This is a genomic window from Pseudomonas sp. PB105 (assembly GCF_009764655.1).
In the GTDB taxonomy this organism is placed as follows: Bacteria; Pseudomonadota; Gammaproteobacteria; order Pseudomonadales; family Pseudomonadaceae; genus Aquipseudomonas; species Aquipseudomonas cyclaminis.
In genome coordinates this window covers 1-55,944 of sequence record NZ_RWIO01000028.1, presented here as the reverse complement: position 1 = coordinate 55,944, position 55,944 = coordinate 1, and the positions used below count along the sequence as shown (strand labels likewise).

53 protein-coding genes, 2 tRNA genes and 1 pseudogene (1 of these 56 only partly in view) are annotated in these 55,944 nt (G+C 60.5%); 30 read left to right on the top strand and 26 right to left on the bottom strand.

Annotation, left to right across the window (positions count from 1 at the left end):
• A protein-coding gene (locus EJD88_RS05820; RefSeq protein ID WP_158877167.1) for an NUDIX hydrolase crosses the window boundary here: on the bottom strand, positions 1-482 show its 5' portion. Its footprint begins 67 nt before the window's first position; 482 of the gene's 549 nt are visible here — the first part of the coding sequence; its start codon is at positions 480-482; the stop codon falls past the left edge of the window.
• A 146-nt stretch (positions 483-628) separates the two neighbouring features.
• Here EJD88_RS05820 and EJD88_RS05815 point away from each other — a divergent pair, with 146 nt between their 5' ends.
• The 5 genes from EJD88_RS05815 to purT all read left to right on the top strand — a co-directional run bounded on the left by EJD88_RS05815 (position 629) and on the right by purT (position 3,875).
• Positions 629-1,231, top strand: a complete 603-nt coding sequence (locus EJD88_RS05815) for a CoA pyrophosphatase (protein ID WP_033898592.1) — start codon at positions 629-631, stop codon at positions 1,229-1,231.
• A gap of 36 nt (positions 1,232-1,267) precedes the next feature.
• Positions 1,268-1,792 carry a gamma carbonic anhydrase family protein gene (locus EJD88_RS05810; protein WP_099585581.1) on the top strand — a complete coding sequence of 175 codons (525 nt, stop codon included), beginning with the start codon at positions 1,268-1,270 and terminating at the stop codon, positions 1,790-1,792.
• The gene (locus EJD88_RS05805; protein ID WP_158877165.1) at positions 1,789-2,004 is read left to right on the top strand and encodes a DUF1289 domain-containing protein; all 216 of its coding nucleotides are present in this window, start codon (positions 1,789-1,791) and stop codon (positions 2,002-2,004) included. Before EJD88_RS05810 ends, EJD88_RS05805 begins: the two co-directional genes overlap by 4 nt.
• A gap of 152 nt (positions 2,005-2,156) precedes the next feature.
• The gene (locus EJD88_RS05800; RefSeq protein WP_099585579.1) at positions 2,157-2,624 is read left to right on the top strand and encodes a VUT family protein; all 468 of its coding nucleotides are present in this window, start codon (positions 2,157-2,159) and stop codon (positions 2,622-2,624) included.
• Between the two features lie 69 nt (positions 2,625-2,693).
• Positions 2,694-3,875, top strand: a complete 1,182-nt coding sequence (gene purT, locus EJD88_RS05795) for a formate-dependent phosphoribosylglycinamide formyltransferase (protein WP_099585578.1) — start codon at positions 2,694-2,696, stop codon at positions 3,873-3,875.
• 49 nt (positions 3,876-3,924) lie between these two features.
• Here the strand turns inward: purT and EJD88_RS05790 are convergent, their stop codons facing one another.
• The 3 genes from EJD88_RS05790 to EJD88_RS05780 form a co-directional block, all read right to left on the bottom strand.
• Complete coding sequence (locus EJD88_RS05790; protein WP_099585577.1) at positions 3,925-5,235, bottom strand: MFS transporter; 1,311 nt, start codon at positions 5,233-5,235, stop codon at positions 3,925-3,927.
• 192 nt (positions 5,236-5,427) lie between these two features.
• The gene (locus EJD88_RS05785; RefSeq protein ID WP_158877163.1) at positions 5,428-6,672 is read right to left on the bottom strand and encodes a transporter associated domain-containing protein; all 1,245 of its coding nucleotides are present in this window, start codon (positions 6,670-6,672) and stop codon (positions 5,428-5,430) included.
• A gap of 12 nt (positions 6,673-6,684) precedes the next feature.
• On the bottom strand, positions 6,685-7,497 hold the full coding sequence (locus EJD88_RS05780) for an inner membrane protein YpjD (protein WP_099585575.1): 813 nt from the start codon (positions 7,495-7,497) through the stop codon (positions 6,685-6,687).
• Positions 7,498-7,731: 234 nt separating this feature from the next.
• Between EJD88_RS05780 and ffh the strand changes: the two genes are divergently transcribed.
• The 10 genes from ffh (at position 7,732) to thrC (ending at position 16,634) form a co-directional block, all read left to right on the top strand.
• Positions 7,732-9,108, top strand: a complete 1,377-nt coding sequence (ffh, locus tag EJD88_RS05775; protein ID WP_003193965.1) for a signal recognition particle protein — start codon at positions 7,732-7,734, stop codon at positions 9,106-9,108.
• A gap of 250 nt (positions 9,109-9,358) precedes the next feature.
• On the top strand, positions 9,359-9,610 hold the full coding sequence (gene rpsP, locus EJD88_RS05770) for a 30S ribosomal protein S16 (RefSeq protein ID WP_003238923.1): 252 nt from the start codon (positions 9,359-9,361) through the stop codon (positions 9,608-9,610).
• 5 nt (positions 9,611-9,615) lie between these two features.
• Positions 9,616-10,152 carry a ribosome maturation factor RimM gene (rimM, locus tag EJD88_RS05765; protein WP_099585574.1) on the top strand — a complete coding sequence of 179 codons (537 nt, stop codon included), beginning with the start codon at positions 9,616-9,618 and terminating at the stop codon, positions 10,150-10,152.
• Positions 10,134-10,907 carry a tRNA (guanosine(37)-N1)-methyltransferase TrmD gene (gene trmD / locus EJD88_RS05760; RefSeq protein ID WP_024077235.1) on the top strand — a complete coding sequence of 258 codons (774 nt, stop codon included), beginning with the start codon at positions 10,134-10,136 and terminating at the stop codon, positions 10,905-10,907. The genes rimM and trmD overlap by 19 nt, the downstream gene beginning before the upstream one ends.
• A 45-nt stretch (positions 10,908-10,952) precedes the next feature.
• Positions 10,953-11,303: a 50S ribosomal protein L19 gene (rplS, locus tag EJD88_RS05755; protein ID WP_003175895.1), complete on the top strand. Its 351-nt coding sequence runs from the start codon at positions 10,953-10,955 to the stop codon at positions 11,301-11,303.
• Between the two features lie 82 nt (positions 11,304-11,385).
• Positions 11,386-11,799 (top strand): acyl-CoA thioesterase, encoded by a 414-nt coding sequence (locus EJD88_RS05750; protein WP_099585573.1) that lies wholly within the window; start codon positions 11,386-11,388, stop codon positions 11,797-11,799.
• Between the two features lie 152 nt (positions 11,800-11,951).
• Complete coding sequence (xerD, locus tag EJD88_RS05745) at positions 11,952-12,848, top strand: site-specific tyrosine recombinase XerD (RefSeq protein WP_158877161.1); 897 nt, start codon at positions 11,952-11,954, stop codon at positions 12,846-12,848.
• A gap of 144 nt (positions 12,849-12,992) precedes the next feature.
• A complete protein-coding gene (locus EJD88_RS05740; RefSeq protein ID WP_003175893.1) occupies positions 12,993-13,724 on the top strand; it encodes a thioredoxin fold domain-containing protein in 732 nt (243 codons plus the stop codon).
• Between the two features lie 129 nt (positions 13,725-13,853).
• On the top strand, positions 13,854-15,158 hold the full coding sequence (locus tag EJD88_RS05735; RefSeq protein WP_032890791.1) for a homoserine dehydrogenase: 1,305 nt from the start codon (positions 13,854-13,856) through the stop codon (positions 15,156-15,158).
• A gap of 66 nt (positions 15,159-15,224) precedes the next feature.
• Positions 15,225-16,634 carry a threonine synthase gene (gene thrC / locus EJD88_RS05730; RefSeq protein ID WP_158877159.1) on the top strand — a complete coding sequence of 470 codons (1,410 nt, stop codon included), beginning with the start codon at positions 15,225-15,227 and terminating at the stop codon, positions 16,632-16,634.
• An 86-nt stretch (positions 16,635-16,720) separates the two neighbouring features.
• Here the strand turns inward: thrC and EJD88_RS05725 are convergent, their stop codons facing one another.
• Entirely contained in the window at positions 16,721-16,921 is a 201-nt protein-coding gene (locus tag EJD88_RS05725; protein ID WP_099585569.1) for a hypothetical protein, read from the bottom strand.
• Between the two features lie 313 nt (positions 16,922-17,234).
• Between EJD88_RS05725 and EJD88_RS05720 the strand changes: the two genes are divergently transcribed.
• Positions 17,235-17,519: a DUF3509 domain-containing protein gene (locus EJD88_RS05720; RefSeq protein ID WP_099585568.1), complete on the top strand. Its 285-nt coding sequence runs from the start codon at positions 17,235-17,237 to the stop codon at positions 17,517-17,519.
• Positions 17,520-17,689: 170 nt separating this feature from the next.
• On the opposite strand, the gene EJD88_RS05715 is transcribed toward EJD88_RS05720, so the two are convergent.
• Both EJD88_RS05715 and EJD88_RS05710 read right to left on the bottom strand, forming a co-directional pair.
• Positions 17,690-18,559 (bottom strand): TIGR02285 family protein, encoded by an 870-nt coding sequence (locus tag EJD88_RS05715; protein ID WP_158877157.1) that lies wholly within the window; start codon positions 18,557-18,559, stop codon positions 17,690-17,692.
• Between the two features lie 16 nt (positions 18,560-18,575).
• On the bottom strand, positions 18,576-19,775 hold the full coding sequence (locus tag EJD88_RS05710) for a CaiB/BaiF CoA-transferase family protein (protein WP_158877155.1): 1,200 nt from the start codon (positions 19,773-19,775) through the stop codon (positions 18,576-18,578).
• A 147-nt stretch (positions 19,776-19,922) separates the two neighbouring features.
• On the opposite strand from EJD88_RS05710, the gene EJD88_RS05705 reads away from it, so the two are divergent.
• Both EJD88_RS05705 and recJ read left to right on the top strand, forming a co-directional pair.
• The gene (locus EJD88_RS05705; protein ID WP_158877153.1) at positions 19,923-20,465 is read left to right on the top strand and encodes a YaeQ family protein; all 543 of its coding nucleotides are present in this window, start codon (positions 19,923-19,925) and stop codon (positions 20,463-20,465) included.
• Between the two features lie 98 nt (positions 20,466-20,563).
• The gene (gene recJ / locus EJD88_RS05700) at positions 20,564-22,273 is read left to right on the top strand and encodes a single-stranded-DNA-specific exonuclease RecJ (protein WP_158877152.1); all 1,710 of its coding nucleotides are present in this window, start codon (positions 20,564-20,566) and stop codon (positions 22,271-22,273) included.
• Positions 22,274-22,335: 62 nt separating this feature from the next.
• Here recJ and EJD88_RS05695 read toward each other — a convergent pair whose 3' ends face one another.
• The 4 genes from EJD88_RS05695 to EJD88_RS05680 form a co-directional block, all read right to left on the bottom strand.
• Entirely contained in the window at positions 22,336-23,616 is a 1,281-nt protein-coding gene (locus tag EJD88_RS05695; RefSeq protein WP_158877151.1) for a virulence factor family protein, read from the bottom strand.
• On the bottom strand, positions 23,616-26,258 hold the full coding sequence (gene mprF, locus EJD88_RS05690) for a bifunctional lysylphosphatidylglycerol flippase/synthetase MprF (RefSeq protein ID WP_158877150.1): 2,643 nt from the start codon (positions 26,256-26,258) through the stop codon (positions 23,616-23,618). Before mprF ends, EJD88_RS05695 begins: the two co-directional genes overlap by 1 nt.
• Positions 26,259-26,524: 266 nt before the next feature.
• Positions 26,525-26,601, bottom strand: a tRNA-Met gene (locus EJD88_RS05685).
• 294 nt (positions 26,602-26,895) lie between these two features.
• Positions 26,896-26,972, bottom strand: a tRNA-Met gene (locus EJD88_RS05680).
• A 280-nt stretch (positions 26,973-27,252) separates the two neighbouring features.
• Here EJD88_RS05680 and dinB point away from each other — a divergent pair.
• On the top strand, positions 27,253-28,311 hold the full coding sequence (gene dinB, locus EJD88_RS05675; RefSeq protein ID WP_158877149.1) for a DNA polymerase IV: 1,059 nt from the start codon (positions 27,253-27,255) through the stop codon (positions 28,309-28,311).
• A gap of 68 nt (positions 28,312-28,379) precedes the next feature.
• On the opposite strand, the gene EJD88_RS05670 is transcribed toward dinB, so the two are convergent.
• The 4 genes from EJD88_RS05670 to EJD88_RS05655 form a co-directional block, all read right to left on the bottom strand.
• Complete coding sequence (locus EJD88_RS05670; protein WP_099585560.1) at positions 28,380-29,333, bottom strand: hypothetical protein; 954 nt, start codon at positions 29,331-29,333, stop codon at positions 28,380-28,382.
• Positions 29,334-29,353: 20 nt separating this feature from the next.
• Positions 29,354-31,069, bottom strand: coding sequence for a proline--tRNA ligase (locus EJD88_RS05665; protein ID WP_099585559.1), 1,716 nt, complete (start codon positions 31,067-31,069; stop codon positions 29,354-29,356).
• A gap of 205 nt (positions 31,070-31,274) precedes the next feature.
• Complete coding sequence (locus EJD88_RS05660) at positions 31,275-32,807, bottom strand: AmpG family muropeptide MFS transporter (protein WP_099585558.1); 1,533 nt, start codon at positions 32,805-32,807, stop codon at positions 31,275-31,277.
• 43 nt (positions 32,808-32,850) lie between these two features.
• Entirely contained in the window at positions 32,851-33,165 is a 315-nt protein-coding gene (locus EJD88_RS05655; protein WP_178117154.1) for an MGMT family protein, read from the bottom strand.
• 193 nt (positions 33,166-33,358) lie between these two features.
• On the opposite strand from EJD88_RS05655, the gene EJD88_RS05650 reads away from it, so the two are divergent.
• The 5 genes from EJD88_RS05650 to groL all read left to right on the top strand — a co-directional run bounded on the left by EJD88_RS05650 (position 33,359) and on the right by groL (position 37,975).
• Complete coding sequence (locus EJD88_RS05650; protein WP_158877148.1) at positions 33,359-34,366, top strand: DUF481 domain-containing protein; 1,008 nt, start codon at positions 33,359-33,361, stop codon at positions 34,364-34,366.
• Between the two features lie 96 nt (positions 34,367-34,462).
• Positions 34,463-35,194 carry a HugZ family protein gene (locus EJD88_RS05645; protein ID WP_158877147.1) on the top strand — a complete coding sequence of 244 codons (732 nt, stop codon included), beginning with the start codon at positions 34,463-34,465 and terminating at the stop codon, positions 35,192-35,194.
• Positions 35,195-35,260: 66 nt separating this feature from the next.
• A complete protein-coding gene (locus EJD88_RS05640; RefSeq protein ID WP_099585554.1) occupies positions 35,261-35,737 on the top strand; it encodes an FxsA family protein in 477 nt (158 codons plus the stop codon).
• Positions 35,738-35,984: 247 nt separating this feature from the next.
• The gene (gene groES, locus EJD88_RS05635; RefSeq protein ID WP_003175874.1) at positions 35,985-36,281 is read left to right on the top strand and encodes a co-chaperone GroES; all 297 of its coding nucleotides are present in this window, start codon (positions 35,985-35,987) and stop codon (positions 36,279-36,281) included.
• 50 nt (positions 36,282-36,331) lie between these two features.
• A complete protein-coding gene (gene groL / locus EJD88_RS05630) occupies positions 36,332-37,975 on the top strand; it encodes a chaperonin GroEL (RefSeq protein ID WP_099585553.1) in 1,644 nt (547 codons plus the stop codon).
• 78 nt (positions 37,976-38,053) lie between these two features.
• On the opposite strand, the gene EJD88_RS05625 is transcribed toward groL, so the two are convergent.
• Positions 38,054-38,773 (bottom strand): phosphatase PAP2 family protein, encoded by a 720-nt coding sequence (locus EJD88_RS05625; protein WP_158877146.1) that lies wholly within the window; start codon positions 38,771-38,773, stop codon positions 38,054-38,056.
• A gap of 49 nt (positions 38,774-38,822) precedes the next feature.
• Positions 38,823-40,772, bottom strand: a complete 1,950-nt coding sequence (locus tag EJD88_RS05620; RefSeq protein ID WP_158877144.1) for an LTA synthase family protein — start codon at positions 40,770-40,772, stop codon at positions 38,823-38,825.
• Positions 40,773-40,973: 201 nt separating this feature from the next.
• Here EJD88_RS05620 and colR point away from each other — a divergent pair, with 201 nt between their 5' ends.
• The 5 genes from colR to EJD88_RS05595 all read left to right on the top strand — a co-directional run bounded on the left by colR (position 40,974) and on the right by EJD88_RS05595 (position 44,743).
• Entirely contained in the window at positions 40,974-41,657 is a 684-nt protein-coding gene (colR, locus tag EJD88_RS05615; protein ID WP_027605482.1) for a two-component system response regulator ColR, read from the top strand.
• Positions 41,647-42,927, top strand: coding sequence for a HAMP domain-containing sensor histidine kinase (locus EJD88_RS05610; protein ID WP_099585552.1), 1,281 nt, complete (start codon positions 41,647-41,649; stop codon positions 42,925-42,927). Before colR ends, EJD88_RS05610 begins: the two co-directional genes overlap by 11 nt.
• A 187-nt stretch (positions 42,928-43,114) precedes the next feature.
• Complete coding sequence (locus tag EJD88_RS05605) at positions 43,115-43,795, top strand: class I SAM-dependent methyltransferase (RefSeq protein WP_099585551.1); 681 nt, start codon at positions 43,115-43,117, stop codon at positions 43,793-43,795.
• A gap of 4 nt (positions 43,796-43,799) precedes the next feature.
• Positions 43,800-44,519, top strand: coding sequence for a lipopolysaccharide kinase InaA family protein (locus EJD88_RS05600; protein WP_099585550.1), 720 nt, complete (start codon positions 43,800-43,802; stop codon positions 44,517-44,519).
• Complete coding sequence (locus tag EJD88_RS05595) at positions 44,516-44,743, top strand: hypothetical protein (protein WP_099585549.1); 228 nt, start codon at positions 44,516-44,518, stop codon at positions 44,741-44,743. The genes EJD88_RS05600 and EJD88_RS05595 overlap by 4 nt, the downstream gene beginning before the upstream one ends.
• An 83-nt stretch (positions 44,744-44,826) precedes the next feature.
• On the opposite strand, the gene EJD88_RS05590 is transcribed toward EJD88_RS05595, so the two are convergent.
• Genes EJD88_RS05590 through EJD88_RS05580 form a run of 3 tightly spaced genes read right to left on the bottom strand, consistent with a single transcriptional unit; the run spans position 44,827 to position 48,414 of the window.
• Positions 44,827-45,924 carry a DUF1513 domain-containing protein gene (locus EJD88_RS05590; protein ID WP_099585633.1) on the bottom strand — a complete coding sequence of 366 codons (1,098 nt, stop codon included), beginning with the start codon at positions 45,922-45,924 and terminating at the stop codon, positions 44,827-44,829.
• Positions 45,925-45,926: 2 nt separating this feature from the next.
• The gene (locus EJD88_RS05585) at positions 45,927-46,991 is read right to left on the bottom strand and encodes an imelysin family protein (protein WP_112196626.1); all 1,065 of its coding nucleotides are present in this window, start codon (positions 46,989-46,991) and stop codon (positions 45,927-45,929) included.
• Positions 46,992-47,022: 31 nt separating this feature from the next.
• A complete protein-coding gene (locus EJD88_RS05580; protein ID WP_371926542.1) occupies positions 47,023-48,414 on the bottom strand; it encodes a di-heme oxidoredictase family protein in 1,392 nt (463 codons plus the stop codon).
• Between the two features lie 175 nt (positions 48,415-48,589).
• Here EJD88_RS05580 and EJD88_RS05575 point away from each other — a divergent pair, with 175 nt between their 5' ends.
• A complete protein-coding gene (locus EJD88_RS05575) occupies positions 48,590-49,153 on the top strand; it encodes an NAD(P)H nitroreductase (RefSeq protein WP_099585546.1) in 564 nt (187 codons plus the stop codon).
• A 63-nt stretch (positions 49,154-49,216) separates the two neighbouring features.
• Here the strand turns inward: EJD88_RS05575 and EJD88_RS27470 are convergent, their stop codons facing one another.
• From EJD88_RS27470 to EJD88_RS05550, 6 genes and pseudogenes are all read right to left on the bottom strand, one after another.
• Entirely contained in the window at positions 49,217-49,972 is a 756-nt protein-coding gene (locus tag EJD88_RS27470; protein WP_371926541.1) for a methyl-accepting chemotaxis protein, read from the bottom strand.
• Positions 49,973-50,074: 102 nt separating this feature from the next.
• Positions 50,075-51,214 (bottom strand): annotated as a pseudogene (locus EJD88_RS27465) (HAMP domain-containing protein); the annotation flags it as partial.
• A gap of 277 nt (positions 51,215-51,491) precedes the next feature.
• Positions 51,492-51,893 (bottom strand): YbaN family protein, encoded by a 402-nt coding sequence (locus tag EJD88_RS05565; RefSeq protein ID WP_099585544.1) that lies wholly within the window; start codon positions 51,891-51,893, stop codon positions 51,492-51,494.
• An 80-nt stretch (positions 51,894-51,973) separates the two neighbouring features.
• Positions 51,974-52,582: a biliverdin-producing heme oxygenase gene (locus EJD88_RS05560; RefSeq protein WP_158877140.1), complete on the bottom strand. Its 609-nt coding sequence runs from the start codon at positions 52,580-52,582 to the stop codon at positions 51,974-51,976.
• A gap of 136 nt (positions 52,583-52,718) precedes the next feature.
• Positions 52,719-55,283: a TonB-dependent receptor gene (locus EJD88_RS05555; RefSeq protein WP_158877138.1), complete on the bottom strand. Its 2,565-nt coding sequence runs from the start codon at positions 55,281-55,283 to the stop codon at positions 52,719-52,721.
• Between the two features lie 115 nt (positions 55,284-55,398).
• Positions 55,399-55,944 (bottom strand): FecR family protein (locus EJD88_RS05550; RefSeq protein ID WP_178121989.1); only part of this gene is annotated, 546 nt, incomplete at its 5' end.

The following is a 55,944-nucleotide window of genomic DNA, read 5'->3' as shown; positions in this document are numbered from 1 at the left end:
TCAGCGAAAAAGCATTCTAAGGTACGTGTCACCGTGCGGAAAGCCAGCTCGGACCAAGGGATGTCGGCTTCGTCGAACAGCTGCACTTCAAGGCTTTCGGGACCTGCAGCGTAGTCCAGGTCGACCAGCTCGGCGCGGTAGAAGATATGCACCTGGTTGATGTGCGGCACGTCGATCAGGGTGTAGATCGCCAGGTTGCGCACGCGGGCGCAGGCTTCTTCCAGGGTTTCGCGGGTGGCGGCCTGTTCGACGGTCTCGCCGTTTTCCATAAAGCCTGCGGGCAAGGTCCAGTAACCCAGGCGCGGCTCGATGGCGCGGCGGCACAACAGCACCTTGTCGCCCCACACCGGTACGGTCCCGGCGACGATATTGGGATTCTGGTAGTGAATGGTCGAGCAGTGATCACACACAAAACGCAGGCGCCCGTCGCCTTCGGGAATGCGTTGGGACACCGGTTTGCCGCACTGGCTGCAGAATTTCATGCTGGGGTTCCTGGAAAGTGCGCCTATCTTGGCGTGGCGGACGGGGGCCTGCAAGTTGTCGTTTAGCGACACCCGCCGGGTTTTGGGGTTGGGCGCCCGCCCGCTTTGGTGCATGATGCTTAGTAGCCAACAGACCGAGATGACTCATGCTGGACGAGCTACTTCGCCGGGTAAGCAACCACACCCCCCACACGCTGGAAACCGACGGGCGTTTCCCCGAGGCCGCGGTGCTGGTGCCGATTACCCGCAGTGACGAACCTGAGCTGATCCTGACCCTGCGCGCCAGCGGCCTGTCGACCCACGGTGGCGAAGTGGCGTTTCCCGGCGGTCGCCGCGACCCCGAAGACCCGGACCTGATTTTCACCGCCCTGCGTGAGGCCGAAGAGGAAATCGGCCTGCCGCCCGGCCTGGTCGAAGTGATTGGCCCGTTGAGCCCCCTGATTTCCCTGCACGGTATTCGCGTCACGCCTTATGTCGGTGTGATCCCCGATTACGTCGAGTACCTGGCCAACGATGCCGAAATCGCCGCCGTGTTCAGCGTGCCCCTGGATTTTTTCCGACAGGATCCGCGTGAACATACCCACAGAATCGATTACCAGGGGCGCAGTTGGTACGTGCCCAGCTATCGGTTTGGCGAGTACAAGATCTGGGGGCTGACGGCGATCATGATCGTCGAGCTGATCAACCTGCTCTATGACGACGCCCAGATCAGCCTGCACCAGCCGCCTAAAAGCTTCATCAATATCTAAAGCCATCGTTTGAATGGCGAGCCGTGAGGACACACCATGAAATACCGCCTGGGCGACGCCCGCGTCGAGACGCACCCCAACAGTTGGGTGGCACCCAATGCCACGCTGGTGGGCAAGGTCAAGCTGGAGGAGGGCGCCAACGTCTGGTTCAACGCGGTATTGCGTGGCGACAACGAACTGATCCTGATCGGCAAGAACAGCAACGTGCAGGACGGCAGCGTGATGCACACGGACATGGGCTTCCCGCTGACCTTGGGCACCGGCGTGACCATTGGCCATAACGCGATGCTGCACGGCTGCACCGTGGACGATTACAGCCTGATCGGCATCAATGCGGTGATCCTCAACGGCGCGAAAATCGGCAAACACTGCATCATCGGCGCCAATTCGCTGATCGGCGAAGGCAAGGAAATTCCCGACGGTTCGCTGGTAATGGGCTCGCCGGGCAAAGTGGTGCGCGAGTTGACGGACGCGCAGAAGCGCATGCTCGAAGCCAGCGCCGCGCACTATGTGCATAACTCGCAGCGGTACGCCCGTGACCTGGCCGAGCAGTCAGAATGAACCCGACTGAACGCCCCGTCGCCTCGCCGTGCGTGAGCATTTGCGCGCTGGACGATGATGATATCTGCACTGGCTGCCAGCGGACGGTGGATGAGATTACGCGTTGGAGTCGCATGGACAACACCGAGCGCCGGGTGGTGCTGGGGTTGTGCCATGAGCGGGCGGTGGCGGGTGGATTGGTGTTTATGGTTTCTGGTAAATCCGGCGCCTGATAGATCGCCATCGGGGGCAAGCCCCCTCCCACAATTGAATGTATTCACAGATCAAAATGTGGGAGGGGGCTTGCCCCCGATGAGGCCCTCCCAGACGACATGTTTCCAAATGTGAAGTACCCTGTGCCCCTTGTTCACAGGTCCCTCGCCCCATGCTCTTCCTGATCGCCTACATCAGCAGCGTCGTGCTGATCAACTTCGCCTTCTCCACCGCCCCGCACCTGGACGTAATCTGGTCCGCCTGGGGTGGGCTGGTCTTCATCCTGCGCGATATGGTGCAAACCCGCTTCGGCCATGGTGCGATCGTCGCCATGCTGGCGGCGCTTGTGCTGTCCTATGTCACTTCCGACCCGGCCATCGCCCTGGCCAGTGCCACGGCTTTCGCGGTGTCCGAATGCATCGACTGGCTGGTGTTCAGCATCACCAAGCGCCCACTCCACGATCGCCTGTGGATAAGTTCGGCGCTGAGCATTCCCCTCGATACGTTTATCTTCTTCGGCCTGATCGGTGCCCTGACGCCCGCAGTGGTGGGCACCGCCCTGGCCTCGAAATTCGCCGGTGTGACGGCGGTCTGGTTGATCATGGCCTGGCGCATTCGCAAGCGCGCCGTCGCCAACTGAGGCCAATTTTTACAGTTCATGTAAAATGCCGGCCTTTCTCCCCATGATCCGCTCCCCTGAGGACCTGAGATGACCCGAATCGGAACTCCATTGTCGCCAACCGCGACCCGCGTATTGATGTGTGGCTGCGGTGAGCTGGGCAAGGAAGTGGTAATCGAGCTGCAACGCCTGGGCGTTGAAGTGATTGCCGTGGATCGCTACGCCAACGCGCCGGCCATGCAAGTGGCGCATCGCAGCCATGTGATCAACATGCTCGACGGCGCTGCCCTGCGTGCAGTGATCGAAGCCGAGAAGCCGCACTTCATCGTGCCGGAAATCGAAGCCATCGCCACCGGTACGCTGGTGGAACTGGAAGCCGAAGGTTTCACCGTGATCCCTACCGCCCGTGCAGCGCTGCTGACCATGAACCGTGAGGGCATTCGTCGCCTGGCTGCTGAAGAGCTGGATCTGCCGACCTCGCCGTACCACTTCGCCGACACCTTCGAAGACTACAGCAAGGCTGTCCAGGACCTGGGCTTCCCCTGCGTGGTCAAGCCGGTGATGAGTTCGTCGGGCAAGGGCCAGAGCCTGCTGCGCAGCGCTGACGACGTGCAGAAAGCCTGGGATTACGCCCAGGAAGGCGGGCGTGCCGGCAAGGGTCGGGTGATCATCGAAGGGTTTATCGACTTCGACTACGAAATCACTCTGCTGACCGTGCGTCACGTCGGCGGCACCACCTTCTGCGCGCCGGTCGGTCACCGTCAGGAGAAGGGCGATTATCAAGAGTCCTGGCAGCCTCAGGCCATGAGCCCGGTTGCCTTGGCTGAGTCCGAGCGGGTTGCCAAAGCCGTGACCGAGGCCTTGGGTGGTCGCGGTCTGTTTGGTGTGGAATTGTTCATCAAGGGTGATCAGGTGTGGTTCAGCGAAGTGTCGCCGCGCCCGCACGACACCGGTCTGGTGACCTTGATTTCTCAGGATCTGTCGCAGTTTGCCCTGCACGCACGCGCCATCCTGGGCCTGCCAATCCCGCTGATCCGTCAGTTCGGGCCTTCGGCGTCAGCGGTGATTCTGGTGGAAGGGCAATCGACCCAGACCGCCTTTGCCAACCTCGGCGCGGCACTGAGCGAGCCGGACACGGCGTTGCGTCTGTTTGGTAAGCCAGAAGTGAATGGCCAGCGCCGCATGGGCGTGGCGTTGGCGCGGGATGAGTCGATTGAAGCGGCTCGGGCCAAGGCCACCCGGGCTTCCCAGGCTGTTGTGGTAGAGCTCTAAAAGCATCGGGGGCGGTGCGACGATTCGACTTGCCCCCGATAGCGGTCTATCAGGCCACCTTGTTCAAATCATTATCCCGCGTCTCTTTCAGGCACAGCACAGCAATCAAGCTGAGCAACGCTGCCGCCGACACATACCCGCCGACATAACTCAGCCCGCCCATCGCCACCAGTTTGGTCGCGAAAAACGGTGCCGCCGAAGCGCCCACAATCCCACCCAGGTTATACGCCGCCGAAGCCCCGGTATAACGCACGCGTGTCGGGAACAGTTCCGGCAGCATCGCGCCCATCGGCGCGAAGGTCACACCCATCAGGAACAGCTCCAGCGCCAGGAACAGCGCCACGGCCCAGGTCGAACCGTGGGTCAGCAAGGGTTCCATGGTGAAGCCGGACAGGATGGCGAGAATCGCGCCGACGATCAGCACCGGCCTGCGTCCATAGCGATCACTGGCCAAGGCTGCCAGCGGTGTGGCCAACCCCATGAACAGCACCGCGAAGCACAGCAGGCCAAGGAAGGTTTCGCGGCTGTAGCCCAAGGTCGACACGCCGTAGCTCAGGGAAAACGCCGTGGTGATATAGAACAGCGCATAGCACACCACCATCGACGCGGCGCCCAGCAGTACGGGCAGCCAATGCTGGCTGAACAATTCCACCAGCGGCACCTTGACCGGTTTTTCCTTGGCCACGGCGTTGGCGAACACCGGGGTTTCATGCAGCTTCAACCGTGCATACAGGCCGACCATCACCAGCGCGGCGCTGAGGATGAACGGGATGCGCCAACCCCAACTGCGGAATTGCTCGTCGTCAAGGCTCATGGCCAGGATCAGGAACAGGCCGTTGGCCGCCAGAAACCCGATCGATGGGCCAAGCTGCGGGAACATGCCGAACCAGGCGCGTTTGCCTTTCGGGGCGTTCTCGGTGGCCAGCAGTGCCGCGCCACCCCATTCCCCGCCCAGCCCAAGGCCTTGCCCGAACCGCAGCACGCACAACAGGATCGGTGCCCAGGCCCCGATGGTGTCGTAGCCCGGCAGCAAGCCGATCAGCGTCGTGCACACGCCCATCAGCAGCAGCGAGGCCACCAACGTGGACTTGCGGCCGATACGGTCACCAAAGTGGCCGAACAGCGCCGAGCCCAGTGGGCGGGCGATGAAGGCGATGCCGAAAGTCAGGAACGACGCCAGCATCTGCGCGGTGCCGGAGGTCTGCGGGAAGAACACCGGGCCGATCACCAGGGCTGCGGCGGTGGCGTAGATATAGAAGTCGTAGAACTCGATGGCGGTGCCGACGATGCTCGCCGTGGCGACCCGTGCAGTCGAATTGGTCGGGGCGGCGGTCGCGGCCTCGTTATAGGTGGTGCTCATTGGGTTATCCCTGACAGTCATTGCGCGTTTGGACGCGGATTATTATTGGTCGAACACCCGTGGATCAGGGTTGTACGCGGTCGGGCGAAGCTTGGGTAAGCCGCAGGGATTATAGGAAGGGGTCTGGAATTACAACAAGAGCCGACACGCCGCAAATCAAAATGTGGGAGGGGGCTGTTTACCGTCAGGCAGTTACGCGGCGACGGGTATCCGGCTGGTGTGCCAGATCAGCACCTTGGCCACGCGGTTGTCCTCGGTTTCAAGGATTTCCAGACGGTAGCGGCCGATTTTCAGGCACACCGCGCAATCCGGAATGGTCTCCAGCGCTTCGGTCACCAGGCCGTTGAGGGTCTTGGGGCCGTCGCTGGGCAGGTGCCAGCCCAGGCTCTTGTTCAGTTCGCGGATCGAGGCGGCGCCATCAATGATGTAGCGGCCATCGGGTTGCGCTTCGATATGCGGGTTGTCCGTGCCCTGTTCACTTTCGAATTCACCGACGATTTCTTCGAGGATGTCCTCAAGGGTCACGATGCCCAGCACTTCGCCATACTCATCCACCACCATGCCCAGACGTCGCTGCTGTTTGTGGAAGTTCAGCAGTTGCAGTTGCAGAGGCGTGCTTTCCGGGACGAAGTAGGGTTCGTGGCAGGCGGCGAGCAGCGCCTCTTTGGTCAGGCTGGCGTCGGGCAGCAGATGCTTGACCTGCCGGGTATTGAGCACGGCCTGGACCTGGTTGATATCACTGTGAAACACCGGCAGGCGTGTGCGTGGCGAGATGCGCAGCTGTTCGATGATGGCTTCGATCGAGTCGTCGAGGTTGATGCCGTCCACTTCGCTGCGGGGCACCAGGATGTCATTGACGGTGATGTTGTCCAAGGCGTGGATGCCGGGCATGCGAGGGGTGTGGTCGGCGTCGGGCTCGGGTTCGTCATCGTGATCGTGATCGTGACCGGGCAGAGGCTCGTCGCTCTTTTTCACCGCGCCGGATTTTCGTGCAAACGGGCGCAACAACAGCAGGCTGATGCCATTGAGCAGCCAGGCTGCGGGGTAGAGGATTTTCAACGGCACGCCCAGCAACGTATTGCCAAAGCCCAGCACCGCGTGCGGATGGCGGATAGCCAGGGCGCGAGGCAGGTAATCGGCCAGCACCAGCAGGAGTACGCAGGAAATCAGCCAGCCGAGCCAAGGACCATTCAGCGCCCAGGCATAGATCGCCAGCAGCGTGCAGAGAATCACCACGGCGGCGCGACACAGGCTGTTGCACAGGATCAGGCTGTTACGCGGGAAGTTCAGGCGGGCGGCCGCTTTATCACCCTGGCGTGTACCGGGGCGCAGGGCGAGCAAGTGGTGTTGTGCCGCTTCAATGGCGGTAAACAGCCCGGCCCATAACACCAGCAAGGCGATTACTGCGAGCATCGGCCCTAAGGGCAGGTTATCCATGATTGCTGCCCGTCAGATATGCAGGATGTATTCGCGAACCAGCTTGCTGCCGAAATAGGCCAGCATCAGCAGGCAGAAACCGGCCAGGGTCCAGCGGATCGCCTTGTGCCCACGCCAGCCGAGGCGGTTGCGGCCCCACAGCAACACGCTGAACACCACCCAGGCCAGGCACGCCAGCAGGGTTTTGTGCACCAGATGCTGGGCAAACAGGTTCTCCACGAACAGCCAGCCGGAAATCAGCGACAGCGAGAGGAGTGTCCAGCCGGCCCACAGAAAACCGAACAGCAGGCTTTCCATGGTTTGCAGCGGCGGGAAATTCTTGATCAGGCCGGAAGGGTGCTTGTGCTTGAGCTGATGGTCTTGCAACAGCAGGAGCAGGGCCTGGAACACCGCGATGGTGAACATGCCGTAGGCCAGGATCGATAACAGGATATGCGCGAGGATGCCGGGTTCTTCGTCGATCACCTGCACGGTGCCGGTGGGGGCGAATTGTGCCAGCAGCACCGTCAGCACGCCCAACGGGAAGAGCAGGACCAACAGGTTCTCGACGGGAATCCGATAACAGGCCATCAGCGTCAGGGCAATGACCGCAGCAGCGATCAGGCTGGCGGCGCTGAAAAAGTCCAGGCCCAGGCCAACCGGCGTCATCAGGTGGGTAAACAGGCTCGCGGCATGGGCCAGCAGGGCGAGGACGCCGAGGCCGACCAGCAGGCGTTTGTCTGCCTTGGTGCCTTGGGCAAGACGAGTGCCCTGATAGAGGGTCGCAGCGGCATACAAAATGGCGGCGGCGAGGCTGGGTAGCAAACTGGGTGACAAGGGGACCATAAATCCTGATAGACAAGCCCGAAAGGCGCTGAGTTTGGCATACACCTGCGTTCCACGAAAGACTCCAGGACCAGACAGCGGGTGTGCATGGGCGCAGTCTTCGCTATAATCCGCGACCTGCCCACGCCGCAGGCTCGCCGAGCGCTGTTTTTAATAGCGATTTACCACAGCCTGGGCCGTCATTACCTCGGTCTACCAATGCATTTCGATGAATGGGGCCTGAAAGGATCGCGCATGTTTGAAAACTTGACTGACCGTCTCTCGCAGACGCTGCGCCACGTAACCGGCAAGGCCAAGCTGACCGAGGACAATATTAAAGACACCCTGCGTGAAGTACGCATGGCGTTGCTGGAAGCCGACGTGGCCTTGCCTGTGGTCAAGGACTTCGTCAACTCGGTCAAAGAGCGCGCAGTGGGCACCGAAGTGTCCCGCAGCCTGACGCCGGGCCAGGCTTTTGTGAAGATCGTCCAGGCCGAACTCGAAAGCCTGATGGGCGCTGCCAACGAAGACCTGAACCTCAGCGCCGTGCCACCGGCCGTCGTGCTGATGGCGGGCCTGCAGGGGGCGGGTAAAACCACCACCGCCGGCAAGCTGGCGCGCTTCCTTAAAGAGCGCAAGAAGAAGTCTGTCATGGTGGTGTCGGCCGACGTATACCGTCCGGCGGCCATCAAGCAGTTGGAAATGCTGGCGGGCGAAGTCGGCGTGACCTTCTTCCCGTCCGACCTGAGCCAGAAGCCGGTCGACATTGCCAACGCGGCTATTAAAGAAGCCAAGCTCAAGTTCATTGATGTCGTGATCGTCGATACCGCCGGTCGCCTGCACATCGACGAAGAGATGATGGGCGAGATCAAGGCGTTGCATGCCGCGATCAACCCGGTCGAGACGCTGTTCGTGGTCGACGCCATGACCGGTCAGGATGCGGCCAACACCGCCAAGGCTTTCGGTGATGCACTGCCGCTGACCGGCGTGATCCTCACCAAGGTCGACGGCGACGCCCGTGGCGGTGCTGCGCTGTCGGTGCGTGCCATCACTGGCAAGCCGATCAAGTTCATCGGTATGGGCGAGAAGAGCGAAGCGCTCGAACCGTTCCACCCTGAGCGTATCGCCTCGCGTATCCTTGGCATGGGCGACGTACTCAGCCTGATCGAACAGGCCGAAGCGACCCTCGACAAGGACAAGGCCGATAAACTGGCCAAGAAGCTGAAGAAGGGCAAGGGCTTCGATCTCGAAGACTTCCGTGACCAGCTGCAACAAATGAAGAACATGGGCGGCCTCGGCGGCCTGATGGACAAGCTGCCGAATATCGGCGGTGTGAACCTGGCGCAAATGGGCAATGCCCAGGGCGCGGCAGAGAAGCAGTTCAAGCAGATGGAAGCCATCATCAACTCCATGACCCCGGCCGAGCGCCGCGACCCTGAACTGATCAGCGGTTCGCGCAAACGTCGGATCGCGATGGGCTCCGGCACCCAGGTGCAGGACATCGGTCGCTTGATCAAGCAGCACAAGCAGATGCAGAAGATGATGAAGAAATTCTCCGCCAAAGGCGGAATGGCCAAGATGATGCGCGGCATGGGCGGTATGTTGCCCGGCGGCGGCATGCCGAAAATGTAAAGAATTCGAGCGCAAGTACGCTTGCGCTCCGACCCACAGGGATGTGGGATCTCCAGCAAACCCGCCGTTGGCGGGGGCTGACCTGCCGTTTTAACCGACGGCTCTCTAGCAGATCTGAATGGCACGCTGATAGGCGCCAGAAAAAGACATTTGCAAAAGTCCGGATATTCCTTAGAATATGCGGCCTTTCGGGCACCTATGCCCGCTGTGCATTTAGATTTGCAGCACCGACTACAGGAACGATGTTCACATGCTAACAATCCGTCTTGCCCTTGGCGGCTCCAAAAAGCGCCCGTTTTACCACTTGACCGTAACTGACAGCCGCAACCCACGTGACGGCTCTCACAAGGAACAAGTAGGCTTCTTCAACCCGATCGCTCGTGGTCAAGAAGTCCGTCTGTCCGTGAACCAAGAGCGCGTAGCCTACTGGCTGAGCGTTGGTGCACAACCGTCTGAGCGTGTTGCTAAGTTGTTGAAGGACTCGGCTAAGGCCGCAGCCTGAGCAATATGAACGCGACGCCAGCTGTTGCTGATGATTTGATCGTTATCGGCAAGATTTATTCTGTTCATGGCGTTCGCGGCGAAGTGAAGGTGTATTCCTTTACTGATCCGACTGAAAACCTGTTGCAGTACAAAACCTGGACGCTCAGGCGCGAAGGGAGTGTGAAACAGGTCGAGCTGGTCAGCGGACGCGGGAGCGATAAGTTCCTGGTCGCGAAGCTCAAGGGTCTTGATGATCGTGAAGAAGCTCGTCTTCTGGCTGGTTATGAGATCTGCGTGCCGCGCAACCTGTTCCCTGAATTGACCGACGGCGAGTACTACTGGTACCAGCTGGAAGGTCTGAAGGTTATTGATCAACTCGGGCAATTGTTCGGGAAAATCGATCATCTTCTGGAAACCGGCGCCAATGATGTAATGGTGGTCAAGCCTTGCGCTGGCAGCCTGGATGATCGCGAACGCCTGCTGCCCTATACGGAGCAGTGTGTGTTGGCTATCGACCTGGTAGCGGGCGAGATGAAGGTGGAATGGGACGCGGACTTCTAAGCGTGGCTAATTTGCGCATTGAAGTGATCAGTTTGTTTCCCGAGATGTTTTCCGCCATCAGCGAGTACGGCATCACCAGTCGGGCGGTGAAACAGGGGCTCTTGCAGCTCACCTGTTGGAACCCGCGAGACTACACGACGGATCGACATCACACTGTGGACGATCGCCCATTTGGCGGTGGCCCGGGCATGGTGATGAAGATCAAGCCCCTGGAAGACGCGTTGGTTCAGGCCAAGGCAGCTGCCGGGGAGAAGGCGAAGGTAATTTACCTGTCCCCTCAAGGCCGTCAGCTGAAACAGGCGGCGGTGCGCGAACTGGCGAATGAGGAAGCATTAATCCTGATTGCCGGTCGCTATGAAGGCATTGACGAGCGTTTTATTGAAGCTCATGTCGATGAAGAGTGGTCGATTGGGGACTATGTCCTGTCTGGCGGTGAGCTGCCGGCGATGGTCCTGATAGATGCGGTTACACGACTGCTGCCTGGAGCTTTAGGGCATGCGGACTCCGCGGAGGAAGATTCCTTCACGGACGGTTTGCTGGATTGCCCGCACTACACCCGACCGGAGGTGTATGCGGATCAGCGTGTTCCCGACGTATTGCTAAGTGGCAATCACGCACACATCCGGCGTTGGCGTTTACAGCAGTCCCTTGGTCGGACCTATGAACGACGCGCCGATCTTCTGGAAAGCCGCTCGCTTTCTGGAGAAGAGAAGAAGCTGCTCGAGGAATACATCCTCGCGCGGGACGATAGTTAACAACGTATCGATGGTAGGTCCATTGACTTACCTTAGGAGCACAGCATGACTAACAAAATCATCCTTGCACTCGAAGCAGAGCAGATGACCAAAGAGATCCCTACCTTTGCCCCGGGCGACACTATTGTCGTTCAGGTGAAAGTGAAGGAAGGCGACCGTTCGCGTCTGCAAGCGTTCGAAGGCGTGGTAATTGCCAAGCGTAACCGTGGTGTGAACAGTGCTTTCACTGTTCGTAAAATCTCCAACGGTGTTGGCGTAGAGCGTACTTTCCAGACCTACAGCCCGCAAATCGACAGCATGGCCGTCAAGCGTCGCGGTGACGTACGTAAAGCCAAGCTGTACTACCTGCGTGACCTGTCCGGTAAAGCAGCTCGCATCAAGGAAAAACTGGCTTAAGTCCAGCTTCCCGATGCAGAAAGAAGCAGCCTACGGGCTGCTTTTTTGTGCCTGAAATTTGTCCATTCCCCGGTATTTGTCCATGACCACCCGCCCCGAAGAAATCCAGCGTCGCACCGATCTGTCCGTGACCCACGTGACCAAGGCCGTATTCCCGCCCACCACCAACCACCACAACACCCTGTTCGGCGGCACCGCGTTGGCCTGGATGGATGAAGTGTCGTTCATCACCGCCACGCGTTTCTGTCGTTTGCCGTTGGTGACGGTCTCCACTGACCGCATCGACTTCAATCACGCCATCCCGGCGGGCTCTATCGTTGAACTCATCGGGCGGGTTATCAAGGTAGGGAACACCAGCCTCAAGGTGGAGGTTGAGGTGTTCGTTGAGAGCATGAGTGCCGATGGCCGCGAGAAGGCGATCCAAGGTGTGTTCAGTTTTGTGGCGATTGATGCCGATAAGCGTCCGGTGCCTGTGCTGCCTGGGTTTGTAGACTGATCCTGGACCGAGCCGCGGCCATCGCAGGCAAGCCAGCTCCCACATTTGATCGGTGGAGGGTGCAAATCAGTGACCCGACACAAAACCCCTGTGGGAGCTGGCTTGCCTGCGATAGGATCTAACAGACACTACAGTAATCCGCCCGAGCCCTCATGCCTGCCATTGACCACCCCCTGATCGACCGCTTTCTTGATGCCCTCTGGCTGGAAAAGGGCCTGTCGGACAACACCCGTCAGGCCTACCGCAGCGACCTTGCCCTGTTCAACGGCTGGTTGCAGGATAAAAACCTTGAATTGGTCAATGCTGGCCGCGAGCTGATCCTCGATCACTTGGCTTGGCGCCTGGAGCAGAATTACAAGCCGCGTTCCACTGCGCGATTTCTCTCCGGTGTGCGTGGCTTTTATCGCTATCTGCTGCGGGAAAAACTCATCGCTCTGGACCCGACCCTGCAGGTCGATATGCCGCAGCTCGGTAGGCCTTTGCCCAAGTCCTTGTCGGAAGCCGACGTCGATGCTCTGCTTGCCGCGCCCGACCTCAGCGAGGCTATCGGCCAGCGCGACCGCGCCATGCTGGAAGTCTTGTATGCCTGTGGCCTGCGGGTCACCGAGTTGATCAGCCTGACGCTGGAACAGGTCAACCTGCGTCAGGGCGTACTGCGGGTGATGGGCAAGGGCAGCAAGGAGCGGCTGGTGCCGATGGGGGAGGAGGCGATTGTGTGGGTCGAGCGCTATATGCGCGATGCCCGTGGCGAGTTGCTCGGCGGCCGTCCCAGTGATGTGTTGTTCCCCAGCCAGCGCGGTGAGCAAATGACCCGCCAGACGTTCTGGCATCGCATTAAGCACCAGGCCAAGGTCGCGGGGATTGGCAAGAGCCTGTCGCCCCATACGTTACGCCATGCATTTGCCACCCATTTGCTCAACCACGGCGCGGATCTGCGCGTGGTGCAAATGCTGCTCGGGCACAGCGACTTATCCACCACCCAGATCTACACCCATGTGGCGCGCGCGCGATTGCAGGATATGCACGCCAAGCACCACCCACGAGGCTGAAAACCGCCAATTTATACCGCCACGGGCTGCCCTGCGGCCCAACTGTGGTAGGCTTTGCCGGTTAGCAAAGGTGACGGTGCCGGCCCGTGTCTACTGAGATAGCGGTGTTCCTTCCCGTCCCTGCATCTGCCTTCAGGAGTTCCCATGCGCTTGACCCAGATTATTGCCGCCGCAGCCATTGCGTTGGTTTCCACCTTTGCCGTCGCTGATGACGCTGCCGAGCAGACCATCCGCAAGAGCCTGGCCAACCTGCAACTCGACACCCCGATCGAAAGCATCAGCGCCAGCCCGATGGCCGGCCTGTATGAAGTCAAGCTCAAGGGCAGCCGCGTGCTGTACGCCAGTGCGGACGGCCAGTACATCGTTCAGGGCTACCTGTTTCAGCTCAAGGACGGCAAGCCGGTCAACCTGACCGAGAAAGCCGAGCGTCTGGGCGTGTCCAAGCTGATCAACGGTATCCCAGTGGCTGAAACCGTGGTTTACCCGGCCATTGGCGAGACCAAGACCCACATCACGGTCTTCACCGACACCACCTGCCCGTACTGCCACAAGCTGCACGCCGAAGTGCCGGCGCTGAACAAGCTCGGTGTGGAAGTTCGCTACGTTGCGTTCCCGCGCCAGGGCCTGGGTTCGCCGGGTGACGAGCAGTTGCAAGCCGTATGGTGCTCGGCCGACAAGAAAGCGGCCATGGACAAGATGGTCGACGGCAAGGAAATCAAGGCTGCCAAGTGCGCCAATCCGGTCTCCAAGCAATTCGCCCTGGGCCAGTCCATCGGTGTGAACGGTACGCCGGCCATCGTTTTGGCTGACGGCCAGGTGATTCCGGGCTACCAGCCGGCACCACAAGTTGCCAAACTGGCGCTGAGTGCCAAATAAACCAGCATCGTCGAACCTTTGACGATCATGGCCCGTTGATAAGTCGACGGGCCATCAATTGAAAGCCGCAGTCGTGCGGCTGTTTTCCACGGCCGACCTTGCGTCGGCCGTTTCATGGGGAGTTCTTCAGTGAAACCGGTCAAAGTAGGCATCTGTGGGTTAGGGACCGTCGGTGGCGGCACCTTCAACGTACTTCAGCGTAATGCTGAAGAAATTTCCCGCCGTGCAGGGCGTGGGATTGAAGTGGCGCAAATTGCCACGCGTTCGCCAAAGCCTCAGTTCGAAACGACCGGTATTGCGATTACCAACGATGTCTTCGCCGTGGCCACCAACCCTGAGATCGATATCGTCATTGAGCTGGTGGGCGGCTACACCGTAGCCCGTGAGCTGGTGCTCAAGGCCATCGAGAACGGCAAGCACGTGGTCACCGCCAACAAGGCGCTGATCGCAGTGCACGGCAACGAGATCTTCGCCAAGGCCCGCGAGAAGGGCGTGATCGTGGCGTTCGAAGCCGCCGTGGCCGGTGGTATCCCGGTAATCAAGGCGATCCGTGAAGGCCTGTCCGCCAACCGTATCAACTGGGTGGCCGGCATCATCAACGGCACCGGTAACTTCATCCTTACCGAAATGCGCGAGAAGGGCCGTACCTTCGAAGACGTGCTCGCCGAAGCCCAGGCGCTGGGCTACGCCGAAGCCGACCCGACATTCGACGTGGAAGGTATCGACGCCGCCCACAAGCTGACCATCCTGGCGTCCATCGCCTTTGGTATCCCGCTGCAGTTCGACAAGGCCTACACCGAAGGCATCACCAAGCTGACTACCGCCGACGTGAACTATGCCGAAGCCCTGGGCTATCGCATCAAGCACCTCGGTGTAGCGCGCAGCACCCCGGCCGGTATCGAGCTGCGTGTGCACCCGACGCTGATCCCGGCTGATCGCCTGATCGCCAACGTCAACGGCGTGATGAACGCGGTGATGGTCAATGGTGATGCTGCCGGTTCCACGTTGTTCTACGGCGCCGGCGCCGGCATGGAGCCGACCGCTTCTTCGGTGATCGCCGACCTGGTGGACGTGGTTCGCGCCATGACCAGCGACCCGGAAAATCGCGTACCGCACCTGGCCTTTCAGCCGGATTCGCTGTCGGCCCACCCGATCCTGCCGATCGAAGCGTGCGAAAGCGCCTACTACCTGCGCATCCAGGCCAAGGATCATCCGGGCGTGTTGGCCCAGGTCGCCAGCATCCTGTCCGAGCGCGGTATCAACATCGAGTCGATCATGCAGAAGGAAGTCGAGGAGCAAAACGGCCAGGTGCCGATGATCCTGCTGACCCACCGCGTGCTTGAGCAGCACATCAACGATGCCATCACCGCGTTGGAAGCCTTGCAAGGCGTCGTCGGCCCGGTCGTGCGTATTCGTGTCGAACACCTGAACTAACCGATTGTTCCAGGGGCCCCGCGCGTTCGGCGGCCTCTGTTCGAGAATGTTTTAGAGGAGCCAGTCATGCGTTATATCAGTACCCGCGGCCAGGCACCGGCCCTGAATTTCGAAGACGTCCTGCTGGCAGGCCTTGCCACCGACGGCGGCCTGTATGTGCCGGAAAACCTGCCACGCTTCACCCAGGAAGAAATCGCCTCCTGGGCCGGCCTGCCGTACCACGAGCTGGCGTTCCGGGTGATGCGCCCGTTCGTCACCGGCAGCATTCCGGATGCGGATTTCAAGAGGATCCTGGAAGAAACCTACGGTGTGTTTTCCCACAGCGCCATCGCGCCGTTGCGCCAACTGAACGGCAACGAGTGGGTATTGGAGCTGTTCCACGGCCCGACCCTGGCGTTCAAGGACTTCGCCCTGCAACTGCTCGGTCGTTTGCTGGACTACGTGCTGGAGAAGCGCGGCGAGCGCGTGGTGATCATCGGCGCGACCTCCGGTGATACCGGCTCGGCGGCGATTGAAGGCTGCAAGCACTGCGAAAACGTCGACATCTTCATCCTGCACCCGCATAAGCGTGTGTCCGAAGTGCAGCGTCGCCAGATGACCACCATCTTTGGTGAGAACATCCACAACATCGCCATCGAAGGCAACTTCGACGACTGCCAGGAAATGGTCAAGAACAGCTTCGCTGACCAGAGCTTCCTGAAAGGCACACGCCTGGTTGCGGTGAACTCGATCAACTGGGCGCGGATCATGGCCCAGATCGTCTACTACTTCCACGCCTCCCTTCAGCTGGGCGGCCCGGCGCGCTCGGTGTCGTTCTCGGTGCCGACCGGCAACTTCGGCGACATCTTCGCCGGCTACCTGGCGCGCAACATGGGCCTGCCGATCAACCAGTTGATCGTCGCCACCAACCGCAACGACATCCTGCACCGCTTCATGAGCGGCAATCAGTACGTCAAGGAAACCCTGCACGCGACCCTGTCGCCGTCCATGGACATCATGGTTTCGTCGAACTTCGAGCGTCTGTTGTTCGACATGCACGGTCGCAACGGCTCGGCGATTGCCGGCTTGATGGACACCTTCAAGAGCGGTGGCGGTTTCAGCGTGGATGAAGAGCGCTGGACCGAAACCCGCAAGCTCTTCGACTCCCTGGCCGTGGACGATGCTCAGACCTGCGAGACCATTGCCGAAGTCTATGCCCAGACCGGCGAGCTGCTCGACCCGCACACCGCCATCGGTGTGAAGGCCGCCCGCGAATGTCGTCGCAGCCTGGATATCCCGATGGTGATCCTGGGCACTGCCCACCCGGTCAAATTCCCCGAAGCGGTGGAGAAGGCTGGTGTTGGCAAAGCGCTGGAGCTGCCGGTGCACCTGACCGACCTGTTCGAACGTGAAGAGCGTTGCACGGTGTTGGCCAATGACTTGAAAGCCGTGCAGGCGTTTGTCAGCCAGCATGGCAACCGGGGCAAGCCGTTGTAAGGCAAACCGCGTACACAAAAACGCCGCTGTCCCTTCCTTGGGGCAGCGGCGTTTTTTGTTTTTGGCAGGCCCGATTAAACGACGGTCTACGTAAGCAGCTTATGTGCCAGGGCCATTACCGTACCTACGGCTGTGAAGAAGCCTATCGCGATGCCTACGGGGTACCAGAAGACTTCACGGGTTATCTTGTGGACTTCAGCGTTGAACTTGCGCTGTTCAGCATAGATACGTGATATGTCTGCGTGAATTTTCTCGATCGAGGCTTGTTGTTCATTGTGTTCCAGCATCATGTTCATCCTTCGCAATAAGGGCCTTTTGATATGCGCTCTCGCCTGCGCGGCGCAGTGAAAAACACTCAACGCGTATAGGATTCGCTCTGCGCCCCGGCGTCTGCAAACCCCAAAACAGCCACTCATTGCGTAAGCACTTATGTGCGGCCGTTTTTTCGTTGTCATGTTGCAAGTGCATGCTGGTTCTCGTCATCCCCTGACGGGCCTATAAAGACGAAAAAGCGAACTTTCCTACGTAACAACCAGTCACTTAGGATAGATGCAGCTCCCGTTGAAACGATTGTTCCCGAACTATTGAGTGGTGATCGAGATGGAAAGTATCAGCCTATTGCTCGAAGAAGCACTGAGCCCTTATCAGGTTACGCTGACCACCGCGGGTGTTCAGGACGAGTGCTTGGTGACGGTGAAGAATCCTGCTGGCGCTATCGTCGTCGAGCGTGAAGTCGACCGCGCCCAATTGATGGATAAGCGCGTGCTGGTGGACGTAGTGGACTGCTTGCTGCGCGATATCAAAATCGCGGAAGGGCGCGTGGAGCCCTCGGTCATCGCGGCCTTGCGCAACGCTGCCCAGACCCGCAGCGCTGCCCGCGCATGAAGAATTGTTCACTGATGGAAACTTCCTACAGCATGGCCGGTCAGATTTTGTAACAGCAAGAGCAAACATTGTGCTCCGGTGTTTGTGGCTTGCTGTACTGGTCTTTGTTGGCCACGTTTAACCCCGAAGTGTCTCCCCACGCTTCGGGGTTTCTTTTTGCCCGCGATTTGTCAGGGCATGGGCGTGTCCTGGTAGAACCGGGGGTGGTCGATCAGGTATTGCGCGCGTAGCGTCGGGTCGAGCCAGGCCGCGTAGGAGTGCAGCAGTTGAGCTTGGGGCAGTTCGCTCAACACTTGGTTGATGTGTTCAATCGCCTGGTGGCCCTGGGGCGTATTGGAGCAACCGATGTGAACACGCTGGTAGGGCATGGAGCCGGCAATGGGATAGAACGCCAATGTCAGCGGATCAATACCCTGGCGCAGGGCGTGATAGCGAATTTCAGTCCAGTAGCCCAGCACCGCTTCCAGACGCCCCAAGCGCTGCATTTGCAGCAGGCTGCCCAGTGCGTCGTTTCCGTAGTGCAGTACGCGGTTGTGTGCGTCCGTGTGCTCCAGCACGTCGTCGATGAACGCCCCGTAGCTGCGCTCGGCAACCACGCCCAGGCGTGCGTGTTTATCCAGCAGGAGCGCCGAGAGGTCGACCCGCTGCTGTGCGATAAACGGCGCGAGCACTTCACGGTGGTCCTGGCGCACCACCACGCCGTTGCTGACGATGGAAAAAGCCGGACGCGAATACACCACCCACTTGGCCCGCTCCGGCGTCCACAGCATGGTGGGGTCGCAGGTCAGGGCGGTTGTCTGCAGCATTTGCAGGCCGCGCGCGCGGTTGACGTGCAGAATCTTGTGCTGGTACTCGGGCAGGCGATCCATCAGCATCGGCAGCAATTCGTCGATGGCGCCCTGACCCTTTTGCGGGCCGTCGAAGATGATCATCGGCGGCAAGTCGCGGATCAGCCAGGTCAAGGTGTCCGCCGCCTGGGCTGGCAATGGCAGAAGTCCGAACAACGGTGCACAAAGGCCCAGCAGCCAACGATGCGCCATTATCTTGAGTTGGCCATCAGATCGCCCCTTGCTCACGTAAACGGGTAATGGCCGCGGCGTCGTAGCCCAGTTCGTTGAGCAACACACTGTTGTGTTCGCCCAACTGCGGCCCGACCCACTCGCAACTGCCGGGAGTATCTGACAGCTTGGGCACGATGCCTGGCATTTTGAAGTCCTTGCCGCCTGGCAACCGGGCCTTGAGGAACATCTCTCGCGCCAGGAATTGCGGGTCACCCAGCATGTCCTCGGCACTGTAGATCCGACTGGCGGGCACCTCGGCCTTGTTCAGTCGTTCCACCACCTGCTCCAGTGACAGTGAGCTGACCCAGCGATCAATCACGCCATACAGCTCATCACGGCGGCCATCGCGGCCGTCATTGCTCGCCAACTGCGGGTCGTTCGCCAGGTCTTCACGGCCGATGGCGCTCATGAACCGTTTGAAGATCGCATCCCCATTGGCGCCGATCTGCACATGCTTGCCGTCCGCGCTGGTATGGATCGACGACGGCGTAATGCCGGGCATGATGTTGCCGGTGCGCTCGCGGATAAAGCCGAACACGTCGAACTCGGGGATCATGCTTTCCATCATGGCGAAGATGGCTTCATACAGTGCTACATCCACCACTTGCCCCACGCCGCCATTCACTTCGCGATGACGCAGCGCCATCAGCGCCCCGATCACTGCCCACAAAGCAGCGATAGAGTCGCCAATGGAAATCCCGGTGCGCACCGGCGGGCGGTCCTCGAAACCGGTGATGTAACGCAGCCCGCCCATGGATTCGCCCACGGCGCCAAAGCCCGGCTGATCCTTCATCGGCCCGGTCTGGCCAAAGCCCGAGAGCCGCACCACCACCAGTTTCGGGTTCAGCGCGTGCAGGGTTTCCCAGCTCAGGCCGAGCTTTTCCAGCACGCCGGGGCGAAAGTTCTCGATGAGGATGTCGGCGTCCGCCAGCAGTTGCTTGAGAATCGCCAGCCCGTCCGGATGCTTGAGGTTCAGCGTCAGGGATTTCTTGTTGCGCGCTTGTACGAACCACCACAGCGAGGTGCCCTCGTACAGCTTCCGCCATTTGCGCAGCGGGTCGCCGCCATCCGGGGATTCGACCTTGATCACCTCGGCGCCGAATTCCGCGCAGATACGCGAAGCGAACGGGCCGGCGATCAGGGTGCCGAGTTCGATGACTTTCAGGCCGGCAAGCGGTTTGGCATTAAACGACATGAGGATCCTTGGCTACGCAGAGCGGGTGTGTGAAGCCTTTTAACATAGGCGGGCGGCCAGGGATAAGCATGATGCAGCGCAGGATTCGTTGAATGGCCCCGCCATCGGTTAGACTGGCCGCCTTTCCCTGTCTCTAGAAGCCCGTTCATGGCCCAGCCGTCCACGACCTACAAATTCGAACTCAACCTCACCGACCTTGATCGTTCGGTGTACGAGAGCGTCAAACAGACCATCGCCCGTCACCCTTCGGAAACCGAAGAGCGCATGACCGTGCGCCTGCTGGCCTATGCCCTGTTTTACAACGAGCAATTGGCGTTCGGTCGTGGCTTGTCAGATGTAGACGAACCAGCCCTGTGGGAAAAAAGCCTGGATGATCGGGTTCTGCACTGGATTGAAGTCGGCCAGCCCGATGCTGATCGCCTGACCTGGTGTTCGCGTCGCACCGAACGCACCAGCCTGCTGGCGTATGGCAGCCTGCGTGTGTGGGAAGGCAAAGTGGTGCCGGTGGCGAAAAACCTGAAGAACGTGCACATCGCCGCGGTGCCTCAGGAGATTCTGGAGGTCCTGGCCAAGGACATGCCCCGCGTGATCAAGTGGGACGTGATGATCAGCGAAGGCACGATCTTCGTCACCGATGACCGTGGCCAGCATGAAGTGCAACTGCAATGGCTGGTTGGCGAACGCAATTGAAAAATGTGGGAGCGAGCAAGCCTCCTCCCACAGTGATTTGTGTTGTATGAAGAATTGTCGTTTAACCGTTGTATCCGCAGAGAAGTCATCACCCCCGTATGCGTATCGATCCTCGCCCGTTGCCCGCTGTCCTGCCATTCCTCGGCGATCTGCCGCCGCTGTTGACCCGTCTCTACGCCGCACGCGGTGTGCAGTCCGAGGCCGAGCTGGATAAAGGCCTCGCGCGGTTGATTCCCTATCAGCAGCTCAAGGGTATCGACGCGGCGGTTGATCTGCTGGTGACGGCCCTGGAGCAGCGCCAGCGCATCCTGATCGTTGGCGACTTCGACGCCGATGGCGCCACCGCCAGCACCGTGGGCACTTTGGGCCTGCGTTTGCTCGGTGCGGCCCATGTGGATTACCTGGTGCCCAACCGCTTCGAATACGGCTATGGCCTGACCCCGGAGATTGTCGCCGTGGCATTGCAGCGCGAGCCGCAGTTGCTGATCACCGTGGACAACGGCATCTCCAGCGTCGAAGGCGTGGCGGCGGCGAAGGCGGCGGGGTTGCAGGTGTTGGTCACCGACCACCACTTGCCGGGTGATGAGTTGCCGGCGGCCGATGCCATCGTCAACCCGAATCAGCCAGGTTGTGAGTTTCCCAGCAAGGCCTTGGCTGGCGTGGGCGTGATCTTTTATGTGTTGATGGCCCTGCGCGCACGCCTGCGCGATATGGGCTGGTATGCGAACAAGCCGCAACCGAACATCGGCGATCTGCTTGATCTGGTCGCCCTGGGCAGCGTCGCCGACGTGGTGCCGCTGGACGCCAACAACCGCATCCTGGTGCATCAGGGCCTGGAGCGCATTCGTGCTGGTCGCGCTCGGCCGGGGATCAAGGCGATCCTGGAAGTGGCCAAGCGTGACGCCGCGCGCATCACCTCTACCGACCTGGGCTTTATCGTGGGGCCACGGCTCAATGCCGCCGGGCGCCTGGACGACATGAGCCTGGGCATCGAATGCCTGCTCACCACGGATTTCGCTGCGGCGCGGGAAATGGCAGCGCAACTGGACGGCATGAACCAGGACCGTAAATCCATCGAGCAAGGCATGCAGCGCGAGGCCCTGGCCCAGCTCAAGGACCTGCCGGTGGAATCGATGCCCTACGGTCTGTGCCTGTTCGACCCCGAATGGCATCAGGGCGTGATCGGCATCCTAGCTTCGCGCATGAAAGAGCGCTATTTCCGCCCGACCATCGCCTTCGCCGACGCCGGTGATGGCCTGCTCAAGGGCTCTGGGCGCTCTGTGCCGGGTTTTCACATCCGTGATGCCCTGGCGGTGGTCGCCAGCCAGCATCCCACCCTGATCGCCAAATACGGCGGCCACGCCATGGCGGTGGGTCTGACGTTGCCCGAGGCGAATTTCCCACTGTTTGCCGAAGCCTTTGATGCCGAAGTACGTCGGCAATTGCGTGAAGAAGACCTCACCGGACGCCTGCTGTCCGACGGCACCCTGGCGGTCGAGGAGTTCCACCTGGAGCTGGCCCGCGCCCTGCGGCATGCCGGGCCGTGGGGGCAACACTTTCCCGAGCCGTTGTTTCACGGTGTGTTCCAGCTGGTAGAACAGCGGGTGGTGGGTGAGCGGCACCTGAAGGTGGTGCTCAAGAGCGAATGTGGCTCAGTGAAGCTCGATGGCATTGCCTTTGGGGTGGACCGTGAGGTCTGGCCGAACCCGACCGTACGCTGGGTGGAACTGGCCTACAAGCTGGATGTGAACGAGTTTCGTGGGAATGAAACCGTGCAACTGATGATTGCGCATATCGAGCCGCGCTGAATCTCACTGGCAATGCAAAACAAATGTGGGAGGGGGCTTGCCCCCTCCCACAGTTGGTTTAATTACTCGGCCTTGGCCTGGTGCTTGACGATGATATCCACCAACCGCTGGGCCAGCGCCGGGTAGTTCTCGTCGAAGTGATGCCCACCGGGCAGCTTCAGCGCCTCACCTACGGCTGTCTTGTCGGTGCAGCCACTCTCGTCGACTTCTTCGGCGCCATAGATGCACACCACTTTCTCCGGCGGCAGCTTGGCCATTTCCGGGCCGGTCGCGGCTTCTTTGCCGGCGTTGCCCAGCCAACCTTCCACTTCGATCTCAAAGCTGCCGGTGCGGGCGAAGGCCAGGAGAATGATCGCGTCGACGCGCTGCTGCTCGTTTTCCGGCATGCGGTTGTAGATCGCCGGCAGCACGTCGGCGCCGAACGAATAACCGGTCAGCACGAAGCGCTTGGTGCCCCATTTCTGGCGGTAGTGCTGCATCAGCTCGGTCAGGTCTTTGGCGCTTTGTTCCGGGGTCTTGTGCTGCCAGTAGTAGCGCAGGGTGTCGATGCCGACCACCGGGTAGCCGATCTTGGCCATTTCGCCCGCGACGTCACGGTCCAGATCACGCCAGCCGCCATCACCGGAGAGGAACAGGGTCACAGTGTCCTTGGCCTGGCCTGCCGGGACTTCTACTACGGGAATCGCCAGGCCGCCGTTGTCCGAACCCACCAGTTGCTTACGCAATTCGTTGTTCAGCACCTGCGGGTAGTGAATGTCGTAGTCGCTGATGCTGGTGGTGGCGCGCGGTGTGTCGCGTACGAAACTGGCGCTTTCGTCGTCAGGGTTATCGTTCCACGCGACCAGCCAGTTGCCGTGTGCGGCCGTTTTCGGCAGTGGGTCCTTGCAGCCTTCCTGCACCAGAGCGAAGCCGACGGAGATGGCGTTGGCGTTGTCGTCGTTCTGTGCGGCCAGCCAGCGCCAGGCCAGCGCCGCGCCAGGGCCGATGCCGCTGACCAGGGTCGCCGGGCCTTTGAGCTGGCCCAGGGCGCTTTGCAGCGCTTGTTCCTGCAGCTTGCAGTCATCTTTTGGCAGGATCACCTGGACGATCTGCGCCTTGCCACCCTGGCTCAGGGTGATCAACTGGCTGTCGGTCAGGGTTTCGTCGGCCATCACCGCCACGGCGACGCGGGCTTTGGACGAGCCGGCTGGGGTGACGCGGGTCATCACCGAGCCGTCGGCCTGGGGCAGTTGCTCCAGGGTCGGCTGCGGGGCAGGGCGTTTCAAGTACCAAAAGCTGCCACCCAGGACCAGGGCCAGCAGCACTACAAAGGCCAATACATACCGCCAGGAGCGTCGAATCATCAGCGTTTCACCAATCCAGTCAAGCCGCCCGCGATCAGGGCGGCGGTATCGGCCAGTGCCACCAACGGATCAAGTCCTGCGGGCACGGCCATGTAACGGGGTTCCCAGTCGGGCTGGAACTTGTCTTTGAAGCGGCGCAAACCTTGAAAGTTATACAGTTGCTCACCGCGCCGGAACACCATCGAGCCCAGGCGCTGGGTCAGTGGCGCGCCACGTCGCGGTTGCAGCCCCGACAACGGCACCATGCCGAGGCTGAAACGGGCATAGCCGTGACTCTTATAGTGTTGAATCAGGCCGACCATCATGAATTCCATGGTCAACTTGGGTGCTTCCGGATGGGCACGCATCAGGTCAAGGCTGGCCAGGTCGTGATTGTACGTCTCAAGCAGGTTGGCGAAGGCTACCGGGCGTCCTTCGAAGCGAATGATCGCAATGCGAAAGTGCTTGAGGTAGTCATCACTGAAGCGTCCCAGGGAAAAGCCCTTTTCGCGCACATTCTTACCCGTCAGCCAGGCGTCCGAGATGACTTTTAATTCATCCATCGGCGCCGTACCCGGTTCATGGATCTCCAGGGACAAGCCGTCCCGGGTGCCACGGTTCCAGGTGTAGCGCAGGTCCTTCATCTCTTTGCCCTTGGCTTCCAGGTCAAAGCGTTTCAGGTCGACGCGGGCCTCTTCGCCCAGCTTGATGGCGGTAAGGCCGATGTCCATGTAATACGGCAGGTTCTCTGCCCGCACCTGATAGAACACTGGGCGCGCATGGTGGATATCGCACAGGTCGCGGAACTGCCAGATCATCTCGGCCCGTTGTTGTGTCGGCCCGATCGGGTCGTACAAGGCCACCAGGCTGCGGCCGCGACGGGCATACATCAGGAAGGCTTCGTCGTTGGGGTGGAACAGCAGCGCCTTGTCACCGGTCAGCGCCAGGCCGCCGTCGGGCTGGGACGAGGCCATCAGGATCCTGGAAGCACGCTCCAGCTCATCCGGGGTCGGCAGGTGAATCACCGGGCGTGCGGTGCGCAGCAGCCAGGTCAGCGACACGATCACCAGCAGCACGGCGGCCCCCAGCAATGAGCGCAGGCCGCGTGGGGCGTTGGCGTCGAGGGTGAACTGCCACCACAGTTGATGGCTGTACGGCACATCTTGATAGGCAAACAGCAGCAGCCAGATCGAGGCGCCCAGCACGCAGACGCTGGCCACCAGGTACAGCGGCGAAAACGGCAGTTCGGTCAGGCGGCTGGCGCGGTAGAACGAGCGGCGGAAGATCGCCAGCAGTATCGCGGTCATGGTCATCAGGCTGGCTTCTTCCCAGTCGAAACCCTTGAGCAGCGAAAGCAGGGCGCCCACCAGCAGCAGCACCATGGTCAGCATCCAGGCCGCCGACAGACGTCGACGCAGGCCCTGGGCGAGCAACAGGCACAGCACGCCGATCAGACTGGCACCAAAGTGCGAGGCGTCAATCAGGCGGTGGGGAATCAGGAAGCCGATGTTTTCCAGGCGTGAGTCGATCTCTGGCGTGGCGCCGGAAAACAGCAGGACCACGCCGGACAAAAAAACCAGTACGGCCAACACCGGTGCCGCCAGGCCTGAGGCGACGCGCAGGCTCTGCTGGGTCTGGAACAGCCGCTGCGCTTCGTTGATCAGCAGGAACACGCACGCGATCAGCAGTGGCAGCACCACGTAGATCATGCGATACAGCAGCAGCGCGGCGGCCAGTGGCGCAGCGCCAAGCTTGTCTGCAAACGCGGCGAGCAGGATCGCTTCGAACACCCCGACACCGCCCGGCACATGGCTGAGCACGCCGGCGGCGAGCGCCAGCAGGTACACCAGCAGGAACGGGCCGAAGGGCGGCGCTTCCGGCAGCAGCAGATAAAGGACGGTGGCGGCAGCGGCGACATCCAGCGCAGTGATCACCAGTTGCAGGAACGTCAGGCGCCGGCCGGGCAGGCGCAGGGTGCGACGGCCGACCTTGACCAGCAGATTGTCGGGGTAAGGTTGCTCCGGCAAGCGGCGGCGATAGATACCGATGCACAGCGCGGTCGACAACAGCAGCACGGCACCGGCAATCGCGCCGAGCAAACCTTGCGACAGGTGCAAGTAGGTCGACGCCGCAGGCAGGTTGCTCAGCGTCGCGAGTGCGGCCAGTGGCGGCAGGGCACAACCCAGGGCCAGGCTGGCGAACACGGTCATATGGGCGACTTCCGAAGCCCCGATGCCATGGCGTGCGTATAAACGGTAACGCACCGAACCGCCGGAGAGCATCGACAGGCCAATCGCGTTGCCAATGGCAAAGGCGGTGAAGCCACCATGGGCCAGGGTCTTGGCAGGCAACTTCACTCCGGCGTAGCGCGCCCCGGAAAACTCATAACCCAGCAGAATGATGAATCCTGCAACGGCAGCGGCAAAGGCTCCGAGCAGGGCGGGTTTGGGCACTTCCAGGATCGAGTCGTGGAGGGCGTAGAGATCCAGTTCCAGCAGCAAGTGGCGGCAGGCGATCAGGGCGATGCCGAACAGCAACAGAGTGACCGCCAGCCCGATGGGTTGCCGGTATTTGCTCAACAGATCCAGCCAACGTAAACGGGTGGGAGTGATCGGATGTTCTGCTGTGACGGTGTCTTGTGGTTCAGACGAGTTGGCGCGCATCAATCACCTCGTGGATTGTGCGCGACAGGATGGGGGTATCCAGCCAAGTTACCAATCCCTATGGACAAAATAATCACAAATATTAACGCGGATCACCGAGTGCGGCGACAGCGGCCATTGGTCGTAGAGGAGTAAGCATAGCGTGTGATGAGATGGACTCCACAAACCGTGTACGGTTTCATGAAAGATGCCATGCCATTGTTTCAGAAGAACTTTTTCGTCAGATACAAAAAAGGCCACTCTTTCGAGTAGCCTTTTTTGATGTTTGGTTGCGGGAGCCGGATTTGAACCGACGACCTTCGGGTTATGAGCCCGACGAGCTACCAGACTGCTCCATCCCGCGTCTGTGGGCGGCATTCTACAGCCAAGCGGCGAGGTGTCAACCGTTAATCAACCGATGAGTCAAATAAGTGTGAATTAACTGCCCAGGCAACCTAAGTTCACGATTGAAAACGCTTTTTGGTCGGCGGGCTTGCTGTGGTGAGTGGTCTTGCTGTGGTGAGCGGGCTTGCTGTGGTGAGCGGGCTTGCCCCGCGCCGGGCTGCGAAGCAGCCCATAGTGAAGTTCACGCGATCCCCGATTGAAAAACAGCCACGCACAAAAAAGGCCACTCTTTCGAGTAGCCTTTTTTGATGTTTGGTTGCGGGAGCCGGATTTGAACCGACGACCTTCGGGTTATGAGCCCGACGAGCTACCAGACTGCTCCATCCCGCGTCTGTGTGTCGGCATTCTACAGAGGATCGCGAGTGTGTCAACCCGCGATTCGAAGAAAAGCGCTTGCGGTTCAATCGGTTAGCTCTCCATATGGGCGTATATGGGCTGCGCGGGCCAGTCGGGCCAAGGGTTTGGGCTCTATCGGGATGCTGATTTCGATTGAGAAAATAAATTCATCTGTGAAATTTCCTACCGCTCAGGCGGAAGATTCAAACTACTGGTGCTATATACAGGGGTGAGTGCGATACTGCCCGCCCGTTGGATTTCACCCCTTCTATATATGACGCAGCGCAAAATCATCCACGTCGACTGTGATTGCTTCTACGCCGCCATCGAGATGCGCGATAACCCGAGCCTGGCGCAAAAGCCTCTGGCGGTGGGCGGCTCGGCGGACCGACGGGGCGTGATCGCTACGTGCAATTACGAGGCGCGGGCGTATGGCGTGCGTTCGGCCATGTCGTCGCGTCATGCCTTGAAGCTCTGCCCGGACCTGACCATCGTCAAGCCGCGTATGGATGCCTATAAGGAAGCGTCGAAGGAAATCCAGACGATCTTTCGCGACTACACCGACCTGATCGAGCCATTGTCCTTGGATGAGGCCTATCTGGACGTGTCCGACAGCCCACATTTTGGCGGCAGCGCCACGCGCATCGCCCAGGATATTCGCCGTCGCGTGTCCAACCAGTTGCATATCACCGTGTCGGCAGGCGTGGCGCCGAACAAATTTCTGGCCAAGATCGCCAGCGACTGGAAAAAGCCCAACGGCCTGTTCGTGATTACGCCGGACCAGGTCGAGGATTTTGTCTCTCAGTTGCGCGTCAGCAAGTTGCACGGCGTGGGCAAGGTCACGGCCGACAAGCTGGCACGTTTGGGTATTGAAGACTGCCTGCAACTGCGCGAGTGGAACAAGCTGGCGCTGGTGCGCGAATTCGGCAGTTTTGGTGAGCGGCTTTGGAACCTGGCCCGTGGGATTGACGAGCGCATTGTGCAGAACGACAACCGTCGGCAATCGATCAGTGTGGAAAATACCTACGATGTGGACCTGCCGGATCTCTCAAGCTGCCTGGAAAAACTCCCTGAGCTGATGGAAACCCTGGCGGGGCGCATGGCGCGCATCGACAGCAGTTACCGTGCGGGCAAGCCATTCGTTAAGGTGAAGTTTCATGACTTTACCCAAACGACCTTGGAGCAGGCCGGGGCGGGCCGGGATCTGGAGAGTTATCAACAGCTGATGACCCAGGCGTTTAATCGCGGAGGGAAACCGGTGCGGTTGCTGGGAATTGGGGTGCGGTTGCTGGATTTGAGCAATGGCAATGAACAGCTGGAGTTCTCCTGGTAGCAACCGTGAGCAAAATGTGGGAGGGGGCAAGCCTGCTCCCACATTTGGATCTTCACATGGCCTAAGGCTTAGCGTGCGCCGGGATCTGCCACCAGTCGCCCTGCATCCTTGGTCAACGCCTGCAGAAATTCCTGCTGCAACTCTGGATCATTGCGGGTCAGTTCGATCAGGCTTTGTTCCAGTTCACTGGCTTCTTCTTCCAGGCCCAGCTCCGACAGGCGCTTGACCCGGTGCACCCACTGGCTGACTTCGTCATCTTCCAGGTCGTCGTAGATCAGACCGTGGGCTTCCAGCAGCTTGCCACGCAAGGTGCTGCTGATGGCCAGGGTCGAGTCCGAATGCACGTCGTCCTGGCCATCTTCCACGCTGATCTTCAAGGTCGTGACGCGGTTCAGGTCTTGCTCGGCAAACGGGCTGTCCAACAGGTTCAGGCGCAGCACGCCGTTGCGGTCGGTGGTCAGCTCGTGGATCTTTTTGCCGGCAGTCACCTGTACCGGTCGTTCGCTCCAAGGCAAGCTCGAATACTCCACACGTTTATCACGCTGGACTTCATCGATACCCGCCAGGTTCTGTTGCGCGCGGCCGTGGGATTGCACGTTCATGAACGGGTTGAGGCCGTCCACGCCGTAGCTCAGCCAGTCGTGGGTCATGCTGGTCGGCAAGTTGCCGAGGGCGAAGATATTCGCCACGTTGGCACCCGCGCCCGCCACCAAAGCCACCGCACCCAGGGGCAGCTCATAGAGTTTGCGCCAGGGCTGGTAGGGCGTGTAGCGGTCGTAACGACGGGTGACTTCGAACTCGGTGACCTCGAAGGTCTTCTGCTCGTGAATGCGAACCCGGCGTTGCGGCAGCTCCAGCACTTTAGGCTCGCCTACATCGATCTGCAGGCTGTGGTCGAGCAACTTACGCTCGACCCGCTCCTCGTGCTCACTGCGTTGTGACATCTGGTTGGCGCAGCCGCTGACCAGCAGGGCGCCGCACAAGGCGGCGCCCCCCAGGGCTCTGGTGTTTCGCTTGAACATGACTTCTCTTGATCTGGTTTTCAGCGACGAATACGCGCCTGAAGGAAAGACAGCACGTCAGCCACCGGCAACGGTTGGGCTTCGGCTTCGGTCCGGCTCTTGTATTCCAGGTTGCCATCGGCCAGGCCGCGGTCACTGACCACGATCCGGTGCGGGATGCCAATCAGCTCCATGTCGGCGAACTTGATGCCCGGGCTGGTTTTCTTGTCCCGGTCATCGAGCAACACTTCAAAACCGGCGGCCGTCAGTTCGGCATACAGTTTGTCGGTGGCTTCGCGTACTTGCTCGGTTTCATAACGCAGCGGTACCAGGGCGATCTGGAACGGCGCCAGGGTGTCGCTCCAGATGATGCCTTTCTCGTCGTTGTTCTGCTCGATGGCAGCTGCAACCACGCGGGATACGCCGATGCCGTAGCAGCCCATGTCCAGGGTGATCGGCTTGCCGTTCTCGCCCAGCACTTCGCACTTCATCGCCTTGCTGTACTTGTTACCCAGCTGGAAGATGTGCCCGACTTCGATACCGCGCTTGATTTCCAGGGTGCCCTTGCCATCCGGGCTCGGGTCGCCTGCAACCACGTTGCGCAGGTCGGCCACGGTCGGAACCGGCAGGTCACGTTCCCAGTTCACGCCGAAGTAGTGCTTGTCGTCGATGTTCGCGCCGATGCCGAAGTCGCTCATCAGCTCGACCGAACGGTCGATGATGATCGGCAGCGGCAGGTTCAACGGGCCGAGGGAGCCGGCGCCGGCGCCAATGGCGTTGCGCAGTTCGTCATCGGTGGCCATGACCAGCGGGCTGGCTACGCCAGGTTGCTGGGCAGCCTTGATTTCGTTGAGTTCGTGGTCGCCACGGATCACCAGGGCGATCAGCTTGCCTTCTTCCTCGGCGCGCACGATCAGGGTCTTGATGGTCTTTTCAATCGGCAGATTGAATTTTTCCACCAGGGCCGCGATGGTCTTGGTCTCTGGCGTGTCCACCAGGCGCAGCTCTTCAGCCGGTGCTGCACGCGAGGTTTCACGCGGCACGGCTTCGGCTTTCTCGATGTTCGCCGCGTAGTCGGAACCGTTGCTGAACGCGATATCGTCTTCGCCGGACTCAGCCAGTACGTGGAACTCGTGGGAACCAGCACCGCCGATGGAGCCGTTGTCCGCTTCAACCGCGCGGAACTTCAGGCCCAGGCGCGTGAACACGTTGCAGTAGGCCTGGTGCATGCGGTCGTAGGTGGCCTGCAGCGATGCCTGGTCAGCGTGGAACGAATAGGCGTCCTTCATGATGAATTCGCGGCCGCGCATCAAACCGAAGCGTGGGCGGATTTCATCACGGAATTTGGTCTGGATCTGATACAGGTTCAGCGGCAGCTGCTTGTAGCTGCTCAGCTCGTTGCGCATCAGGTCGGTGATCACTTCTTCGTGGGTCGGGCCGGCGCAGAAGTCGCGGCCGTGACGGTCCTTGAAGCGCAGCAACTCAGGGCCGTACTCTTCCCAGCGCCCGGATTCCTGCCACAGCTCAGCCGGTTGTGTGCTCGGCATCAACACTTCGAGAGAGCCGGCGGCGTTCATTTCTTCACGAACGATGGCTTCGACCTTGCGCATCACCTTCAAGCCCATGGGCAGCCAGGTGTACAGGCCGGAGGCCAGTTTGCGGATCATGCCGGCGCGCAGCATCAGCTGATGGCTGATCACAACCGCGTCGGAAGGCGTTTCTTTCTGTGTGGCGAGCAAATATTGACTGGTACGCATGGTAGGCCGTTGTCGGTTGCTTGGACTTGAAATGACTTGGGATTGTACGGGCGCAAACTGCTGGAGTACAGGCATCAGAATGCAGAGGGGTGTGCAGGCTAATGTGGGAGGGGGCTTGCCCCCGATTGCGGTGTGTCAGCTATGTATAAGCTGACTGACACTCTGCCATCGGTGGCAAACCCCCTCGCACATTGTCCGGCTGGTGTCAGTCTTCCTGCGGGGGATTCAACCGAATCCGCCGATTTTCCTGATACCAGTGCAGCGCAATCAGCAGCAGCGTCGGCACGCCCAGCATGCAGGTGATCAGGAAGAAGTTGTGGTACCCGAACTTCTCAACCATCACCCCCGAATACCCACCGATCAGGCGCGGCAGCAGCAGCATGATCGAACTGAGCAGCGCATATTGGGTGGCGGAAAACTTGAGGTTGGTCAGGCTCGACAGATAGGCCACAAACGCCGACGTGGCGAGGCCGGAGCTGAAGTTATCCAGGGAGATGGTAAAGATCAGCATCTGCAGGTCCGGGCCCATGTCGGCGAGCATCACGAACAGCAGGTTGGTACCGGCCGACGCCACGCCGCCGATGAACAGGATCGGCAGGATGCCGAAACGCACAATCAGCAGGCCGCCCATGCCGGCGCCGAGCAGGGTCATGATCAGGCCGAAGATCTTGCTGACCCCGGCGATCTGGTCCTTGGTGAAGCCCTGGTCGATATAGAACACGTTGGCCATCACGCCCATCACCGTGTCGGACATGCGATAGGTGGCGATCAGTCCGAGCAACAGCAATGCCTGCCAGCGGTAGCGCAGGATAAAGTCGTTGACCGGCGTGAGCACGGGCGCCAGGCCGCGACGGCCCATGGTCGAGAGGCACAGGGCGGTGAGGGTGATATAGAGAATGGCACGCAGGAATGCGCGGTCTTCCATCAGCAGGTCCCACACGCTGGTGTCGTGGAACAGCACGCTAGCGAAGTCGGTGTTGTACAGCTGGGTAAACATGGCGGGTACGGACACCAGCAGCACGATCAGCACAAACACCGACATCAGTTGATGCATGAAGCTGTAGCGCCCGGCCTGCAACTGGGTGCGCAGTGGCACATTCGGTTCGCGCATGAACAGGGTGGTCAGCAGCGCGGGGACCATCAGCACGCCGAACAGCACATAGGTGCCAGTCCACGCCGAGTGTTTATAGTTGAAACCGGTGGAGCCGAAGCCTTCGGCAAAGAACAGCGCGCCCGCCGTGGCCAGCAGGGCGGCGATGCGGTAGCCGGACATATAGCTGGCGGCCAGTGCGGCCTGGCGGCTGTCGTCGGCGATTTCCAGGCGATAGGCGTCGACCGCGATGTCCTGGGTGGCGGACGCGAAGGCAACGACGACGGCAATCGCGATCAGCCAGGACAAGTGTTTCTGCGGGTCGCAGAAACCCATGCCAATCAATCCGAGGATCACCAGCGATTGGGCCAATACCAACCAGGAACGACGCCGTCCAAGTTTGCCGAGCAGCGGCAGGCGCCATTGGTCGAGCAGCGGCGACCAGACCCACTTGAAGGCGTACGCCAGGCCGATCAGGCTCGCGTAGCCAATGGTCTCGCGGGCCACACCGGCCTCGCGCAACCACACCGAAAGCGTCGAGAACACCAACATGTAAGGCAGGCCGGCGGCAAAGCCGAGCAACAACAGGACTAACGTCGAGGGGCTGGCATAGGCGGCGAGCGCGGCGCGCCAGGTTTTACGGGGCATGGGCTGGAGTCTGCCTCAGGTTCGCGGAAACAAAGCGCGCACTCTAACCGCTGTGCTCTACCGGGCGCCAGCCATGGCGCTGAATATCCACGCGATTATTGCGGACAGTCACGCCTTCATCGCGCAAACGCGCGCGCTGCTCGTCGCCCGAGACGCTGCCCACCGGCAGACTTATCCGACCACCGGCACCCAGCACGCGGTGCCAGGGCAATGTGGTGCCTTCGGGAAGCTGGCTCAAGGTGCGTCCCACCCAGCGGGCGGCGCGTCCCAAGCCCGCCAGTTGCGCCAGCTCGCCGTAGCTCACCACGCAGCCGGCGGGGACTTGCGCCAAGGTCAGGTACAGCGCGGTGCGGCGCATCTCGGCGGGGCTTTGCGGGGTGTCGGCAGAGAGGTTCACTGAGCAGCTATCCGTTGAAATCGTCTGTCTATCTGTAAGAAACGTCTGTAAACATGGCGATGAGAATTGAACTCAACACAAAACCTTGAGTCAGTCCTAGCTATCTAACACGATAACCGCCCCTTTTCGCCAACCCTGAGCTCCTTATCCGCTTATGTTGTCCAGAACCCTGCTGTGCCTCGCTGTCCTCAGTGCCTCCACGCCCTTGCTTGCCGATACGGTCTGGTTGAAAAACGGTGACCGCCTGACCGGCAAAATCAAGGTCTTCGACGGTGGCAAATTACTGATCCAGACTGACTATGCCGGCGCCATCCCGGTGGACTGGAAGCAGGTCAAGACCCTGGAAAGCGACCAGGAATTGCTGGTCAAGCAGGACGCCTACACCGGCGAAAAGGCGAAATCCCTGAAGGCCGCAGACGATGGCAAAGTGGTGTTGGCCAATGGCGAGGCGCCGAAGATTGTTGACCTGGCCAGCATCCAGCAGATCATCAAGCCAAAGCCTGTGATCGAAGACCTGGTGTGGAAGGGTAATGTCGACCTGGCGCTGGACTACAAGCGTGCCGAGAACGACACCAACGACTACGACATCGACTTCAAGACCACGGCGCGTCATGGCCAATGGCGTCACACCGGCCAGGGCGAATACAACCGCGAGTTTCAGGACGATGTCACCACCACGGACAACTGGGCCCTGGAATACGACCTGGACCGATTCCTCACCGAGCACTGGTTCTGGCAGGGGCGCCTGACCTACAAGCGCGACAAGGTTGAAGACCTCGCGCGCCAACGCACAGTCGGTACCGGCCCGGGATATCAGTTCTGGGATGATGAGCTGGGCGCGTTCTCCCTTGGCTCGCTGGTCAACCGCACCGACTATGAATACGCCACGGGCGGCAAGGACAATTTCTACTCGGTGGCCATGAAGTGGAATTACAACCGCTATCTGGTGGGCAAGACAGTCGAGTTCTTTACCACCGGTGAATTGGGCCGTCCTATCGACGGGCCTGTGGATTATTCCCTGGATGCCGAGATGGGCCTGCGCTACAAGGTCACCGAATGGGCTTCCCTCAATCTCAAGGCCGAGCGCGACGTCATCAGTGGCGATTCGGAAAGCAGCTTGAGCAAGACCCGCTACACCGCAGGCTTCGGCGTGGCCTGGTAACACAGAGCCGCTGGCAACCTGCGCGTATATTGATTACCTTGTGTTGAGATCCATTCCCATATGCTGTGGGCGGCTGAATACCCGAGGAGTCATACGTTGAGCGCGCACGTTGCCAAGAACGCCCGAGAGCTGTTGCTCAAGGAATACCGTGGGGCTCTCGCCACACAATCCAAAGCCATGCCAGGATTCCCCTTCGGCTCGGTCGTGCCGTACTGCCTGGACGAGCAGGGCCGCCCACTGATCCTGATCAGCCGTATTGCCCAGCACACCCACAACCTGCAAAAAGACCCGAAGTGCTCGCTGCTGGTAGGCGAACGCGAGGCCGATGATGTGCAGGCAGTGGGGCGCCTGACCTACCTGGCCGAAGCCGAGAAGCTGGAGGAGGGAGCCGCCATCGAAGCCGCCGCCGAACGCTATTACCGCTACTTCCCCGATTCCGCCAACTACCACAAGGCCCATGACTTTGACTTCTGGGTGCTCAAGCCGGTGCGCCACCGTTACATCGGCGGCTTTGGCGCGATTCACTGGGTCGATCAGTTGAACCTGGCCAATCCATTCGCGGGCAAGGCCGAGCGCAGCATGATCGAACACATGAACAGCGATCACACCCAGGCTATCACCCATTACGTTCAGCTTGCCGGCCTGCCGACTTCCAAGCCCGCGCAACTGGCCGGCATCGACAGCGAAGGCATGCACCTGCGTATCGGCCAATCCTTGCACTGGCTGCCGTTTGCCGAGTCTTGCAACACGCCGACACAAGTGCGCGAAGCCTTGGTTTCACTGGCTCACGCCGACGTCTGGCCGAAAAAAGCCGCGGCTGACGCTTGAATTCACATAATGGCGACGTCATCTAAGGTGGACTGGCAAGGCATTCTTGCGTTGAGGAACCTTTTGATGCGCCCTTTTTTATTGCTCTTTCTGCTGTTCCCGGTGTTGGAGCTGTTCGTATTCGTTCAAGTCAGCAGTGCGATCGGTTTTTTCCCGGCCCTGTTGCTGATCATTCTCGGCTCGATGCTCGGCGTCCTGGTGCTGCGCGTCGCCGGCCTGGCCACGGCACTGCGTGCCCGTGAAAGCCTGAACCGCGGCGAACTGCCGGCCCAGACCATGCTTGAAGGCCTGATGATGGCCCTGGCCGGTGGCCTGTTGATCCTGCCGGGTTTCGTCAGCGATGTGCTCGGGCTGTTCCTGCTCTTGCCGTTCACCCGCAAGCTGCTGGCCGGCAAGATGCGTCAGCGCGCCGAAGAGGCGGCGATCCGCCAGCGTGCGTTTGCCGACGACCTGCAACCCCGTGGCGGCCCGGCTCCGCGCCAGCCGTTGGGGCGTGAAGGTGATGTGATCGAAGGTGAGTTCGAACACCGCGACAGCAAATAACCGCTTGATTGGCACGGCACCCTGGGGTGCCGTGTTGCTTTTATCGCTCGGCAGCTGCAAAAAAATTCCGCCGAGCGCCCTTGTAATAAGCTTACGCGCCCTTATGTAACGGTCACCGCAAGGTTTCTGGTGGCAACACCAGACAGACTTCCGCGTCTTGCCTGGCGAGGCGCGACCGGCACCGCCGGATAACAACCTGCCGGTACTGACACCGGCCGATGAAAAACACAATTAGGAGAGATCGACAATGAGCAAGCTTCGTCCTCTGCACGACCGCGTCGTAATCCGTCGCAGCGAAGAAGAAAAGAAAACCGCTGGCGGTATCGTTCTGCCAGGTTCGGCTGCTGAAAAAGCCAACCACGGTGTGATCGTCGCTGCAGGCCCAGGCAAGACTCTGGAAAACGGTGATGTGCGTGCGCTGGCCGTTAAAGTCGGTGACAAGGTTGTATTCGGCCCTTACTCCGGCAGCAACACTGTGAAAGTTGATGGCGAAGACCTGCTGGTTATGGCTGAGAACGAGATTCTCGCTGTTCTGGAAGACTGATTTCCCCGCTCATTTTCCCGTTACTACAAAGTATTTAAGGAATATCGATCATGGCTGCTAAAGAAGTTAAATTCGGCGATTCCGCCCGTAAAAAAATGCTCACCGGTGTCAACATCCTGGCTGACGCAGTAAAAGCGACCCTGGGCCCTAAAGGCCGTAACGTGATCATCGAGAAGAGCTTCGGCGCTCCGACCATCACCAAGGACGGCGTTTCCGTAGCAAAAGAAATCGAACTGGAAGACCGTTTCGAAAACATGGGCGCGCAGCTGGTCAAAGACGTTGCCTCCCGTGCCAACGATGACGCAGGCGACGGCACCACCACCGCTACCGTCCTGGCTCAGTCGATCGTCAACGAAGGCCTGAAAGCCGTCGCTGCCGGCATGAACCCGATGGACCTCAAGCGCGGCATCGACAAGGCGACCATCGCTGTTGTTGCCGAGCTGAAAAACCTGTCCAAGCCATGCGCTGACACCAAGGCTATCGCTCAGGTAGGCACCATCTCCGCCAACTCCGACAGCTCCATCGGCGACATCATTGCCGAAGCCATGGAAAAAGTCGGTAAAGAAGGCGTGATCACCGTTGAAGAAGGCACTGGCCTGGAAAACGAACTGTCGGTTGTAGAAGGCATGCAGTTCGACCGTGGCTACCTGTCCCCGTACTTCGTCAACAAGCCAGAAACCATGGTTGCCGAGCTGGAAAGCCCGCTGATCCTGCTGGTCGACAAAAAGATCTCCAACATCCGCGAAATGCTGCCAGTGCTGGAAGCCGTTGCCAAAGCCGGCCGCCCACTGCTGATCGTTTCCGAAGACGTTGAAGGCGAAGCCCTGGCGACGCTGGTTGTGAACAACATGCGTGGCATCGTCAAGGTTGCAGCCGTCAAGGCTCCAGGCTTCGGCGACCGTCGCAAGGCCATGCTGCAGGACATCGCTGTCCTGACCGGCGGTACCGTTATCTCCGAAGAGATCGGCCTGAGCCTGGAAAGCGCCACCCTGGAAAACCTGGGTAGCGCCAAGCGCGTGACCATCTCCAAGGAAAACACCATCATCGTTGACGGTGCTGGCGTTGACGGCGACATCCAGTCGCGCATCACTCAGATCCGCGCCCAGGTTGCCGAGACTTCCTCGGACTACGACCGTGAAAAACTGCAAGAGCGTCTGGCCAAGCTGTCCGGCGGCGTAGCAGTGATCAAGGTTGGCGCTGGTTCCGAAGTTGAAATGAAAGAGAAAAAAGCCCGCGTTGAAGACGCCCTGCACGCAACCCGTGCAGCCGTTGAAGAAGGCGTGGTACCTGGCGGTGGCGTTGCGCTGATCCGTGCTCTGGAAGCCCTGGTTGACCTGAAAGGCGACAACGCTGACCAGAACGTCGGTATCGCTGTTCTGCGTCGCGCCGTTGAATCCCCACTGCGCCAGATTGCTTCCAACAGCGGCGACGAGCCAAGTGTTGTGGTCAACGAAGTGAAGAACGGCAAAGGTAACTACGGTTACAACGCTGCAACCAGCGAATACGGCGACATGGTCGAAATGGGCATCCTGGATCCAACCAAGGTGACTCGTTCGGCCCTGCAGGCAGCCGCTTCGATTGCTGGTCTGTTGCTGACCACCGAAGTTGCGATTGCTGACAAGCCGAAGGCTGAAGGCGCTGGCGGCGGTATGCCAGACATGGGCGGCATGGGTGGCATGGGCGGCATGATGTAAGCCAGCCTTACCCGGCTAACCTAAAAGCCCCGCCTGCAGTGATGCAGGCGGGGCTTTTTTGTGTGCGGTGCGTGGGGTTCAGGGACGCGCGGCGTGCCTCGACGGCCGGTACAGCAACAAGCAATACACGCCCAGGCAGATCAGCCAACAGAAAATCGCTGTCCACACATTGTGCGAAAAGAAGTGCGCGCCTTGCAGCATGCGGCTCACTGAAAAGACGCTGCCCAAGCCTGCGGCGAAGACAAATGCGTAGCGTGCCATGCGCGGCCGACGGTCACGCAGCGCAAAAAACCAGGCGAACAAGGCGAAGCCGGTAGCGGCATGACCCCCTGGCCAGCAACGTCCGGGTTTATCCGTAGGCGGGCGAGGGCTCAGCAGCGCGCTGTAGGTTTCCTGCCCTGCGAACTCCTTGAGGCTCCAGGGGCACTGCACGGCGGTGATGGTTTTCAGCGGTGAGACGTAGGCAGTCGCCAACCCCAGCGAAAGCACCAGACAGCCCAGTTCGCGACGGTAGGGTTTGAGCCTTTGTAAAATGAATGTGCCGGCAAATCCTAGAATTGCCAGCACCGAGAACAGGATCACCAACTGCTTGGCGCGATCATGCAGGATGTCTTCGAGGAAGAAACTGTAACGACCGATAAATCCGCCATCCGCCGCGTTGTAGAAACGTTTGGCAAGGTCCATGTCCAGGGACGTCAGCTCCAGCAGAAGCAGCACCAGTGCAGCGCCGGCCGGAATGCCCAGGCACAGCCACAGATTAAGCGGTTTGGAAACGGGCCCAGCGGCGCAGTTATTCATGGCTAGCCTTGGTAGGCATGCCCCGTACTGACCTGTACGGGGCAATGGTTTAGCGTGTGCTCAGGGCGGGCGCCTCCTCCTTGGGGGCCCTCCAACTCAGCAACTGTTGTTTGAACCCATAACTGGCGGCCTGGTAGTAGGTGATCGCCCGCTGGATCAACGGGTCATCGCTGCCCACCCGTAATTCCTGGCTTTCACCCAGCGCCTCGTCGTGGCGACGCAGCCCGAGGCGCGGGCTGAGGATTGCCAGGTCCTTGCCGTCAAACAACCCCAGGTGCTGATAGTTACCGACCACCACGCGCGCTGGCAGCGGGTTGTCTTGCAACAGGTTGCGACCAAAGAAGGTCGACTCGTAGCTCAGGTTGATCAGGCCCAGCAGTGTCGGTGCAAGGTCGATCTGGCTGGCCAGTTGAGCAGTTTCCCGGGCATCGATCAGTTTCGGTGCGTAGATGAACAACGGGATCTGGTAGTTGGTGATGGGCAGGTCTTCCTTGCCCGCGCTGCCGGCGGTGTGGTCGGCGACGAACACGAAAATCGTATTGTCGAACCACGGTTTCTGGCGTGCGGCCTCAAGGAACTGGCCGATGGCGTGGTCGGTGTACTTCACTGCACCGTCGCGTCCGTTGCCGGATTTGATATCGATGCGCCCGTCCGGGTAGGTGTACGGGCGGTGGTTGGAGGTGGTCATCAGTTGCAGCAAAAACGGCTGCTGCTTGGCGTAGTCGGCGTCTGCGAGCTTGAGGGTTTGGTTGTAGAGATCTTCGTCGGCCATGCCCCAGGCGTTTTTAAACGAGATTTCAGACTCGGGCACGCTGCTCTGGTCCACGACCCGATAGCCGTTGCCACTGAAGAACGCGTTCATATTGTCGAAGTAACCGCGCCCGCCATACACAAACACGCTGTCATAACCGATAGCACTGAGTTGCTGTCCCAGGCTGGCAAAGCCGCTTTCGCGACCAATGCGCTTGACGATCGAACGCCCCGGCGTGGGTGGGATTGCCAGGGTGATGGCCTCAAGTCCGCGGTCGGTACGGGTACCGGTGGCGTAGAAGTTATTGAAGTACAGGCTTTGCTTGCGCAGCGCATCGAGATTGGGCGTGAGGTTGCGTTCGTCGCCGTTGCTGCCCATGTACTTGGCGCTGAAACTTTCGATGGTCACCAGCACGATATTGGGTTTGCGCAGCGTTCCCGGGTTGGTGATGGCGCGACGGATATCCAGCGGATCGTTACCGATAAAGCGGGCATTGGGCTCGCTGAGCTCGTTGCGCAATTGCTGGGCGACGACCTCTGTAGGCAAGGTCTTGTAGAACTGTGGGTAGTCCAGCTCGTTGTTACGGAAAGCGGCGAAGAACTGATAGGGGCCATTGCTGGCCAGCTCGTTTTTGTAGGCGTTGCCACCCTGAGTGCGTGGGCTGTCCTGGCTGATCAATTGCAGGCTGAGGCCGGCGACGACCAACAGCGCCAGCGCATTCACCATACGGCCGCGCATCGTCGGCAAGGGCGCATTCATTGTTGCGTTGAACGTCTTGCGCAAGGCCAGGCTCAGCACCAGGGCCAGCATCGCCAGCAGGCTCAGCAGCTTGCCGATCGGGTATGACTCCAACAGGTTGTTCAATACCTCGTCGGAATACACCAGGTAGTCAACGGCGATAAAGTTGAAGCGCACGCCGAACTCGTCCCAGAACAGCCATTCGGCGACGGAGGTGAACAGCATCGCAAACAGACTGACCGTGAGCACCGCTTGCAGGAACCAGCGGTGACCACGACGACGCCACAGACCGGGCGGGCATAGCAGCGCATACAGCCCCAGCGGCAGCGCCGCATAGGCCAGGAAGCCCAGGTCATACAGCAAGCCCACCCCAAACACCGGCAGCAGATTGCCGCCGACTTCGTCCAGGTGAGTGAGGAGCAGCACGCTGCGCGTGAGCAAGAAAACCAGTAGCCAGGCACCGGTTACCAACAGCAAATAGCGCATAGGCGCTGTTTTGAGAAACCCCATATCCATGTTCCTTATATCAATGGGTGGCGATCTTCACGCTGACACTGTAGTCAGTTTGTGAAGCTATAGTGAAAAACTCGTTCAACTCAAGAAACGGTTGAAAACCTTAATCGACGGGCCGTTCAGCTCTATCCCTGAGCCACACTTGGCCTTAAGCTGCGCGAGCCAACACGGCCGTTACCGCGTACGGAGACACTGCCCATGCGAATTTTATTGGTTGAAGACAACCGCGATATTCTGGCCAACCTGGCTGATTACCTGGGGCTGAAGGGCTACACCGTTGACTGTGCGCAGGACGGCTTGTCGGGCCTGCACCTGGCGGCGACCGAGCACTACGACCTGATTGTGCTCGACATCATGCTGCCCGGTATCGATGGCTACACCCTCTGCAAACGCCTGCGCGAAGACGCACGCCGCGACACGCCGGTGATCATGCTCACCGCTCGCGACCAACTGGATGACCGGCTGCAGGGCTTCAAGTCCGGCGCCGATGACTATCTGCTCAAACCGTTTGCCCTGTCGGAGCTGGCCGCGCGCATCGAAGCGGTGCTGCGCCGTGCCCAAGGCGGCGGACGCCGTGCCCTGCAAGTGGCCGACCTGAATTATGACCTCGACACACTGGAGGTCACCCGTGAAGGGCGTCTGCTCAAGCTCAACCCGGTCGGCCTCAAGCTGCTGGCGGTACTGATGCAGAAGAGCCCGCACGTGCTGCGTCGGGAAGTGCTCGAAGAAGCGTTGTGGGGCGATGACTGCCCGGACAGCGACAGCCTGCGCAGCCACGTCCACCAATTGCGCCAAGTGATCGATAAACCCTTTGCCAAGCCGTTGCTGCAAACGGTGCACGGCGTCGGCTATCGCCTGGCCGAGGGTCGTGATGGAGTTTAAGCAAAGCCTTGCCCAGCGGATCATCATTGCCTTTGCCCTGATGAGCGCGTTAGTGGCGGGGGCCTTCGCCATGGGCATCGTCGCCACCGTGCATCTGGTGGAAGAGAAGCTGATTTCGGCGGGTTTGGGTGGTGACCTGCAGCGGCTGCTGTTGATGGACAGCGTCGAGGACTGGAACCACCGGCCGGAGCCGGACCAGTTGTTCTACTTCAGCGGTGGTCCGGGTGATTTCGAGTTGCCCAAGGACCTGCGGCACCTGGAGCCGGGCTTTCATGAGGTGTTTCGCGAGTCGCTGTCCTACCACGCCATGGTCGAAGTGATCGACGGCCGTCGCTATGTGCTGCTGCAAGACCAAAGCGATTTCGAAGAGCGCGAGCGCGTGCTGTTCGCCGTGGTGCTGGTGGGCTTTGTGCTCAGCCTGGCGCTGGCGGTGTTCCTCGGCTGGGTGCTGGCGCGCAAAGTGATGGCACCGGTGGTGCGCCTGGCGCGCCAAGTGCGGCATCGCGACCAGTTGCTGGGCCTGGCGCCGCCCCTGGCGCCGGACTATGCCGCCGATGAAGTCGGTGAGCTGGCCGTGGCCTTCGATGCCACCCTGGGGCGCCTGCGCCAGGCGCTGTCCCGTGAGCAAATGTTTACCAGCGACGTAAGCCACGAATTGCGCACGCCCTTGATGGTGCTGGCCAGCTCCTGTGAACTGCTGTTGGAAAACCCAGCCATCGACCAGCGCGGGCGTAACCAGGTGCTGCGTATTGCTCGGGCCTGTGAAGAAATGCGTGAACTGGTGCAGACCTTCCTGATGCTGGCCCGTGCCCAGCATAACGATGCGGCCATGTCGCCTCAGGTCACCCTGACGCAAGTGGCGGACGATTTGCTCGGCATCTGGCGTGAGCAAATCGAGCGCAAGGGCCTGGAGCTGATCTACCAGCCGGGCAACCCGCTGGACACGCGTTACAACACCACCTTCCTGCATGCGGTGATGGGCAACCTGTTGCGCAATGCCTTGCACTACACCGAGCACGGTTTTATCCGGCTCACACTTGAACCCAATGGTTTTGTGGTGGAGGACTCGGGGGTCGGCATTCCCGAAGACAAGCGCGAAGCGATGTTCGAGCCGTTCGTGCGCGGCAGCGAAAAGCGCGGTGAGGGCCTGGGGTTGGGTTTGTCACTGGTCCAGCGCATCTGCGAGAACCAGGGCTGGAGCGTCAGCCTCAGCACCATGGAGCCCAATGGCTGTCGCTTTCATGTCGAGTTGAGTCAGGTCAAGGCCTGACCGCTCACCCTGCCGCTATCCTGCCAGACATTCCCGTCATTCGGCGAAGATGGCCCCATGCTACTGAATGTGTCTGTAAAGTCTTGAAATGTATGGGGTTGGACAGGACAAGTTTTTCACACACGGTTGACCTGTTGATCACAGTTCGCTGCCTAAGGTGGTAGGCATCAGTCACTGGAGACCTGTGATGTCTGACCCCATCAAGCTCGAATTTTCCGAAAAGTACGACGACGAACACGCCCACGAATATTTGCTCAAGCATCAGGACAATCTGGCCCGCCGGTTGTCCCACAAACGCGACGAGCAATTGGCCCGTGGCGCGCTGGCGATGGCGGGTGAGCCTGGCCTGGTGCTGGACTTGCCCTGTGGGGCGGGGCGCTTCTGGCCGTTGCTGGCGGAAAAACCCAACCGTGTGATTATCGGTGCGGACAATTCGGCATCGATGTTGAAGGTTGCAACCGTCGCCCAACCTGCGGATGTGGTGAAACGGGTACGACCCTTGCAGACATCTGCCTTTGATATCGATTTGCCGGATAACTCGGTCGACAGCATTTTCTGTATGCGCTTGTTGCACCACATTGGTGATCCGGCGCACCGACTGGCGATATTGCGGGAGTTTCAGCGTGTTACCCGCGACAGCGTGATCATTTCGCTGTGGGTCGATGGCAATTTCAAAGCCTGGAAACGCAAGCGCCTCGAAGATCAGCGGCGCAAGAAGGGTGAGCAGGAAGGTTACCAAAACAGATTTGTGTTACCGGCTGCTACTGTTGAAGCAGAGTTCGAGCAAGCCGGTTTCCGTGTCCAGGAGTCCCTGGACTTCATACCGCTGTACGCCATGTGGCGTGTGTATGTATTGCGCAAGAGGTAACAGGATGGCAGTTGAGTGCGTAGCAGGCAGTCACGTAACTCCCGAAGAAAGGTTTGACTATTTCTGGCGCCAACAAGGCGAATGGGTTGAAGAACCCAATCGTCGGCGCGGCGGTGAAAGCGGTGTGCAGCGGGTGATGAGCGCCAACGGGCGTCTGCTCTATAGCAAGCGCCAGACCGGCCATATCTACCGCAGTTGGCTGCATCCGTTTGGGCGCCCCACCGTGCTGCGCGAGCGTGATGCCCTCAAGGGCCTGCGCCTGCTCGATGTGCGGGTACCGGAACTGGTGTTCTGCGAGGCCCGCCGTGATGCCGAGCATCATTGGCAGGCGTTGCTGGTCACGGCGTCTCTCGACGGTTTCGACGAAATTGAAAACTGGTACTCGGTCGGTGGCCGTGAACGCTACGGCGAGCGGGTTCACGAGCGCGTACTCAAGGAATTGGCCGGCACCCTGGCGCGCATGCACAAGGGGCGTTGGCAGCATGGTTGCCTGTACATCAAGCATATCTTTGTACGGGTGACGGGCGAGGGCGACTCGGCCAACGTGGAAGTGGCACTGCTGGACTTTGAGAAGTGCCGTCAGCGAATGACCGCTCATCAGGCGGCATCCCATGACATGCGGCAACTGCGCCGCCATTCGTCGTGGAACGATAGCGACTGGGCAAAACTCAGCTACTTTTACGAGACGGCGTTTGGCAGCGCTATCAAGGGTTTAACCAAATGAAGCTAGAAATAGCACGAGGTGTGTTCCTGGTGGGGGCGTTAGGCGTTGCAGCCTTGGCCCTGGCCGCATGGGAGCAGCCTCGCACACAGGTACTCAGTGCGACGCAGGGCGGGGCGCAATGCCTGTTGCCGCGTGTCGCCAAGGCGAGTACGGCAGCCAAGCCTGATCATGAGTTGCTCCTGTTCATGTTCGGCATGTCTCAAGGGATGAGGCCGCAGAGTTGAAGCGATTGAAACCACCGGGAAAGGGCCTTGCGATGCGAGGCCCTTTTTTTTGCGAATGAATTCCAGCGGGGCGCGGCCTTCAGTCAGATCAGATGCAGGTGGTTATCCCAAAGCCCCGCCGGCAATTCCAACGGTTTCGCGACCAATTGCTTCTGGCGGCAATCGTAGAAACGGCACCGGCCCTGGCCCGATGTGACGACAAACCCATCCGCCACCGCACCGACGCCGGCGCAATCGGGCAACGGCCCGTCCAGGCGCAGTTCGCCGCTGTCCATGTCCCAGATAAAGAAGCGATTGCCACGCGGCGCCGTCAATGCCACCAGGCGCAACTCGCTGTGCACTGCGACGCTGGCGGTGTAATGCCCCATGGCCTGCAACTGCTCATCCGCCACCGGGAACGCCACGAACGGCTGCCCCGGGCGCTTGATCGCCAGCAACTCGGAACGCTCCTGTGACGGCCCCATGAACTGTTGCCCGGTAAGGATGGTGCCATCGCTGGCGATGCCCATATGGCGCACGCTGTTCATCTGCTGGGCCAGGGTTTCCTTGCTGATCAGCGTGCCGTCGCGCTGCATCAACACCAGGCTTGGCTCCATGGCGTTGAGGTTCATTTCCACTCGGCTTTCGGCTTCGGTACGAATGCCGCCGTTGGCCACGATCAGCGTTTCGCCATCGGGCATCCACGACACCTGGTGCGGGCCGATGCCGTGGGTAGAAATCTCGCCGCTGTGCACCAGCCGCTCGCCTTCGAACTTATACACACCGAGCAAACCTCGGCCGGGATCGGACGTGTCGTTCTCGGTGGCGTACAGCCAGTCGCCGCTCTTGTGGATCACCGCATGGCCGTAGAAGTGGCGATTGGCGTTCGAGGTGATGGTTTGCAGCAACGCGCCATCACGCAGGTCGATCAGGTAACTCTCGGTGCCCGGACGACGGGCGACGAACAGCGCAATCGGCAGCGTCGGGTGGTTGATGATGTCGTGGCAGCGTTGGCCGACCTGGGTGGCAAACACTGGCTTACCGTCCAGGTGATAACCCACGGCGTAGTGCTTGCCGTCTGCATCATCGCGCGCCGACAGCAGCAGCGGGCCCTTGTCTTTTTGCTTGAACAGCGTCCAGCCACCCAGCGTGAGTGCGCTGAGCAGCACGCTGCCAACCGCCAAAGCCTGTCGCCTGAGCATCATCAGTCACCGTCGTTGGCGTTAAAGCCCAGTTGAATGCCCAGCGCCTTGGCCAGTTCGCCTTCGTGCAGGCGGTGGACGACGTTGAGGCTGTCGTAGATGTCGTTGAGTTGCTGGCGCCCGGCGTCATCGTTCAACAGTTCGTTGAGGGTGCGCTGGTTGCTGGCGAACAGTTTCAGGGACGCGGCGTAGGCGGCGTCGATCTTGTCGGCCAATGGCTTTTGATCCGACGGCAACAGACCACGCAGGCCTTTGTTGTCGACGCCGACCCATACGGTCTGGGCGGCGGCGAGGCTGGCTTCCAGGCTTTGCAGGGACGACTGACTGCGCCACGCATCAGCCTGGAACGGCTGCGGGATACCCTTGGTCTGGCGACCCATGGGCGTGCCGAGTTTTTTCTTCAGGCTGTCCAGTGCGGTCACTTGGACGCGCAGCAGATCGGCGATGGCTTCGTGGGAATCAGCGTAGCGCTGGTTCGGAAACTTGGTCATCTGCGCGAGCATGCCGTCGGTGCTGTTCCAACTGGCCAGGATCTCTTCGGCCAGGACTTTCTGGCGGTCGCCGATGGCCACCAACAGAGGGCAATAACGGGCTTTGTTCGCGTCGTCGGCGAGGTCGGTCTTGGCGTCGTAGAGGATATATTCATAGGCCGACAGGCCTTGCACCACCACGCTGGACTTGGCCAGTGCGGCGCCGTCGATCTGCGGCTGGCTGGTGACCAGTTGCTCGACCTGGCGACCGACCAGGTTTTTCTTGTCTGGCCAGAACTGCACTTGCCAGGCACGGTTGCCCTCGGCCAGCGGGCCGATCAGCAGCGGCTGCAACTCGGCCCAGGCTTTTTGCGCGTGGAGGAAGTCGGCGCGGGCGGTGTCCAGGCTCTCCTTGCCCTGGCAGTAGGCAAGGGCGCTGACGGCCAACTGACGGTCGGCTTCAACCCAGCGGCTGTAGGTCGGCAGGATCACTTGTTTGGCGATCGCCGCCGAGGTCACGGCTTGCGGGTCTTGTGGCGAGCAGGCGCCCAGAGCAAGGGCGGCCAGGCTGGTGAACAACAACTTGGGACGGAACATGTCGAGCTCCCTTCGGTAAGTGGGGCGAAGCTTATAAAGAATTCAGGAACGCCAGCAACGCAGCGCGCTGTTCGGCATTAAATGACAACACATGCTGCTGCGCCGCTTGGGCTTCACCGCCGTGCCAGAGCACGGCTTCGAGCAGGTTGCGGGCGCGGCCGTCATGCAGGAACTGGGTATGGCCACTCACGGTTTGCGTCAGGCCGATGCCCCACAATGGCGGCGTGCGCCAGTCGCGGCCGCCGGCCTTGAATTCGCTGCGGTTGTCGGCCAGGCCATCGCCCATGTCGTGCAGCAGCAAATCGCTGTAGGGGCGGATCACTTGGTTGGCCAACTCAGGTTCGGCGGCATTCGCGGCGGTGGTGAACGTCGGCTTATGGCAACCCTGGCAACCGGCCTGGTAGAACAGGTTTTTCCCGGCCAGCACCTGCGGATCATTGACGTTGCGACGCACGGGCACGGCAAGGTTGCGGGTGTAGAACAGCACCAGGCGCAGGATGTTATCGCTGACTTCCGGCTCGCCATCGGCGCCATTGCCGTTGGGCGCCTGTTTGCAGGCCACTTGGGCGTCGGTGCAGTCATCGAAGGGTCTCAGGGACGTGGTGAGGCCCATATCACCAGAAAACGCGTGAACATTTTGTTGATTGAGGTTGGGTTGTCCGGCTTTCCAGCCAAAACGCCCGAGGACGGTTTTTTGCCGGGCGTCATCCCAGACCTGATTGGCCCGGCCGACGATGGCTTCTTTATCGGCGGTTTTCGGATCGGTGTTGCGCAGGATATCCGCGTCGCTGATCGCTTCGAGCAGGCCCAGGCCGATCATCGGCGGGGCGATGCGCGCCGAGACGCGGGTGTCTGGGTGCATTGGGCCGTAGCCAAGCTGGGTGATCTGCAGGTTTGGCTTGCGCAACTCGACGACGGTGCCGTCCTTGAACGTGACGTTGACTGGCGTGTAGTCGACCCGCACCTTGCCTTCCGGTGCCACGCCCGGCACGGCCATGTCTTGCAGTTGCCCGCCGTAGACGGGCTCGGGCACGACGCCGATTTGCTCGATGAGTTTGGCGTAGGGTGGTGCATCAGGGATCGATAGGCGTACCAGCATCGACACCGCATTGGCCGCATCGGGCAGCGGCGGGTGGCCACGGCCGTCCTTGATATGGCAGTTCTGGCAGGCGTTGGTGTTGAACAGCGGGCCGAGACCATCGCGGGCGGTGGTGGTGGACGGCGCGATCACCCAGGGGTTGCGAAAGAAGCTGTTGCCGACGCTGAAGTCCAGGCGGCGCGTCGGCGACAGGTTGGCCGACGGCAGGGAAAATGCGTTCTGGTCGCGCTTGTTCACCGTCGTCGCGCCGCCGGCCCGCGATTCACCCGGCTCGGCCTTGGTGAATCTGGGGGCGTCATCGCACGCAGTCAGGCCCAGGGCCATGCATGCTACAGACAGACGAAGAAGCGAACGGAACATCAGGTTTCCTGAACGAAGGCGAAAAACAGGGTCACAAAGTTTAACAGGGCCGGGGGGAATGAATAAGAGCAATTATCGTTTGGTGGTAGCCGATTCATTCCCGCTAGAATGGCCACACATTTTTTTCTGGAGGTGGCCAATGCAGGCTCTCGACGCTTTGCTCAACCGTGTTTCCGTGCCGCGTTTGCTGGAGCCGGCACCGACCCAGGAGCAGCGCGACGTGCTGTTCGCCGCTGCCATGCGTGCGCCCGACCATGGTCAACTGCGTCCTTGGCGTTTCCTCACCGTAGAAGGCGCCGCCCGTGAGCAGATGGGTACGCTGCTGGCCGAGGCCGCACGCCTGCAAGACGCCGACGCCCCGCAAGCCGCCATCGACAAGGCCCAGAACGGCCCGTTGCGCGCCCCGCTGGTGGTGGTGGTGATTGCCCGTTTGCAGGAGCACTTCAAGGTGCCCAAGTCCGAGCAACTGCTGGCGGCGGCGTGTGCGGCCCATGGCATATTGCTGGCGGCGTATGCACAGGGGATTGGTGCGGTGTGGCGTACCGGGGAATTGTCGTACTCGGCCCATGTGGCCAAAGGTTTGGGGCTGACGGCGGATGAGGAGGTGATTGGCTTCCTTTACCTGGGCACCCCGCAGAACCCGCCGCGTACGGCAGCTAAAGAAGACCTGACGCAGTTTGTCAGTACCTGGACCGGTCTTTAAGACACAGGTGATCCAAATGTGGGAGAGGGCTTGCCCCCTCCCACTTTTGATCTGTGGTGTTTCTTAAACCTTGAACTGATCCATGAGTTTCATCTGTTGGCTGGCCAGCGCATTGAGCTGGCTGCTGATAGCCGCCGATTCGGTAGCCTGGCCGGTCAGGGTTTCGGTCACCGTGCGAATCGCCGAGACATTGCGGTTGACCTCTTCGGCCACCGCGCTCTGTTGTTCGGCGGCGCTGGCGATTTGCAGGTTCATGTCGCTGATCACCGTCACCGCATCGCTGATCTTGCCCAACGCCTGCACGGCGTGATGGATCTGCCCGGCATTGCTCTGGGCCTGGCTTTGGCTTGAGTGCATGGTCGCGACCACGCCACGGGTGCCGCTCTGGATGCGCTCGATCACCAGGCGGATTTCCTCCACGGAGTCCTGAGTGCGTTTGGCCAGGTTGCGCACTTCATCGGCCACCACTGCAAACCCACGGCCGGTTTCGCCGGCGCGGGCCGCTTCAATCGCCGCGTTGAGCGCCAGCAGGTTGGTCTGCTCGGCGATGCTGCGGATCACTTCCAGCACCGAACCGATCTGCTCGCTGTTGACCGCCAGGGCTTCGACTTCGCCCACTGCCTTGCTGACCTCTTCGGCGAGGGTGGTGATATCCCGCGTACTCTTTTCAATGATCTGCATGCCTTCACGTGCCGACTGATCGGCGCCGCGTGCCGCGCTGGCGGCATTGGAGGCGCTGTTGGCCACGTCGTGGGCGGTGGCGCTCATTTCGTTGGACGCCGTGGCCACTTGGTCGATTTCACGGAACTGCACCTGCATGCCTTCGCTGGTCTGACGGGCGATGGCTGAGGATTGATCCGCTGTGCCGCGGGCCTCGGTGATGCTTTGCTTGATCTGCGCGATAGTCGGTTGCAGCTTGTCGAGGAAGCGGTTGAACCAGTTCACCAGTTCGCCCAGTTCGTCTTTCTTGGCATAAGCCAGTCGCTGGGTGAGGTCGCCGTCGCCGCTGGCGATGTCCTTGAGCATGGCGGCGACGCTGTTGATCGGGCGGGTCACGCCGGTGGCGGTCAGCCAGATCAGCAGCAGGCCGAGCAGCGCTGCGGCGGCCGCCACCAGCAACGCTTTAAGCGTGCCAGCGGCCTGGGCATCGTCGAGCACGGCTTGCAGCTTGACGTTATCGGCCAGCATCACGGCTTTTGGCAGCTTGATCACCACGCCCCAGGACTTGGCATCGCTGATCGGCTTGACCGGGTACACGGCCCGGATGGTGTCGCCCTGTTCGCGGATCATGCGGCTGTCACTGGCCAGCAGTTGCACGATTTCCTTGCCTTCGGCGCCAAGGGTGTCGATCAGGTTCTTGCCGACCTTGGCCGGTTCGCCACTGTAGGCGGCGATCAAGCCGGTACTGGAGAGAATTTCCAGGTGTGCCGCGCCGTTGAACAGGTCTTTCTGCGCGGCATCGGTAGTCGCTTGCAGGGCGGTGAGGGCGATGTCGACGCCGACAATGCCAATGACCTTGCCGTCCACGATCAGCGGCAGGGAAATAGTGGTCATCAGCACGGGTTTGCCGGCCACCGTGTCTTCATACGGGTCCAGCAGGCAAATGCTGCGGGTGTCGCGTGGGCAGGTGTACCAGATGTTGTAGGGCGTGCCGCTGAGGTTGAGGGCGGTTTTGTTGAGGTCGTCCTCGACCATGATGGTGTTCAGGCCTGCGCCACCGGCCCGGCTCCAGTAGCTGGAGAAACGGCCTTTTTCATTGGACACGCGGGCCTTGTCATCAATGAATTCGCTGTCCTTGCCATCCAGGCCGTTGGGCTCGAACGACAGCCAGATCCCCAGCACCTTATTGTTGCGCTCGAATGCGGTTTTAACGCTCTGGTTGAGTTCTTCGCGCAGGGCTCCGGCGTCGAGGCCGCGATGGGTCCCCAGGTTGCGCAGGTCTTTGATCTGGTCAGCCAGGGCGGTCAACGCCACCTGGCTGTCGCCGAAGGTTTTCTGCAATTGCACGGCCTGTTCGGCGGCCTTGGCTTGCAGCAGCTGTTCCACGCTGGCGGTGAGCATTCGTGAGCTTGAATCGCTGACCAACTGATCGTTCTGGTTGGTGGTGTAGATATTGATGCCGACCACCAGCGCAATCACGCCCAGTAGGCAGAGCCCGGAGAGCAGCACGATTTTCAAGCGGATAGAGAGGGTGTCGAACATAGGTTCACTCACGAATGGACTTGTTGGAATGCACAGCACGGCCAAGTCCATTCAGCGCTATATCCGGAGCATCGGCGCGGTAGGAGGTTTCATGAGAGGGAGGCGATGAGCGGTAGGAAAATGCCTACACGCTGCGTTATACGGGCTGTGCGAGCCGTTCGGGGCGTGACCAGATCCACAGGTTGCCCAGGCCCATCCCGGCCATCGCCAGGTAGATCGGCCAGCCATGGTCGAGCATCACCAGCATCAGGATCGCGCACAGCAGCATGCTCACGGTGGCGCTGACTTTGGCCCGGCGGGCAATGATCTTGCCGTTGCGCCAGTTGAACAGGATGGGGCCGAACAGGCGGTGGTTTTCCAGCCAGGCGCTGAGGCGCGGCGAGCTTTTGGTCGCGGCCCAGGCGGCCAGCAGGATGAATTCGGTGGTGGGCAAACCCGGTATCACAATCGCCACCAGCCCGATGCCCAGGCTGACGTAGGCCAGCAGGCCGAACAGGATCTGCGCGATTTTCGAGGTGGATTGGGTTTTGCCGGTCATGGGTCGGGTATCAAAGAAAATCAGTTTGGAACGAGGGGAAATGCAGGAGGGGCCTTGCCCCTCCCACAAAGTTGGCAGGCTCAGGCCACTTCAGGGGCGCTAGCGTACGCCTGTTCCAGCAACACGGTGAAGCGCACAAACGCATCCACCGCGCCTTTTTCCACCGCCGCTTCTTCTTCGGCGCTCAATTGCAGGCCGTCGAGGGTGCGGGTAAAGCTCTTCCAGCCTTCAGCACGACCACCGGCCGGCTCACCCAAGTGACGGGCCCCGAAAGTTTCGCTCAGGCCCAGGCCCACCGCACGCTTGATCAGGAATGCGGCGCCCAGCTTGGAACCTTCGGACACGAACAGCCAGCCCAGGGCTTGGGCTTTGCTCGGGTTGCTCACGGCACCGGCCACCGGCGCCGGCACGTCGGTGTCCAGGTCGGCGAGGTCCAGCTTGGCGGCTTCGGCGCGGCAGCGTGCGGCCAAGTCAGGGACGATCTTGATCAGTTCGGCATCGTTGTACAGGGCCACCAGTTCGGACTGGAACAGGTACTGCGCCACCACGAAACGGGCAAAGTTGGCCGGGGTTTCGAACGGGGCGTGGGCCTTCACCAGGGCATCGAGCTTGGTGTGTGGCTCGTTGGTGATCTGGTTCAGGCGCTGGGAGCGCAGGCTTGGGCGTTCAGCGGTAGAAGAAGCGGTCATGAAAAAGTCCTTGAGAAGGGGAGCGCCTTGGTGCCCGAAAGAGAGCTGTTATCAACTAGACGAACAAGAAGACGCGGCACAGTAAAAAATCCTCACCCCGCCGGTGAATAATTCCGGCGCGGCAAGGCGGCTGCCGTCAGATGTCCCAGATCACATTGATCGCAAAGTTGCGGCCGGGCTGGGTCAGGCGGTCGAGGTTGGCCGGGCCGGTCACCGCGGCTTCGCCGACGCTGTCGTAGCTGCGTACGTCGTCCCAGTTCCAGTACTTCTTGTCGGTGAGGTTGTAGAGGCCGCCGTTGAGGGTCACGTCGTTGGTGACTTTGTAGTAGGCCGTCAGGTCGATGACGCCGAAGCCGGGCGTTTTGAAGGGGGCGCTGGTGTCGCCGTCCGGAGCGTGGAAGGTGGAACTGTCAACGCGATTCTGTTTCTTCACCAGGGTCCAGCTCAGCAGGCCGCCGTAGTTGTCTTGGTCGTAGCCCAGGCCGAACACGCCTTTGAGCGGGTTGACGCTGTTCAGCGGTTCTCCGTTTTCGTCGTTGCGACCGTAGGCGTAGGAGACAGAACCCTGGGTGTACAGGCCGTGTGGCGCACCGAATGCGTCCAGGTTCAGACGGCCCTTGGCTTCGGCACCTTTGATGGTGGCGCGCTTGATATTGACGGCCTGGAACTGCTCGACAGTGCCACCGACCACGGCGTTGTCTTCGTCGATAAAGTCGCGGTATTTGTTATAGAACACTGCGATCTCGAAGGAACCCTCGTCGAAATTGCCGCGAAGGCCGGTTTCGATGCCTTTGCTGGTTTCCGGCTTGAGGTCCGGATTGGGTTCGACGGTGTAGCCCAGGTTCAGGTTTTCAAATCGGCCGTACAGCGCCTTGGCGGACGGCGTGCGGAAACCTTCGGCGTATTGGCCGAACCAGGTGTATTGATCGGTCAGCGCGTAGGTCAGGCCAAACTTGGGTGTTACGCGGTGCCAGGTTTTTTCCTTGTCGCTGACAGAATCCGCACCGGTAGGGTTCACCGTATTGAGGAATTCCTGGGTGAGCTTGGGCTTGAGCTGGGTGTAGTCGTAGCGTACCGCGGGCAGGAAGGTCCACTTGTTCCAGGTGATCTGGTCCTGTGCAAACAGCGAATACGTGTTGATGGTCGGGTCTGGGAAATCGCTGGATTTCTTCACACTGTCGGTGGCGATTGGGCTGGGTGCTCCAATGGCGGTGCAGCCACTGCCGACGGCCACGCAGGTCGCGCTGCCTTCGCGCGACCCCGTCACTTTTTGTTGCTTGAGCGTGGTGCCGTAGGTTACTTCGTGGTCGGTTTCACCGAGGCTGAACGCTTTGTCCAACTGCGCATCGAAGATCCACTGTTTTTCCTGGTAAAGGGTGTCGCGGGTGCGCAATACGCGACGCCCAGACTGATAGATCTCGGCTGTGGTCTGGTCGGTCTTGGCGATCTGGTAATTGAAGCTGGTCTTGATGCGGTCAGCAATCGGGGACTCAAGGGCGAAGGTGTTTTCCAGACCGAAACGTTCACGGGTAATTGTGTCGTTACCCCGACGGTCTCGGTAGAGGTTAAAGCCTCTGCCACCGATAAACGGGCCACCCACCGCGTTCTTCAGGTTGACGTCTCGATCATCCTTGTACTTCTCATAAGTCAGGCCCAGACGGTTGTCATCGCCATAGTTCCAGCCGAGTTTCGCCAGGACATTGGTGGTGCGCGCTTCTTCCGGGTTGGCACCAGTGCGGTCCAGGCCGGTGGCGTTGTTGCCGTTATAGGATTCCGTTTCATGGCCATTGCGCTGGCTCAGGTGCAACAAACCGTCGAAGTCCTGTACGCGGCCGGCGAAGGTGCCGGAGGTCAACCAGCTTTCGTCGGCGGAGCTGTAACCGGTCTTCAGGCGCGCGCCGACGTCCTGGCCGGGCTTGATGATGTCGTCCGGGTCGAGGGTGAAGTAGCTGACGGCGCCGCCGATGGCGCTGCTGCCGTAGAGCGCCGAGGCCGGGCCGCGCAGGATTTCCACGCGTTTGACGATTTCCGGATCGACATAGTTGCGACGGGTCTTGGCGTAGGGGCCGTTGAAGAAGTTGTCCGGCACTTCCACGCCGTCCACCTGGGTGAGGATACGGTCGCCATCGATGCCGCGGATATTGAAGCCGGCGTTACCTGCACGGGTGCCGGCGCCGCCCACCGAGACGCCGGGCTCGTAGCGCACCAGCTCACGGATGTTATTGACGTTCTGGCGGTCCAGCTCTTCGCGCTCATGCACGCTGACGGTGCTTGGTACGCTGTTCACGTCCTGCTCGTTACGGGTGGCGCTGATGGTCACCTGTTGCAGATTGAGGGTGCTGCCGGCTGCGCGTTTTTCCAGCACGATGTTGTTGCTGCCCAGTTTGCGGTAGCTCAGGTTGGTCCCCACCAACAGCCGGTCCAGGGCTTTTTCCGGCGACAACGGGCCGTGTGCACCAGGGGACGACACGCCCTGGCCCAGCTCTGCTGGCAGGCCGACTTGCCAGCCGGTCACGGCGGTAAAGGCGTTGAGGGCCGAGACCAGCGGCTGCTGTTCGATGCTGAAGGTGTAGTTGCCCTGGCTGCGCGAAATCGGTTCGGCGGCGGTGGCGGCCATGACCGGCGCGCTGGCCAGCAGGATGGCGGCGGTCAACAGGGACAGGACGGGCGAAGAAGACCGGCGGTTGAAACGAGAGGACATCGAGAGCGCTCCGGGGTACGAATCTTATAGTTGCGAACCGAATCAAATAGGAATCAGTTGCATTGGCTAAGACGAGACGTACCGCCGAAGGTTATCGAGTAAAAATAATTCTCATTTAGTTCAGGATGACCAGCGCCGGGTATTCCGACAGCTTGGCCGAGGTGATGTGCGCCAGGGAGCGCACCACGTCCAGGGGCTGGTCGAGCCGGTAATTACCGGTGACCGCGACGCTGGCGAGTTGGTCGTTGGTGTTGACGATCCAGCCTGGGTAATAGCGGCGCAACTCGGCGAGCACCTCGCTCATCGGGCAGTTTTCGAAAATCAGCCGACCCTGCACCCAGGCCAGGTCCTTGCTGGCATCCAGCTTGGCCGGCTGGCCGAAGCCTTTGGGGCCGATGCGGATACTTTCACCAGCGCGCAGGCGTACACGGGCGTCGTCGAACGTGTTGCTCAGGTCCACATCACCGCGCTGCACCTGCACCTGGGCCTCGCCATTGAGGTAACGCACGGCGAAGGCGGTGTCGCGCACGCTGGCACGCACCGGGCCGGCGTCGATTTCCAGGGGCTGGCCATGACTGGGCGCGATCTCGAAAAAAGCCTCGCCCTGGTACAGGCGGGCGATGCGCTGTTGGTCCTTGATGCTGCTGGAGAACGCCGAGTT

Bases quoted from the DNA above. Each gene is read 5' to 3' on its own strand.
- EJD88_RS05665 (WP_099585559.1), bottom strand. From the start codon at position 31,069: ATGCGTACCAGTCAATATTTGCTCGCCACACAGAAAGAAACGCCTTCC.
- EJD88_RS05610 (WP_099585552.1), top strand. From the start codon at position 41,647: ATGGAGTTTAAGCAAAGCCTTGCCCAGCGGATCATCATTGCCTTTGCC.
- EJD88_RS05710 (WP_158877155.1), bottom strand. From the start codon at position 19,775: ATGTCGTTTAATGCCAAACCGCTTGCCGGCCTGAAAGTCATCGAACTC.
- EJD88_RS05575 (WP_099585546.1), top strand. From the start codon at position 48,590: ATGCAGGCTCTCGACGCTTTGCTCAACCGTGTTTCCGTGCCGCGTTTG.
- EJD88_RS05805 (WP_158877165.1), top strand. From the start codon at position 1,789: ATGAACCCGACTGAACGCCCCGTCGCCTCGCCGTGCGTGAGCATTTGC.
- EJD88_RS05620 (WP_158877144.1), bottom strand. From the start codon at position 40,772: ATGGGGTTTCTCAAAACAGCGCCTATGCGCTATTTGCTGTTGGTAACC.
- recJ (WP_158877152.1), top strand. From the start codon at position 20,564: ATGCGTATCGATCCTCGCCCGTTGCCCGCTGTCCTGCCATTCCTCGGC.
- colR (WP_027605482.1), top strand. From the start codon at position 40,974: ATGCGAATTTTATTGGTTGAAGACAACCGCGATATTCTGGCCAACCTG.
- dinB (WP_158877149.1), top strand. From the start codon at position 27,253: ATGACGCAGCGCAAAATCATCCACGTCGACTGTGATTGCTTCTACGCC.
- EJD88_RS05590 (WP_099585633.1), bottom strand. From the start codon at position 45,924: ATGCTCAGGCGACAGGCTTTGGCGGTTGGCAGCGTGCTGCTCAGCGCA.
- trmD (WP_024077235.1), top strand. From the start codon at position 10,134: ATGGGACGCGGACTTCTAAGCGTGGCTAATTTGCGCATTGAAGTGATC.
- purT (WP_099585578.1), top strand. From the start codon at position 2,694: ATGACCCGAATCGGAACTCCATTGTCGCCAACCGCGACCCGCGTATTG.
- EJD88_RS05785 (WP_158877163.1), bottom strand. From the start codon at position 6,672: ATGGATAACCTGCCCTTAGGGCCGATGCTCGCAGTAATCGCCTTGCTG.
- EJD88_RS05720 (WP_099585568.1), top strand. From the start codon at position 17,235: ATGGAAAGTATCAGCCTATTGCTCGAAGAAGCACTGAGCCCTTATCAG.
- EJD88_RS05780 (WP_099585575.1), bottom strand. From the start codon at position 7,497: ATGGTCCCCTTGTCACCCAGTTTGCTACCCAGCCTCGCCGCCGCCATT.
- EJD88_RS05660 (WP_099585558.1), bottom strand. From the start codon at position 32,807: ATGCCCCGTAAAACCTGGCGCGCCGCGCTCGCCGCCTATGCCAGCCCC.
- mprF (WP_158877150.1), bottom strand. From the start codon at position 26,258: ATGCGCGCCAACTCGTCTGAACCACAAGACACCGTCACAGCAGAACAT.
- EJD88_RS05725 (WP_099585569.1), bottom strand. From the start codon at position 16,921: ATGCTGGAACACAATGAACAACAAGCCTCGATCGAGAAAATTCACGCA.
- xerD (WP_158877161.1), top strand. From the start codon at position 11,952: ATGCCTGCCATTGACCACCCCCTGATCGACCGCTTTCTTGATGCCCTC.
- EJD88_RS05790 (WP_099585577.1), bottom strand. From the start codon at position 5,235: ATGAGCACCACCTATAACGAGGCCGCGACCGCCGCCCCGACCAATTCG.
- EJD88_RS05670 (WP_099585560.1), bottom strand. From the start codon at position 29,333: ATGTTCAAGCGAAACACCAGAGCCCTGGGGGGCGCCGCCTTGTGCGGC.
- EJD88_RS05560 (WP_158877140.1), bottom strand. From the start codon at position 52,582: ATGACCGCTTCTTCTACCGCTGAACGCCCAAGCCTGCGCTCCCAGCGC.
- EJD88_RS05655 (WP_178117154.1), bottom strand. From the start codon at position 33,165: ATGCGCCGCACCGCGCTGTACCTGACCTTGGCGCAAGTCCCCGCCGGC.
- EJD88_RS05815 (WP_033898592.1), top strand. From the start codon at position 629: ATGCTGGACGAGCTACTTCGCCGGGTAAGCAACCACACCCCCCACACG.
- groL (WP_099585553.1), top strand. From the start codon at position 36,332: ATGGCTGCTAAAGAAGTTAAATTCGGCGATTCCGCCCGTAAAAAAATG.
- EJD88_RS05625 (WP_158877146.1), bottom strand. From the start codon at position 38,773: ATGAATAACTGCGCCGCTGGGCCCGTTTCCAAACCGCTTAATCTGTGG.
- EJD88_RS05580 (WP_371926542.1), bottom strand. From the start codon at position 48,414: ATGGCCCTGGGCCTGACTGCGTGCGATGACGCCCCCAGATTCACCAAG.
- EJD88_RS05715 (WP_158877157.1), bottom strand. From the start codon at position 18,559: ATGGCGCATCGTTGGCTGCTGGGCCTTTGTGCACCGTTGTTCGGACTT.
- ffh (WP_003193965.1), top strand. From the start codon at position 7,732: ATGTTTGAAAACTTGACTGACCGTCTCTCGCAGACGCTGCGCCACGTA.
- EJD88_RS05750 (WP_099585573.1), top strand. From the start codon at position 11,386: ATGACCACCCGCCCCGAAGAAATCCAGCGTCGCACCGATCTGTCCGTG.
- EJD88_RS05800 (WP_099585579.1), top strand. From the start codon at position 2,157: ATGCTCTTCCTGATCGCCTACATCAGCAGCGTCGTGCTGATCAACTTC.
- EJD88_RS05810 (WP_099585581.1), top strand. From the start codon at position 1,268: ATGAAATACCGCCTGGGCGACGCCCGCGTCGAGACGCACCCCAACAGT.
- EJD88_RS05555 (WP_158877138.1), bottom strand. From the start codon at position 55,283: ATGTCCTCTCGTTTCAACCGCCGGTCTTCTTCGCCCGTCCTGTCCCTG.
- EJD88_RS05650 (WP_158877148.1), top strand. From the start codon at position 33,359: ATGTTGTCCAGAACCCTGCTGTGCCTCGCTGTCCTCAGTGCCTCCACG.
- EJD88_RS05640 (WP_099585554.1), top strand. From the start codon at position 35,261: ATGCGCCCTTTTTTATTGCTCTTTCTGCTGTTCCCGGTGTTGGAGCTG.
- EJD88_RS05595 (WP_099585549.1), top strand. From the start codon at position 44,516: ATGAAGCTAGAAATAGCACGAGGTGTGTTCCTGGTGGGGGCGTTAGGC.
- rimM (WP_099585574.1), top strand. From the start codon at position 9,616: ATGAACGCGACGCCAGCTGTTGCTGATGATTTGATCGTTATCGGCAAG.
- EJD88_RS05565 (WP_099585544.1), bottom strand. From the start codon at position 51,893: ATGACCGGCAAAACCCAATCCACCTCGAAAATCGCGCAGATCCTGTTC.
- EJD88_RS05585 (WP_112196626.1), bottom strand. From the start codon at position 46,991: ATGTTCCGTCCCAAGTTGTTGTTCACCAGCCTGGCCGCCCTTGCTCTG.
- EJD88_RS05705 (WP_158877153.1), top strand. From the start codon at position 19,923: ATGGCCCAGCCGTCCACGACCTACAAATTCGAACTCAACCTCACCGAC.
- EJD88_RS05605 (WP_099585551.1), top strand. From the start codon at position 43,115: ATGTCTGACCCCATCAAGCTCGAATTTTCCGAAAAGTACGACGACGAA.
- EJD88_RS05600 (WP_099585550.1), top strand. From the start codon at position 43,800: ATGGCAGTTGAGTGCGTAGCAGGCAGTCACGTAACTCCCGAAGAAAGG.
- EJD88_RS05695 (WP_158877151.1), bottom strand. From the start codon at position 23,616: ATGATTCGACGCTCCTGGCGGTATGTATTGGCCTTTGTAGTGCTGCTG.
- rplS (WP_003175895.1), top strand. From the start codon at position 10,953: ATGACTAACAAAATCATCCTTGCACTCGAAGCAGAGCAGATGACCAAA.
- groES (WP_003175874.1), top strand. From the start codon at position 35,985: ATGAGCAAGCTTCGTCCTCTGCACGACCGCGTCGTAATCCGTCGCAGC.
- EJD88_RS05740 (WP_003175893.1), top strand. From the start codon at position 12,993: ATGCGCTTGACCCAGATTATTGCCGCCGCAGCCATTGCGTTGGTTTCC.
- rpsP (WP_003238923.1), top strand. From the start codon at position 9,359: ATGCTAACAATCCGTCTTGCCCTTGGCGGCTCCAAAAAGCGCCCGTTT.
- thrC (WP_158877159.1), top strand. From the start codon at position 15,225: ATGCGTTATATCAGTACCCGCGGCCAGGCACCGGCCCTGAATTTCGAA.
- EJD88_RS27470 (WP_371926541.1), bottom strand. From the start codon at position 49,972: ATGCAGGTGCAGTTCCGTGAAATCGACCAAGTGGCCACGGCGTCCAAC.